The following is a 57,671-nucleotide window of genomic DNA, read 5'->3' as shown; positions in this document are numbered from 1 at the left end:
CGACGCGCAGGGCGCCAGCCACTGGTTCGGCAGGGGCGCGGCGGGCGGCGACGCCGAGTCGGCGTTCAACTTCGCGCTGCTGCTCATCGCCGAGTTCGGCGACCTGGGCGGCGGCCAGCACTGGTTCCGCCAGGCGGCGCTGGCCGGGCACCACCGGGCGGCCGTGGAGCTGGGCGGCCTGCTGACGGCGGCGGGCAAGACGGCCGAGGCCGAGGAGTGGCTGGCCGACCCGCCGCCGCCCGTCTGGGACCGGCCCGCCGAGCCGGAGCTGGTGGCCCGCGCCGAGCTGGCCGCCGCCGCCACCGGCCGCCGGGGCGGCCACGGGCTGTCGGTGACGGAGCTGACGGAGATCCTCGGCACCTGGGACCTGATGACCAGGCCGCTGCTCGACCACGCCGACGTGATCGGCTGGCTGGTGAGCCGCAGCGGGCTGCACGCCAGCGCGGTCGAGCACCTGGCCTCGGTGCGCGGCACGCTGCTGCGGCCCGGCAGCGGGCCGTGGCCGAGCCCGGGCGAGATCGAGCACGTGCTGGCCACGGCTCGCGAGCTGCGCCGCCGCCTCGGGACGGCCGGCGCCGCCCGCGACGGAGGCGGCTCGCCGCGCCGCCGGTGAACACCGCCGACCGGCCCCGCGGCTGGGTCAGGCGGCCAGCACCTCGGCCACCGGCGTGTACGGAAGCTGGAGCGCCTGGGCGACCGGCTCGTTGGTGAGCGTGCCGGCGTGCGTGTTGAGGCCGCCCGCCAGGGTCGCGTCCGCGGCGAGCGCCTCCTGCCAGCCCAGGTCCGCCAGCTTGACCGCGTACGGGAGGGTGGCGTTGGTCAGCGCGTTCGTGGAGGTGTTGGGCACCGAGCCCGGCATGTTGCCCACACAGTAGAAGACCGAGCCGTGCACCGTGTAGGTGGGGTTGGCGTGGGTGGTCGGCCGGGAGTCCTCGAAGCAGCCGCCCTGGTCGATCGCGATGTCGACGAGCACCGAGCCGGGCTTCATCCGCGAGACCAGCTCGTTGCTGACCAGCGTGGGAGCCTTCGCGCCGGGGATGAGGACCGCGCCGATCACCAGGTCGGCCCGCAGCACCTCCTGCTCGATCGCGTACGCCGTCGACACCAGCGTGCGCAGCCGGCCCTGGTAGACGGCGTCGATGAAGCGCAGCCGGTCGACGTTCGTGTCGAGGACGGTGACCTCGGCGCCCATGCCGACGGCGATCTGGGCCGCGTTCAGCCCCGAGACGCCGCCGCCGATCACCACGACCTTGGCCGGGGCCACGCCGGGCACGCCGCCCGGCAGCACGCCGCGCCCGCCGTTGGAGCGCATCAGGTTGTACGCGCCGACCTGCGGCGCCAGCCGGCCCGCGACCTCCGACATGGGGGCGAGCAGCGGCAGCGCCCGGCCCTCCTGGACCGTCTCGTACGCGATCGCGGTGGTGCGCGCCGCCAGCAGCGCGTCGGTGCACGGCCGCGACGCCGCCAGATGGAGGTAGGTGAACAGCACCTGTCCCTCGCGCAGGCGGTGGTACTCCTCCGCGATCGGTTCCTTGACCTTGAGGACGAGGTCGGCCTCTTCCCAGACCGCGTCGGCGCCCTCGCGGATCTTCGCGCCCGCCGACAGGTACTCCTCGTCCGTGATGTGCGAGCCGAGCCCCGCGCCGCGCTGGACCGTCACGCTGTGGCCGTGGTTGACCAGCTCGTGGACGCCAGCAGGGGTGACCGCGACGCGGTATTCGTGGTTCTTGACCTCGGTCGGCACGCCGATCTTCATGGGCGATGCTCCTTTCGGGAACAAAAAATCCGGTACGGCGAGCCGTACCGGATGGGGGGTTTCTACAATCGCGCCCACGCTTCCGTGAGCACCGAGCGGAGTATCGACCCGATCTCGTCGAACTCCTTCGGTCCTGCGATCAGCGGGGGCGCGAGCTGGATGACCGGGTCGCCGCGATCGTCGGCCCGGCAGTAGAGGCCGGCGTCGTACAGCGCGTGCGACAGGTAGCCGCGCAGCAGCCGCTCCGACTCGTCGGCGTCGAACGTCTCCTTGGTGGCCTTGTCCTTGACCAGCTCGATGCCCCAGAAGTAGCCGGAGCCGCGCACGTCGCCGACGATCGGCAGGTCCTTCAGGCCGTCGAGCGTGGCCTGGAACACGGGCTCGTTCCTGGTGACGTGGCCGAGCAGGTCCTCGCGCTCGAAGATGTCCAGGTTGGCCAGCGCGACGGCCGCGGAGACGGGGTGGCCGCCGAAGGTGTAGCCGTGGGCGAACATCTGGTCGCCGTTCTTGAACGGCTCGAACAGCCGCTCGTGCGCGATCATGGCGCCGATCGGCGAGTAGCCGCTGGTCATGCCCTTGGCGCAGGTGATGATGTCGGGCACGTAGTCGAACTTCTCGCCGCCGAACATGGTGCCGAGCCGGCCGAAGGCGCAGATGACCTCGTCGGAGACGAGCAGCACGTCGTACTCGTCGCAGATCTCGCGCAGCCGCTGGAAGTAGCCGGGAGGCGGCGGGAAGCAGCCGCCGGCGTTCTGCACGGGCTCGGCGAACACGGCGGCCACCGTGTCGGGGCCCTCCATCTCGATCGCCCTGGCCACCCGGTCGGCCGCCCAGATCCCGTACTGCTCGGGCGTCATGCCCGGCACGCCGGTGATCTCGTCGGCGCGGTAGTGGTTGGTGTTGGGCACCCGCACCGAGCCGGGCACCAGCGGCTCGAACATCTGCTTGAACGCCGGGATGCCGGTGATCGACAGCGCGCCCTGCGGAGTGCCGTGGTAGGCGATCTGGCGGCTGATGACCTTGTGCTTGAGCGGCTTGCCGACGAGCTTGTAATACTGCTTGGCCAGCTTCCACGCGGTCTCGACGGCCTCGCCGCCGCCTGTGGTGAAGAACACGCGGTTGAGGTCGCCCGGCGTCATCGCCGCCAGGCGCTGGGCCAGCTCGGCGGCCTTCGGGTGCGCGTAGGACCACAGGGGGAAGAACGCCAGCTCCTGGGCCTGCTTGGCGGCGGCCTCGGCCAGCTCGCCGCGCCCGTGGCCGACCTGGACCACGAAGAGTCCCGCCAGCCCGTCGAGGTAGCGTTTGCCGTTGATGTCGTAGATGTAGGAGCCCTCACCGCGGACGATGGTCGGGACCTCGGACTGCTGGTAGGCGCTGTGCCTCGTGAAGTGCAACCACAGGTTGTCCTGAGCGGCCTTCAGGACGTCGTTTTCCGGCTGCGTCATAGCTATCTTCCCTTGTGTCTGACCTCCCCACAGTCTGCATCTTCACCTGCGCTTTGCCAAGCGAATGCGTCGCGACACTCTGCAAGAAAACCGAGATCCGCAGAACCGGTATGTAACAACTACGAAATCCGCAGGTAGATTAGCCGATGCAGCATCCGGTTTCACGCACAGTGAAGCCTTGTGTGATGCAATGAGACGTTAACTATCGAGAACGACCCCGGGGGACCCACCCGTGACTCCTGACCAGATCGAGAGCGCCGTCGCGGCAGCCATGCCCCAGTCCGTCGAGGAACTGAGGCGCCTGGCCGCCATCCCCTCCGTGGCCTTCCCGGGGCACCCCGAGGAGCCCGTGCTGGCGGCGGCAGCGGCGGTGGAGGAGCTGCTGCGCAGCACCGGCCTGGCCCGCGTGCAGCAGATCCCCGTCGAGGGCAGCTTCCCCGCCGTCTACGGCGAATCGCCGGCCCCGCCCGGCATGCCCACGGTCCTGCTGTACGCCCACTACGACGTGCAGCCCGCCGGCGACCCGGCCGCCTGGCGCACCCCGCCCTTCGAGCCCACCCTCATCGACGGGCAGCTCTTCGGCCGCGGCGTGGCAGACGACAAGTCCGGCATCATCTCCCACGTCACCGCCCTGCGCGCCTTCCAGGGCCGCTTCCCCGTCGGCATCAAGGTCATCATCGAGGGCCAGGAGGAGTACGCCGGCGAGCGGCTGGAGGCGTTCGTCGAGCGCAACCCCGATCTCCTGCGCGCCGACGCCATCGTGGTCGCCGACACCGGCAACCCGCGCGTCGGCGACCCCGCGGTGACCACGTCGCTGCGCGGCATGGCGGCCTTCACGATGGAGGTGCGCACCCTGCGCGAGCCCGTGCACAGCGGCTCGTTCGGCGGCGCCGCCCCCGACGCGCTCGCCGCCCTGATGCGCATGGTGAGCGCGCTCCACGACGAGAACGGCGACATCCGCGTGCCCGGCCTGCCGCGCGGCAGCTTCCTCGGCCAGGGCCCCTCCGAGGAGGAGTTCCGCAAGACGGCCGGCGTCGTCGACGGCGTCTCGCTGGTCGGCTCCGGCTCGCTCGCCGACCGCCTCTGGGCCTCCTACGCGATCACCGTGACCGGCCTCGACGTGCCCAGCGTCTCGGGCGCGGTCAACGCCGTCCAGCCGGTCGCGCGGGCCCGCGTCACCGTCCGCGTCCCCCCGGCGGGCGACCCCAAGACCACGGTCAACGCGGTCGTGGAGTTCCTGCGCCAGGTGGCGCCGTGGGGCGTCAAGGTGTCGTTCGGCGACTTCACCGTGGGCTCCGGCTTCCAGGCCGACTCCGGCGGCAAGGCCCGCTCGGCGCTCAACCGCGCCATGGAGCGCGCCTTCGGCCGCCCGCCACGCGACGTCGGCGCCGGCGGCTCCATCCCGCTGGTCAACACGCTGCTCAAGCAGTTCCCGGCGGCGGAGATCCTGCTGTTCGGCGCCGAGGACGAGGACGCGGCCATCCACGCGCCCAACGAGCGGCTCGACCTGGAGGAGCTGCGCCGGGTGGCCACCACCGAGGCGCTGTTCCTGCGCGAGCTCAGCCTCCCCTCGGCGCTCGGCGTCTAGGGAAGTCCAAGGGCTCAAGGGCGGCGAAGCGCGGCAGCGCCTTCGCCGCCCTTTCGCGTGATCAGCCCTAATCCAGGCCCAGCCAGTCCCGGACTCGGGCGATCAGCGCGGCGCAGGCGGGCGGGACAGTGAGGACGAAGGCCAGCGCCTCGGCGGGACTCGACACGACCAGCTCGCAGGCGAGCCAGCCCAGCACAGGCGCGAAGACGGCCCATGGACGCAGGCGGGTGGCGAACGCGACGGCGAGCAGCCGCCGGACCAGACGGCGGGCCGCAACCCGCCACAGGACGACCGCCAGAGCGGGGACGCCGCGCAGCAGTTCGAGGATGTGAGTGCGGTGCCCCTTCTCCACCCGGGCGAGCTCGCCCCTCCACTCCTGGAGATAGCGCCTGCGGGCCGCCCTCGGCAGGATGAGGGACGCCGCACGCACCGCGCCGAAGGTCCTGCCTGGTGAGAGCCGGGCATGAGCCAGCGACTCCAGCTCGGCGGCGACCGGCGCGAGGCCGAGCTGCCGTGCCATGGGCGCCGACGACTCCAGCACCCGCAGGGACGTGCGGCGCTGGTTGTGCGGCGGTACGTGCTCGATCGTCCGCATGTTGTCCAGGCGGTCGAAGACCTTGATCGTCTGGACGCGCCGGTCGGCGGGGACCGGGCCGCCCTGCTTCATCGCGCCGAGCTTCGTCACGAGCCCGGCGACCTCGGCGCCCACCTCGGCGCGGAGTTCGTCGAGGTCGAAACCCTGGGCGTCGGCAGCGCTGTGAAGGAAGGCGGCGGAGATGGTCACGCTGTCGGCCCCGGTGTTGGCGACCAGGGATGCGACCCTGACGAGGTGGGTGATGTAGGAGTCGCCGCTGTACAGGTAGCGGCCTTCGTGCAGCTCGGCGGCGCATTCGTAGGCGCGCTCGACCAGTCGCAGTTCGTCGGCCGTGAGGCGGGTGGCGAGGCTGCCGAGCAGGGGAGCGATCAGTGCGTCCACGTCAGGCTCCCTGCGCTCGCGGACGGAGGCGCAGGGCGGGCCGGACGGGCCGAGCTTCGCGGGCCCGCTCGGTGCCCTCGCGGGTGATGCGGTAGTACCTGCGGGGCGGGCGCCCGGGCTCGGGGTCTTCCCAGCGGCTCTCCAGCCAGCCGTACGCCTCCAGCGTGGCGAGGCGGGGATAGAGGGTGCCGTTGGACAGGCCGGTGGCGGCGCGCAACTCCAGCCCGTAGAACTCACGGGCGGGGTCGGTGAGGAAGATGGCGAGCACAGCCCGGGTGGAGCGGGTCATGCGCGGCTTATCCGACATATGTCGAGAGTGCGGCGCGCGGCCCGGTACCCGCCACTTGCGCGGGGGTTAGTCCGCCGTCACCGGGCCGGTCGTGGGTCAGGGGCGCCAGCGGGTCTGGGCGTAGTCGCCCTTGCGGAAGCCGAGCACCTTGTCCGGGGCGACCTCGAAGACCAGCGCCCGGCCGCCCTCCTCGCTGTGGAAGGCGCCGTCGCGCACCTCGAAGCGCCACTCCTCGCCGTACTTGGCCACGTAGTCGGCGGCGAGCGCGTGGAGCAGGCCCGGGTCGGACACCTGGGCGGCGACGCCCTCGACGACCAGGTCGAGGCCCTCGCGCAGGGCGCTGGCGCCGGTCGTGAGCGCGCACCGCTGGTTGGTCTCCAGGTTGCGGGCCTTCTGCTCACCGGGGCCGGTGCAGAAGTAGAGCGCGCGTTCGTGCCAGACGGCGATCAGCGGCGTGACGTGCGGGCGGCCGTCCGCCCGCACGGTCGACAGCCAGTACGTCTGCGCGCGGGCCAGCTCGTCGCGGGCCTGCTCCCACGGCGTGGCGGTGGCGCCCGGCGCGCTGAAGCGCTCGTCGAGATGGGTTTCCATGGCGGGGTCCTTCCCGTGTCGGTTCGGGGGATGGACTCCGGCGGGGTCAGGAATTCGTCGCCGGGCGCGGGAAGAGCCGGACGAACCGCTCGGCGACCTGCTTGTCCCCCTCGACAGCCATCCTGTCGCAGGGCTCGCCCATGAACACGACGGCGCGCAGCGTGCCGGGGTCGGTGTCGAGGACGGCCTGGGCCGGGGCCTGCCCGTCGGCCGCCCGGGTCAGCGTGAGCCGACCGCCGTCCACCGCGGCCAGGAAGCGCTGCTCGCCGAGGCGCAGCTCGACGCTGCCGGTGAAGCCTTCGGCGGCCCGGGGGTCGAAGGTGGACTTCAGGGCGTACATGAGCGCGTCGGGGCTGAGCGGCCGGTCGGAGCGCAGCGGCGTGCGGCTGCCCCAGCGGGCCAGCGCGAGCACGACGGGCTCCAGGTCGCGGCCGAGGCCGGTCAGCTCGTAGACCTGGCTCGCGGCGGGCGGCGGCAGCTTGCGGCGGCGCACCACCTCCGACTCCTCCAGCTCGCGCAGACGCTGGGAGAGCACGTTCTGGCTCGCGCCGGGCAGGCCCGCGCGCAGGTCGGTGAAGCGCTTGGGGCCGAGCAGCAGCTCGCGGACGATCAGCAGCGCCCACCGCTCGCCGACGTGGTCGAGGGCGCGGGCGATGCCACAGGGGTCGTCGTACGTTCTCATCAGGCTCCTTGCCAACTCGCACCAGCTAGTCCTAGTTTAGGACTATGGAGACCGACCTGAACACACTGCCGCAGGGCGACCTCAGGCTGCTGGAGCACGAGGTGGCCCGCAGGCTGCTCGTCTCGACGGAGCTGGCCAGGGTCGCCTACGTCGCCGCCGACGGCACGCCCCGCGTCTACCCGACGATGTTCCACTGGAACGGCGAGGAGCTGGTCATGGCCACGTTCGCCGGCGCGGCCAAGATCACCGCGCTGCGCGCCAGGCCCGACGTCGCCATCACCATCGACGCCAACACGATGCCGCCCGACGTGCTGCTCATCCGGGGCCGGGCCGAGGTGACCGACTGGGAAGGCATCGTCCCGGAGTACGCCCTGGCCCACCACCGCTACGCCGGCCCGGAGCAGGGCGCCAGGAACGTGGCCGAGGCGGACCGGCCCGGCGTGCGCATGGCCCGCATCGCGGTCCGGCCCGCCTGGGTCGGGGTGCTGGACTTCCAGACCCGCCTGCCCGCGCCGATCGCCGGCCGGGAGTGAGCGTGACGACGTTCGCACTGATCCACGGCGGCGGCGGCAGCGCCTGGTACTGGCACCTGCTGGAGGACGAGCTGCGCCGGCGCGGCCACACCACGGTGGCCGTCGACCTGCCCATCGAGGACCCGGACGCCGGGCTCGGCGACTACGCGGACACCGTGGCCGACGCGGTCCGGCGGGCCGCTCCGAAGGCCGGCGGGGAGGGCACAGGGGAGCGCGCCGGGCGGCTGGTCGTGGTGGCGCACTCGTGGGGCGGCTTCGTCGGCCCGCTGGTGTGCGACCGGGTCAGGGCCGACCTGCTGGTGATGCTGGCCGCGATGGTGCCCGTGCCCGGGGAGGCGCCCGGCGACTGGTGGGCCAACACCGGCTTCGGCGACAAGGACATCGACGACGAGGTGGCGCTGTTCATGCACGACGTGCCGCCCGAGCTGGCCGCCGAGGCGTCGCGGCACAACCGGGCGCACGCGGACAAGGCGCTCGTCGAGCCGTGGCCGCTGGAGCGGTGGCCGGACGTGCCGACCCGCTTCCTGCTCTGCCGCGACGACCGCTGGTTCCCGGCGCCGTTCATGCGGGAGATGGCCCGCGCGCGGCTCGGGGTGACGGCCGACGAGATCGACGGCAGCCACAGCGTCACGCTGTCGCGGCCCGCCGCGCTGGCCGACCGGCTCGAAGCCTACGACCGGGAGGCCGCCGAGGACGCGCGGACCGGCAGGTCGTAGACGCGGCGGACGCTGCTGCCCAGCCTGCTCACGTCGGCCCCGTACACGTGGATCGACACCCCGACCTCGGCGCTGGTGTTGCGCACCTGGTGGATGTCGCCGGGCGGCGCGAAGCCGCTGACCTCGCCGGGCCGGTTGTCGGCGCGCCCGATCTCCAGCAGGTGGTCGCCCATGTCCCGGTAGAGGGTCTCGTGCTCGACGCCGCTGAGGACGCCGAACGCGCACCACGAGACGTGGTCGTGGATGACGGTGTCCTGGCCGGGCCGCCAGACGACCGCCACGACCGAGAACGCGTCCTGCGCGTGCAGCACGCGGGACACGTACCCGTCGGGTGAGCCGGCGCGCTCCTCCTCGGTGAGGATGTCCAGCGGGGGGAGCCCGTCGCGCAGCAGGCCAGCGACCGCGAACGCGGTCTCGCGGCGGCCGAGGCCGCGGTCGGTGATCGCGCGGATGCCCGGCACCAGCTCGCCGAGCCCGGGACGCAGGGTCGTCTTCATGGCTTGCCTCCTTTCCTCCACGGTCCTACGGCGACATCGATAGGTCCAACAGAAGTAATGAGGCTCATTCATAGGTACGGTTGATGGATGCTTGATGTCGTGCGGCTTCGCGTCCTGCTGGCGGTCGCCCGGAAGGGATCGCTCACGGCCGCGGCCAAGGAGCTGCACTACGCGCAGCCGTCCGTCAGCCATCACCTGGCCAGGCTGGAGGCGGAGACCGGGGCCAAGCTGATCCAGCGGGCCGGGCGCGGCATCCGGCTGACCGAGGCGGGGCGGCTGCTGGCCGAGCGCGCCGCCGACATCGTGAGCCGGCTCGACGCCGCCGAGGACGACCTGGCCGCGCACGTCGGGCTGCGGTCGGGGCGGGTGCGGCTGGCGGCGTTCCCGTCGGCGCTCGGCACGTTCGTCCCCGGGGCGGCCGGGCTGCTCGGGCGCGAGCACCCGGGGCTGCGGCTGCACCTGACCGAGACCGAGCCGCCCGAGGCGCTCAGGCTGCTGCGGGCCGGGCGGGTCGACGTCGCGGTCATCTTCCGCTACGACGACACCGCGCCGGAGGACAACGGCATCCAGATGGTCCACCTGCTCGACGACCCGAGCTACCTGGTCTCGCCCGGCCCGGACCGGACGCTGGAAGGGCATGCCGGATCGGCGTGGATCGCCGGGTGCGACCGGTGCCGCAGCCATCTGCTCGACCTGTGCGACAAGGCGGGATTCGCCCCGGACATCACGTTCACCAGCGACGACATCGTGGCCGTGCAGGCGCTGGTGGCCGCCGGGATGGGCGTCACCGTCCTGCCGGGGCTGGCGCTGCGCGCGCACCGCCACCCGGAGGTGTCGGCGACCCTGATCCCGGGCTCGACCAGGCACGTCTACGCCGCCGTCTACGGCGAGCCGCCGCACCCGCCGGCCACCGAGGCGCTGCTGGCGGCGCTGCGGTCGGAGCTGGGGGCGGCACCACGGTCGGCACTGCGGTCGGCGCTGGGGTCGGCGCTGCGGGAAACCCTTTGACGCGCCCTCCTACGATGGCCGCATGCCGGATCTGACGACACTCGCCCTCTTCTGCGCGGCCACGCTCGCGCTGCTGCTGGTCCCCGGGCCCGCGGTGCTCTTCATCGTCACGCGCAGCGTCGCCCAGGGCAGGTCCGCGGGGCTCGTCTCCGTCCTGGGCGTGCACGCCGGGTCCGTGGTGCACGTCGTCGCCGCCACGCTCGGGGTCAGCGCCCTGCTGGCGGCCTCGGCGACGGCCTTCACCGTCGTCAAGTACGCGGGCGTCGCCTACCTGGTCTGGCTCGGGCTGCGCAAGCTGGTGCGCCGGGGCGGCGGCGGGGAGGCCGTGGCGGTGCCGGAGCAGTCCAGGCGGCGGATGTTCTGGGAGGGGTTCGTGGTCAACGTGCTCAACCCGAAGACGGCCATCTTCTTCCTGGCGTTCCTGCCGCAGTTCACCGACCCGTCCGCCGGGCCGGTCGCGCCGCAGATGCTGGTGCTGGGGCTGATCTGGATGGTGCTCGGCATGGCCAGTGACGGCACGTACGCGCTGCTGTCGTCGGCCCTGGCCGGTTACGTGCGCGGCTCGGCCCGGGCGCGGCGGCGGCTCGACGTGGGCAGCGGGCTGGTCTACCTGGGGCTGGCGGCCTGGCTCACCGGCGAGAAGGCGTAACGGATGTAGCCGCCGGGTGACATGCCTCTTCCCGAATGATCGCCAGGCGGCGAAGAAGAGCGACAAGCCGGAAATTTCGTGTCTCTAGTGCCATAGTGAGCGGGTGGCGGGGGCTCCAGGCGTTTCTGCGCGGCACCCGCCATCGGCGAACCCCATGTCACCCCGCCACCGCCTTCGCAGCGGCCGGAAAGGGTGACACCCTCGTCATGGACGACACTTCGGACGGCATGTAGCGAAGAGGCGGGCCCCATGCACAGGCCACCGCACAGCCTCGGGCTCCAGCGGGTCGTCGAGGTCTACTCCGGTCACGACGACCTCGTCGGCGCGACCGGATCCGGGTACGTGATCGGCCCCGACCTCGTGCTGACCTCGGCGCGCGACCCCGAGTCCCCCTGCCAGGTGCGCTCCTCGCGCTGGCCCTGGTGGGCCGAGGCCGAGCAGGTGTGGCGCGGGCGCGGCAGCACCGACGCCGCCCTCCTCCGCGTCCCCGACGCGCCCTGGCGGAACGTGCCAGGCATCGACCACGTCCGCTGGGCCGCCATTCGGCAGGCCGGCCTGCCCTGCGTCGCGCACGGCTACGCCCTCGCCCACAGCCGCGACGACCACCCGCGCGCCCACCCCAACGGCGACCACCCCACCCACCCGAACGGCCGCCGCCCCATGATCACGGCAACCGGCCACCTCGACGGCATCCCCGGCTGGGGCCTGCCCACCGCCACCGTGACCGGCTGGACCGTGCCCCCCGCCGTGCCCCCCGCCGTGCCCCCCGCCGTGTCCTCCGCCGTGGCGCCCGGCGGCGCGGACGTGGCGCTGCCGGACTGGCTCGGGCTGTCGGGTGCCGCGCTCGTCGGCGCTCACGGCCGGCAGGTGCTCGGCGTCGTGCGCGCCGGCCGCTCCGGGCACGCCCACCGCCGGCTGGACGTCGTGCCCGTCGCCGCGCTGCTCGCCGACGCCGGGTTCCGCGAGCTGGCAGGCGTACGGCCCGAGCAGGTCGAGGAGCTGACCGGCGAGCCCGGCCTCCTCCTGCCCGACCTGCTGCTGCCCGCCCTCGACGAGCTGCCGCCCGGCTCCCCCGACTGGGCGCTGCTCGCCCCGCGCCACGCCGTCGTCCCGTTCCTCGGCCGTACCCACGAGCTGGCCACGCTGCGCAGCTGGGCCGCGAGCCCCGACCGCCTCTCGATCGCGGTCCTGACCGGCGCGGGCGGCACCGGCAAGACCCGCCTGGCCGCCGAGCTCTGCGACGAGCTCGGCTCCATCGGCTGGGACACCGGATTCCTCCGCCTCCCGCCCCTGTCCGGCCCGGCCGTCCCGCTGGACGCCCTGGGCCCGACGCTCCTGGTCGTCGACCTCCCGGAGCCATCGGCCGCCCTGCCCGGCGAGCTGATCCGGCGGCTGGCCGCCCACCCGCACAACCCTCGCGTACGCGTCCTCCTCGTGGCACGGGCCCACGCCGGGCCCGACTGGTGGCAGCGCTTCGACGCGGCGGCCGGCGGGCTGCTCAAGCACCTCACCCGCACCGCCATCCACCTCGACGCCCGGCCGCTCAGCCCGGTCGAGCGCACCGCCCACGCCACCGCCGCCACCCACGCCTTCACCCTGCACTCCGCCCAGGTGAGCGCCCCGCCCGCGCCCCGGCAGGACCAGCCCGCCCCTGGCCGGTTCTTCGTCGTGGGCGACGAGCGGCCCGCCCACCGGCACCCGCAGGCGCGGGAGGACGAGCCGGACCGGCCGCTCCAGGTGCACGTCGCCGCGCTGATGCGCGTACGGGGACTGGCCCCCGAGCCCGGCGGCGACCCGATCGCGCGGCTCCTCGAACACGAGCAGGCCAGGCACGGCGACCCCGCCTGGCGTCAGGCCGCGGCGGTCGTCACGCTGACCGCCCCGTCCCCCGGCGAGCGGCGGGCGCTGCTGTCCGTGGTGCCGGGCGCGGCGGGGTTCGACGACGACGGGCCCGCCTCGGCCGTCGTGGCCGAACGGCTGCTCGGCGGCGTCGACGGGCTCACCGACCTGGTGCTCGCCCTGCACGACCACCCGGCGCGCACAACCGGGCACCTGGCGCGGATGCTCGCGGTGCTCCGGGCGGCGTGCGGCGACGCGCGGGTCCGGGAGGCACTGCTGGCCCTGCTGTCCGGCGGGCTCGACCGGATGGCGGGCGAGGCGGCCACCGGTCCCGGGGAGCAGCTCGGCGACCTGCTGGACGCGGCCGTGCGGGCGTTACGCGACGAGCCCGCGCTGGCCCGGGCGGCGATGGCGGTGCCGCCGGGCCCGCCCGGACACCTCGGGCTCCGGGCGTTGGAGGCCACGCTGGCGGAGCTGCGCGCCGAGTCGCTTCGCTCCGGCGGCGACCCCGCCGAGCTGGCCGCCGCCCTGTCGGACCTGTCCGTCCGGCTCGCGGCCCTGGGCAGGCTCCCGGAGGCGACCGCCGCCGCGGCGGAGGCCGTCGAGACCTTCGCCACCACACCCCCGGACAGCCACCCGGTCGCCCAGGCCCTCTTCAACCACGCCGCCTGCCTCCTCCTGACCACCCCACCCGAGGAGACGCCGTCACGCGAGCCCGCACCACACGGACGAGCACGAGAGACGACCACCGGGCAGGCACGGGACGCGGCGGACGGGCCTGCGCCCGAGGCGGCGGGCACCCCCGCCCCCGCTGCCGCCGCCTGGGATGCGGCGGGCACACCGAACCCGGTGGATGTGGCGCGGGAGGCGGCGGGGCGGTTTCGGCGGCTGGCCGAGGTGGAGGCCGGGTATGCCGGGCAGGCCGCCGGGGCGCAGTACAACCTGGCGTGTGCGCTGCTCGGGGCGGGACGGCTCGGGGAGGCGGTGGCGGCGTTCGCGGCGGCGGGCGGGGACGTGGAGCTGGCCCGGGCCGTCGGGGACGTGCTGCTCGCAGGCACCGGTGCGGGCCGGGCCGGGGACATGACGGACGGACCGGCGCCACTGGGGCCCGGGATGGCGCTGGACGAGGGCAGGCTGAGGGAGCTGGGGACGGCGCTGGCGGTCGCCGCCACGCGGGCGCTGCCGGAGGCGGCGGACGAGGGTGTGTGGCGGGCGTTGCGGCGGGTGGCCGGGCGGCTGGGGAAGGCGGACGGGGCCCTGGTCCCGGCGGCCGAGGCGGTGGCGAGGCTGCGCGGGGCGGTCGCGCGGGGGCCGGGCCTGGGCGCGGAGCTGGCGTCGGCGGCCGGGGAGCTGGCCGGGCTGTACGCGGACCGGGGCCGCTACGGCGAGGCGGCCGTGAGCACGGCCGAGGCCGTGGCGTGCCTGCGGGCGCTGGTGGTGACGGAGCCGGACGGGCACCGGCCCGAGCTCGTACGGCGGCTGCTCGACCTGGGCGAGTGCCTGCTGGGTGACGGGCGGGCGGAGGAGGCGCTGGAGCCGTTGCGCGAGGCCGCGACCGGCGGCGGCCTGTCGGCGAGGGGGGCGCGGCTGCTCGGCATGTGCCTGCTGGAGCTGGGCCGGAACGTCGACGGCACGGCGTACCTGGAGCGGGCCGCGGAGCTGTACCGGGAGGAGGGCGAGCGGCGGGTGGACGTGCTCGCCGCCGTGGAGCGGGGCCGGGAGGCGGAGGCGGCGCCGCCTCCGCCGGCGCTGATCAACCTGGTGCCGAGCGTGCGCCCCGAGGAGGACGTGACCAAGGCCGAACGGGAGCTGGCCGACCACCGGCGGGGCGACGGCGACGTGCGCGAGCATGTCGCGGTGCAGGCCAGGCTCGCCTGGACGTGGGCGGCGACGGGCCGCCCGGCGGACGGCGTGGTGCTGGCGGAGCAGGCCGCCGAGCTGCTCGACCGGTACGTCCCTGCGGAGGCGCGTACGGGACTGGCCGGGGACGTGGCGGCGGCGCTGGGCCGGTCGCTGGTGGCGCTGGGCCGGGACGAGGAGGCGGTGCCGCACCTGACGGCGGCGGTGGCGGCGTGCGGGCCGGAGGTGCGGCTGGAGCTGGTGGAGCGCCTGGTGCTGGCGGCCACGGCGCTGTCCAGGACGCGCCGCGACGCGGAGGCGGAGGCCGCCGCGGACCGGCTGGTCGAGCTGCTGCGCGCCCAGGTGGAGCAGCCTTCGCGGGAGTCGAGGCAGTGGGGGGTGCCCGCCGGGGTAGGGGTGGCGGCGCTGGCCGGGGCGTTGCGGTTGCGCGGCGGGATCCGGCTGTCCAGGGGCGATCTGGAGGGGGCGCTGGAGGCGGCCGGTGCGGCGCTGGCGGTGCTGCCGCCGGTGGGCCGTGAGGTGCTGGCCGGTACGTGTCTGCAGCTCAGCGGCCTGTGCCGGAGCCTGCTCGGCGACGGTGAGCGGGCGGCGGTGGAGCTGGTGCGCGGGACGACGCTGCTGTCGGGGCTGTTCGACGAGCAGGTCCCGGTGGCTCCCGAGGTCGCGGCGACGCACCGGCTGGCGTTGCTGCGGCTGGGCGGGCGGTACGTGGACCAGGGCGAGCCGGCCGAGGCGGCGGCGTTCTACGGGCGGGCGCTGGAGGGTCCGGCGGGCGGCCTGGAGGTGCTGGGCGAGCTGGCCGGTTATCTCGGGGTGGCGTTCGAGGCCGCCTCGCGCGGCGGCCCCGGGGAGCGGGCGCGGCTGGCGGAGGCGATGGCCGAGCTGCTGCCGCCGTTGACGGACCATGCCGCCGCGCTGGAGCGTGACGTCCCGGTGCGGGCGGGCGCGGAGGCGTACGAGCTGCTGGGACGCTGCCTGGAGACGTACGCCGCGGTGGCGGAGATCGTCGGCGATCCGGAGACGGCGGCGGACGGGGCGGAGCTGGCGGTGCGGGTGCTGGAGTGCCTGGCCGCGTGCGATCCGGCCCGTTACGGGGCGGAGCTGGGCGCGGCGCTGGGACGGCTGGGCGGGCTGCTGCACGAGCTGGGCCGGCCGGATCTGACGGTGCTGGCGCGGGCGGCGGACGTGCCGGGCGGCGGCCGGGCGGCGGCGCTGTACGGGATCGCGCTGCTGGAGGCGGGCCGGACGGCGGAGGCGGTGACGCTGCTGGAGCGGGCGGCCGATCTGTGCGACGAGCCTGACGACCCGGCGACGTCGGCGCTGACGTACGCGTATCTGGCGGCGGGGCTGGTGGCGCTCGACCGGCCGAGGGCGGCGCTGGACGCGGCGGGCTGGTCGCTGGCGGAGCAGGAGCGGGTGCCCCCGGAGCAGGCGGACCGCGTGGCGCCGCTGCGTGCCATGGCCGCCGGGGTGCGCGAGACGGTGCTGCGCGCTACCGATGCCCAGTGATCACCCTCCGGTGAGCACCTGCTTGGCCCACCGGTAGTCGGCCTTGCCGGCCGGGGAGCGGATCATCTCGGCGACGAACGCCCACGCGCGCGGCACCTTGTAGCCGGCCAGCAGCCGCCGGCAGTGGGCGTCGAGCTCGGCCTCGGTGACGTGCAGGCCGGGCCGGGGCTCGATCACGGCGGCGACCCTGCTGCCCCACCGCTCGTCGGGCACGCCGGTGACGACGGCGTCGAAGACGGCGGGATGCCCCTTGAGCACGGCTTCCACCTCCTCGGGGAAGACCTTCTCGCCCCCGGTGTTGACGCACTGGGACCCGCGCCCGAACACGTTGACGGTGCCGTCGGGCTCGACGCTGGCCAGGTCGCCGGTCAGCAGCCAGCGGGTGCCCGCGGCGTCGGTGACGAAGGTGCGGGCGGTCTTGCCGGGGTCGTTGTAGTAGCCGAACGCGATCCGCCCGGCCTTGGCCACGGTGCCGAGCTCGCCGGAGCCGGGCGTGACGGGGCGCAGCTTGTCGTCGAGCACGGCCAGCCCGGCGGTGGCGTTCGGCCGGTAGCGCAGCCCGGTCTCGGGCGAGGAGCCGGCGACGCCGGAGGCGGTGTAGCCGGACTCGGTGGAGCCGAAGTTGTCGAGGATGATCACGTTGGGCAGCAGTTCCTGGAGCCGGTCGCGCACCGCCCCGCTGAGGATGGCGCCGGTGGAGCTGACGACGCACAGCGAGGACACGTCGTACGAGCCGGCCTCCAGGGCTTCGGCGAGCGGCCTGGCCATGGCGTCGCCGGTGATGTTGAGGGTGAAGACGCGCTCGCGTTCGACGGTCCGCCACACCTCGGCGGCGTGGAACTTGCGCACGTACACCATGGTGGAGCCCATCCACCAGGTGATGAACGTGGCCATCTGGGCGGCGCCGTGCATGAGGGGCGGCGCCGCCATCATGATCATCGGGGCGGTCCTGGTGGCCTCCTCCACCACCTCCCGGGGCGTGGCGCGCGGCTCGCCGTACGGGTTGCCGCCGCCGAAGGCCATGAACAGGTCCTCGACGTGCCACATGGCGCCCTTGGGCAGGCCGGTGGTGCCGCCGGTGTAGATGATGTACACGTCCTGCCCGGAGCGCGGCCCGAACCCGCGCTCGGGCCGGCCCGCGCGTAACGCCTCCTCGTACGGGACCGCGTGCGGGACGGCCGACGAGCCGCCGACGGCGATCAGGTGCTCCAGCCGGGGCGCGTCGCCGGCGACGGCGGCCACCCGGGCGTCGAACTCCACGTCGTAGAGCAGCGCCCGGATGTCGGAGTCGCGGTAGAGGTAGAGCAGCTCGGCCTCGACGTAGCGGTAGTTGACGTTGACGGGCACCGCCCGGATCTTGAGGGCGGCCAGCAGCCCGGCGACGTACTCGACGCCGTTGCACAGGTGGATGCCGACGTGCTCGCCGGGCCGGACGCCGAGGTCCTTCAGGTGGTGGGCGAGCCGGTTGGCCTCGGCGTCGAGTTCGGCGTAGGTGCGGCGTTCGGCGCCGCAGACCACGGCGACCCGGTCCCCGATCGCGTCCGCGAGCCCTTCGTACAGGTCAGCGTGGTTGAACTCCATCAGGGCTTCTCCCGTCCGACGATCCACATCGCGAAGAACTGGGCTCCTCCGCCGTAGGCGTGGCCGAGCGCCAGCCGGGCGCCGTCCACCTGGTGCTCCCCCGCCGCGCCGCGCACCTGGAGCGCCGCCTCGGCGAACCTGATCAGCCCGGACGCGCCGATCGGGTTGCTGGACAGGACGCCGCCCGAGGGGTTCCACGGGGTGTCGCCGTCGAGCGCGGTGGCGCCCGACTCGGTCAGCTTCCAGCCCTCGCCCTCGGCGGCGAATCCCAGGTTCTCCAGCCACATCGGCTCGTACCAGGAGAAGGGCACGTACACCTCGGCGACGTCGATCTGCCGCCGGGGGTCGGTGACGCCGGCCTGCCGGTAGACGTCGGCGGCGCAGTCCTTGCCCGCCTGCGGGCTGACGGTGTCGCGCCCGGCGCGGAAGATCGGCTCGGAGCGCATGGCGCCGCCGTGCACCCAGGCGGGGGTGCCGGTGGCGGCGCGTTCGGACGACAGCACGAGCGCGCAGGCGCCGTCGCTGGACGGGCAGGTCTCCAGGTAGCGGATCGGCTCCCACAGCATGGGGGTGGACTCGACCATCGCCCGGTCGATGCCGGGGATCTTCAGGTGCGCGTACGGGTTGCGCAGCGCGTTGAGCCGGTCCTTGACGGCCACGAGGGTGCCGATGTGGGCGGGGGCTCCGGTGCGGCGCAGGTACTCGCGGATGTGCGGGGCGAAGTAGCCGCCCGCGCCGACGACGAGGGAGGAGCTGAACGGCAGGTGCGTGGACAGCGCCCAGGTGGCGTTGGACTCGGACTGCTTCTCGTAGGCGACGACGAGCACCCGCTCGTGCACGCCGCCCTGGACGAGCCCGGCGCCGACGAGGGCGGTGGAGCCGCCGACGCTGCCGGCGGTGTGCACGCGCATCATCGGCTTGCCGGCGGCGCCGAGCGCGTCGGCCAGGTACGCCTCGGGCATCATGACGCCCTCGAACAGGTCGGGGGCCTTGCCGATGACGACCGCGTCGATGTCCTTGAACGTCAGCCCGGCGTCCTCCAGCGCGCGCAGCGCGGCCTCGCGCACCAGCCCGGCCATGGACACGTCCCGGCGCTTGGTCGTGTAGTGCGTCTGGCCGACGCCGATCACCGCGCAGCGCTGCGCCATCATGCCTCCAGGACGGTGACGAGGTTGTGCTGCAGGCAGGGTCCGCCGGCGGCGTGGCCGACGACGCGCCGGGCGGTGCCGTCGTGGACGCGGCGGGCGGCCTCGCCGATGCGGATCAGGCCGGTGGCCATGACGGGGTTGGCGGCGAGCGGGCCGCCCGACGGGTTGATCACCGTGTCGTCCGGCAGTTCCAGGGCGCGGCGCAGGATGGGCTCCTCGTGCGCGAACTGGGCGTGCAGCTCGGCCACCTCGACGGGCCCCTTGCCGACCCCGGCGGCCCGCGCGGCGTCGGCGGCGGACGCGGACCTGGCCAGGTCGCGCAGGCCGAGGTAGTGCGGCTCGATGCGGTGCGCGATGCCGGTCACGTACGCGGGCCGCTCGCACAGCTCGGCGGCCAGGTCGCCGGCGGCGAGCACGACCGCGGCCGCGCCGTCGGTCACGGGAGCCACGTCGCAGGCCAGCACCGGCCCCGCGACGGGGTCGGCGGCCAGCTCGTCGGGCAGGTCGAGCGCGTACGGGTTGCGCCGCCCGTCGGCCCGGCTGCGCCGGACGATCGCGTCCAGCTCGGCGCGCGGCACGCCCGCCGCCGACGCCTGCAGCGCCGCGTAGGACGCCTGGTCGAGCCCGAGCGGCGCCAGGTAGTACGGGTCGAGCTGCAGGGTCATGAGCGTGCGCGGATCACCGGGCGTGGACTTGCCGAAGCCGTACACCAGCGCGCTGTCCACGTCCCCGTGCTGGAGCCGCACCCACGCCTCGTACAGCGCCCAGGCGCCGTCCATCTCGACGTGGCTCTCGGAGATGGGCGGCCAGGCGCCGAGCGCGTCGAGGGCCGAGACGAACGAGAACGGCGCGCCCGCCAGGTAGTCGCAGCTCCCGGAGCAGGTGAAGCCGAACCGGCTGAGCCCGGTGGCCGCCTTGACCGCGTCGATCACGGGCAGGATCAGCTCCGGCTCGGCCAGCCCGGTGTCGTGGTCGGTGTGCTCGGTCTGGGCGAAGGCGACGATCGCCACCCTTCTCATGACAGCTCCACATCCGGCTCGCCGGTGGGGGCGAACCACCGCACGCTGGCCATCGACGGCGTCCGCTCGTCCTCGGGGACCCATACGGCGCGCACCCGCATGCCGTGGCGCACCTCGTGCGCGGGCACCCCGCCGACGAGCGCGATCATCGGCACGTCCGCGCCGTCGAGCAGGATGTACGCGGACACGAACGGCACCTCGGGGGCGCGCGGGTCGGGCAGGTTGTTGATCGCGAAGGTGGTGACGGTGCCGGTGCCGGGCAGCTCGGTCCGCTCGGCGATCCGCAGGCCGCACTCCGGGCACGACAGCCGGTACGGGACGTACACCTTGCCGCAGCCGCCGCATCGCCCGCCGACGAACACGCCGCGCCCGATGCCCTCCAGGAAGACGCCGAGCGCCCCGCCCGCCCTGAGCGTGTACGCGCTCCGCACCGGTGAGACGATCTTCGTCACCTCCGGGGCGAAGCAGGAGAGGTCGGTGATGTGGCCGGTGCGTTCGCCGCGCCACACCGGCCACACCCGGGTCCCGGCGGTGACGGCCTTGGGGTTGCCCGCGTCCACGGCGTGCACGAGCGCCGTGTCGGCCCCGTCCAGTTTGATCAGCGCCCAGGCGAACGGCCGGTCCAGCGGGTGGCCGTCCAGCGGCTCGGACACCCAGGCGCAGGCGGTGACGGTCCCGGCGGGCCCGACCTCGACGTACTCGCCGGTGACCGGTTCGCCGGTCGCGGGGTCGTACTCCAGCGGCGGCACCAGCACCCGGCCCTCGGCGGTGCGCACGCCGACGAGCCGCCCGGCGCGCAGCTCGGTCAGGAACCGGCCGATCACCGGCCCGGTGGTGCGCGTGTAGCCGCCGGGGAACTCCAGCACGTGCTCGGCCGTCAGCGGCTCGTCAGATGGCACGCTCGTGTCCCTCCCAGTAGGGCGCCCGGAGCTTGCGTTTGAGCAGCTTGCCGTTGGGCTCGCGGGGCATCTCGGCGATGAAGTCGACGGTCCTGGGCCACTTCATCCGCGACAGCCGGCCCTCCAGCGAGGCCAGGATCTCCCGGGCCAGCTCGGGTCCGGGTTCGGCGCCGGGGGCGGGCTCGACGACGGCTTTGATCTGCTCGCCCCACTCCTCGTCCGGGATGCCGAAGACGGCCACGTCGGCGACCTTGGGGTGGACGACGATCTCGTTCTCGATCTCGGCGGGGTAGATGTTGGTCCCACCCGAGATGATCATGTCGGCCTTGCGGTCGCACAGGAACAGGAAGCCGTCCTCGTCCAGGTAGCCGATGTCGCCGACGGTGAAGTAGTCCTTGAGCCGGTTCGCCTCGGTCTTGGCCGGGTCGCCCTTGTACTCGAAGGAGGCGCCCATCATCTTCATGTAGATGGTGCCGGGGGCGCCGGTGGGCACCGGGTCGCCGGCGTCGTCGACGACGAGCAGTTCGCTGATCGGCCAGGCCCGGCCGACGGTGCCGGGGTGCGCCTTCCAGTCGGCGGGGGTGGCCAGGGTGCCGCCGCCCTCGGTGGCCGCGTAGTACTCGTAGACGCAGTCGCCCCACCAGTCCAGCATCGCCCGCTTGACCGGCACCGGGCAGGGCGCGGCGGCGTGGATCATCCACTTCAGCGACGACAGGTCGTAGCGGTCCCGGGTCTCCGCGGGCAGCGACAGCAGGCGTTTGAAGTGCGTGGGGACCATGTGCGAGTTCGTCACCCGATGGCGCTCGCAGAGCCTCAGCATCTCCTCGGCGTCCCACCGGTCCATGTGAACGAGGGTGTGGCCCATGTGCAGGGCGGTGCCGCCGAACTGGGTGACGGCCGTGTGATAGCCGGGCGAGGTGACCAGGTGGGCGTTGGGGCGGCCGGGCGTGATGCCGAACAGGCCGGGCAGGAACGTCATCAGCTCGGCCGCGTCGTCGGGGTCGAGGCCGCTGAGCGGGCGGCGCACGCCCTTGGGCCGGCCGGTGGTGCCGGAGGTGTAGTGCATGGTGGCGCCGGCCGTCCGGTCGGCGGGCAGGGTGTCCGGCCTGCCGTCGGTCAGGTCGCTCAGCGAGCGGAAGCCGGGGAGCTCCGGGACGCCGAAGCGCCTGCCGGGGTCGACGGCCTCGGCGGCGCGGACGGCCTCGGCCGCGTAGCGCGGGTGCGCGAAGAACGCGCGGGCCTCGCTGTCGGCCAGGATGTAGGCGATCTCCGGGCCGGTCAGGTGCCAGTTGATCGGCGTGTAGTACCAGCCCGCCTGTAACGCGGCCAGGTAGAGCACCAGGCCGTCGGCCCCGTTGGGCACCAGCCCGCAGAAGCCGTCGCCGGGTCGCAGCCCGAGCTCGCGCAGGCCGTGCACCAGCCGGTTCGCCCTGGCCAGCAGGTCACCGGCGCGATGTTCCGTGCCGTCGGGGTCCACGGCGGCGACCCAGCCGGGGTCCGCCTGCGCCAGTCTCCAGAAACCGAGCGTGCCCATCGGAACTCCTCACCCGGGCGCAGACAAACGAGAACCTGTTCTCGTTTCTTTCCGGGAGCGTAACCCGCCGCTAATGTGGGAGCAAGCGCTTGATTTCAGGAGGTGTCCGTGGAATCGCTGCCGATCAGCACCCCCCACTGCCGCGTCGAACGGGACGGCCACGTGGTCGTCGTCACCATGGACCGCCCCGAGGCCCGCAACGCGCTGTCGTCGGACATGCTGATCGGCCTGGCGAGCGCGTGGGCGTACGTGTCGGCCGAGCCGTCCGTCCGCGTCGCCGTCCTGACCGGCGCGCAGGGCACGTTCTGCGCGGGCGCCGACCTCAAGGCCATGGGCCGGCCGCCGCAGGACCCCGAGGTCCAGGCGCGCGGCGCGAAGATCGCCGACTACCACTGGAAGGGCCTGCTGCGCGCCGACCCGCCCACCAAGCCGATCATCAGCGCCGTCGAGGGCCACGCCGTGGCCGGGGGCACCGAGCTGCTGGTCGGCACCGACCTGCGCGTCGTCGCCGAGTCGGCCACGCTCGGCCTGTTCGAGGCCAGGCGCGCGCTGTTCCCGATGGGCGGCAGCGCGATCCGGCTGCCCCGGCAGATCCCGTACTGTCACGCCATGGACCTCCTGCTGACCGGGCGGGCCGTCACCGCCGCCGAGGCCCTGTCGATGGGGCTGGTCAACCGCGTCGTCCCCGACGGGCAGGCGCTGCCCGAGGCGCTGAAGCTGGCCGCCGACGTCGCCGCCAGCGGCCCGCTGGCCGTCCAGGCCATCCTGCGCGCCTACCGCGACACGCTCGGCCTGCCGGAGCCCGAGGCGCTCAAGGTCTCCGACGAGCTCGGCTGGCCGGTCATCGGCTCCGAGGACGCCAAGGAGGGCACGCTCGCCTTCCGCGAGAAGCGCCCGCCCGTCTACCGGGGCCGCTGACGCGCCGCTCAGTCGCGGGTGATGCGCTCCAGCCGCTCCAGGGCGTCGGCGTACTCCTCGACGAGGGAGAAGACGACGTCCTTGGTGGCGCGGACCTGGTTGGTGATGCCGATGATCTGGCCCGCCGGGAACGTGGCCAGCTCCGCGGCGTCGGAGCGGCCGATGCGCCGCAGCGCGTCCGACACCAGCATGAACTGCAGCGGCATCGGCAGCGTGCCCGGCGACCCGTCCGACTCCCAGGCGTCGGTCCACTCGTTCCTGAGCAGGCGGGCGGGCTTGCCCGTCCAGCTCCGGGAGCGGACCGTGTCGCGGGAGGTGGCCTCCAGGATGCGCCGCTTGGCCATCTCCGGCGTGTCGGCCTCCTCGACCGTGAGCCAGAGCGAGCCGGTCCACACGCCTTCCGCGCCGAGCGCCAGCCCGGCGGCCATCTGGCGGCCGTTGCCGATCCCGCCCGCCGCCAGCACCGGCGCGTCGACCGCGTCGACCACCTGCGGGATGAGGACCATGGTGGAGATCTCGCCGGTGTGGCCGCCGGCCTCGGTGCCCTGCGCGACGACCACGTCCACGCCGACCTCGACCTGCTTGAGCGCGTGGCGGGGCGTGGAGGCCAGGGCGGCGACCTTGACGCCGTGCGCGTGGGCCAGCTCGACGATGTCGGCGGGCGGCGGGCCGAGCGCGTTGGCCAGCAGCGCGATCGGGTGCCGCAGCGCGACCTCGACCTGCGGGCGGGCGGTGGCGTCTGTCCAGCCGAGCAGCACCCGGCCGGCGTCGGCGTCCTCGCCGAGCGGCGGCACGCCGTGGGCGGCCAGCAGGCCGTCGACGAACTCCCGGTGCCCCTGCGGGATCATCCCCTGGAGGCGGCCGACGAGCTCCTCGGGCGCGAAGTCGGCGCCCTCGTAGGAGGCGGGCATGACCACGTCGACGCCGTACGGCTTGCCGTCCACGTGGTCGTCGATCCACTTGAGCTCCTGTTCGAGCTCTTCCGGGGTGAAGTAGAGCGCGCCGAGCACGCCCATCCCTCCGGCGCGGCTGACGGCCGCCACCACGTCCCGGCAGTGGCTGAAAGCGAAGATCGGGAGGTCGATTCCGAACATGTCCGTGACCCGGGTCCGCATGGCTCGACGATAAGCCGCGACCCCGTCAACTGCAACGTGTTCTACTCCGCGGTTCGGCTACGCCGGGTTCTGTGGAACGGGTTCTAACGCGGCATCCGGCGCCAGAGCGCGCGGGGCAGCAGCCGCATCAGGCCGAACGCCGGCCCGAGCGCCGGAGGCACCCACACGCTCGCCCGGCCCTCACGCAGCGCCCGCACCGTGGCCAGCGCCACCTGCCGGGGCGTCGACGACAGCGGCGCCGGCGTCAGCCCCTCGGTCATCCGCCCGATCACGAACCCCGGCCGCACGATCAGCACCCGGGCCCCGGTGCCGTGCAGCGCGTCGCCGAGCCCCTGCGCGAACCCGTCGAGCCCGGCCTTGGCCGACCCGTACACGAAGTTGGCCCGGCGCACCCGCGCGCCCGCCACCGACGACAGCACCACGAGCGTGCCGTGGCCCTGGCGGCGCAGCACCCGGGCCGCGTGCAGGCCCGCCGACACGTGCGCGCCGTAGTTGACGGCCACGTCGGTCATGGCCGCCGCCGGGTCGGTGTCGTAGGCGTCCTGGCTGCCCAGCACGCCGAACGCGGAGATCACCACGTCGAGGTCGCCGACCAGCTCCACGGCCTTGTCGAAGACCTCGCCGTGGGAGGCCGCGTCGAGCGCGTCGAACGGCAGCACGTGCACCTCGGGCGGCGCCGCCCCGGCGGGCCGCTCGACGTTCGGCGTCACGGCGGGCGGCGGGCCGCCGGGCTCGCGCATCGCCAGCACGATCCGGCTCGCGCCCAGCCCCACCAGCAGCCGGACGATCTCCAGCCCGATCTCGCTGCGTCCGCCGAGCAGCAGCACGGTGTCGACCGCGCCCAGAGCGTTCTTCACAGGCCGAGCCTCCTGGCCAGGTCGGAGCGGAACAGCCCGGCGGGGTCGGCCTCGTCCCTGATCCGCCGCCACCGGTCCAGCCCGGGATACATGCGGGCCATCATGTCAGCTCGCAGCCGCGAGTCCTTGGCCAGGTAGACGCGCCCGCCCGCCTCGGCGACCCGCTCGTCGAAGCCGCGCAGCAGCCGGCCCAGCCCGCGCTGCCCGGCCGGGATGTCGAGGGCCAGCGTCCAGCCCGGCATCGGGAACGACAGCAGCCCGCTGGACCCGGCCCCGAACCGCTTGAGCACGGTCAGGAACGACACGGTCCCGGTCGACGACAACCGCCCGACGATCTCCCGCAGCGTCTTCTCGGCTCCGAACGGCACCACGAACTGGTATTGGACGAAGCCCCGCGGGCCGTAGACGCGGTTCCAGCCCTCGACGGCGTCGAGCGGGTGGAAGAACGGCGCGATCCCCTGCACGACGCTCGCCCGCCGGGGCGCCCTGTGGTACCACGCCTCGTTGAAGGCCCGCACGCTCACGCCGTTGAGCAGCCCGCCGGGGGCCCGGCGCGGGGCGCGCAGCAGGGTGCGGGGCGCGAAGTCGCGGGCGCCCCGCTCGGCGTGGTCGCCGCTGGTCAGCACGCCGCGCCCCATCCGGCGCCCGCGCGCCAGCAGGTCGATCCAGGCGACCGTGTAGCGGTGGCGGTCGTCGTCGTCGGCCATGGCGGCCAGTGTCTCGTCCAGGTCGCCGGTGCGCCGCACGTCCACCCGCATGAGGGAGCTCGCCACGGGCACGCAGCCGAACGTGGCCTCGCACACCACGCCGGTCAGCCCCATGCCGCCCACGGTGGCGTGGAACAGCGGCTCGTCGGGGGTGAGCGTGCGCACCGCGCCGTCGGCCGTGACCAGGGTGAGCGAGCGCAGGTGGGCGCCGAAGGAGGAGTCGCGGTGGTGGTTCTTGCCGTGCACGTCGGCCGCGACGGCGCCGCCGACGGTGACGTGGCGGGTGCCGGGGCTGACGGGCACGAACCAGCCGCGCGGCACCAGGGCCGTCATCAGCTCGTGCAGGCTCACCCCGGCCGAGGCGGTCACCAGCCCGGTCTCCTCGTCGAAGCTCCAGCCGCCCAGCCCGGTGCAGTCGAGGACCAGGCCGCCGGAGTTCTGGGCGGCGTCGCCGTACGCCCTGCCGAGGCCGCGGGCCACGAGGCCGCGGCCGGGGGCGGCGGCGACCAGCGCGGCCACCTCGGCGGTGTCGCGCGGCCTGACCACGGTCGCCGGGGAGGGCGACGTGCGGCCCCACCCGGTCAGGAACGTCGTCATGTGTAGATTCCCAGCCCCGCCAGCGCGATCAGCAGCGCGGCGAAGATCCTGATCTGCGGGTCGCGCACGGCAAGCTCCTCGGGCTCTTCTCCGATCCCCCGGTCCACCAGGAGATTGTGCCGCAGGACGAGCAGCACGAAGGGCACGATGCTGAGCCCGTAGAACAGGTTCGCGTGCGCGTTGAGCGCCCACAGGCAGTAGGTGACGATCATCGCGCCCGAGCACATGACGCGGACCTGGGACAGGTAGGCGGGCGTGTAGGCGGCCAGCGTGGCGCGGGTGCCGCTCACGCCCTGGGCGCGCAGCTCGGTCTCCCGCTTGCCCGCGACGAGCTGCAGCGCGGCCAGCGACACCACGACGAGGAACCAGCCGGTCACCGGCACGTCCACGGCGACGGCCCCGGCGTAGGCGCGGACCACGTGGCAGCCGGCGACCGCGATCAGGTCCACGACCTCGACGTGCTTGAGCCACAGCGTGTACGCGAGCGTCAGGGCCAGGTAGCCGGCCACGACGGCGGCCGGACGCCAGTCGCCGGTGAGCGCGGCGACACCGGGGGCGAGCACCATGAGCGCCACGCCGGTCCAGCGCGCCATCGGCACCGGCACCACGCCGGAGGCGACCGCCCGCTTGCTCTTGCGCGGGTGCAGCCGGTCCGCGGCCACGTCGGCGGCGTCGTTGAGCAGGTAGGACCCGCTGGCGGCCAGGCAGAACGCGGCGAACACGAGCATCGCCGCCAGCAGGCTGCGCGGCTCGCCGATCACGCCGGCGGCCATGGGCGCGGCCAGCACCAGCACGTTCTTCAGCCACTGGCGCGGCCGGGCCGCCCTGATCAGCCCGAGGACGGGCGCGGCGACCGGCCGCGCCGCCACCCCGTCCTGGCTCATGCGCGCTTGCGGCTCACCGCGAAGATCCCCACGGCCAGCAGCACGACGCCGACGATCGCCAGCACGAGCGGGATCGTGGTCCTGATCAGCGTGATCTGGCTCTTGCTGTCGGCGGCGCTGTCGACGAGCTTCTTGACCGTCTCGTCCGTCATCTTGGCGTGGGCGACGAACGCCTTGGACCGCTCGACGCCGTCCTGGCTGCGCAGCACCTCGTTGCGCTGCTGCTCCTGCTTGACGGGCGCGCCGGTGACCGGCTCGATCCAGTAGGTGTTGACGCCGGAGTAGACGCGGTCGAGCTGGACGTCACCCGACTCGCCCATGCCGAACCAGGCGGCGGGGGCGGTCCTGGTCTCCGTCTTGGTCTCCGGGACCGTCTGCTCGAACTTGTACACGGTCAGGCCGTTGACCTGCTCCTCGGCGACGAACTTGGCCTCGAACGCCTTGCCGGCCGTGGAGTTGAAGACCTGGTAGCTCTTCTTCTCCACGTCGAAGGGGAACTTGTAGATCTGGCCCTGGAGCTGGACGGGCTCCTTGTCGATGCTGACGCCGCAGCAGTTGAGGCCGACGCCGGAGCGCTTGTCGAAGGCGCTGCGCCGCTCGGTGTAGTCGATCGGCTTGCTGTGGGTGACGTCGTTGACGTAGGTGAACTCGTCCCAGACGACCGTGTCGCCCTCGGCTCCCTTGACGTCGCCCCGGGTGGTGACGGTGATGTCGAGGTCGGCGGTCAGCACCTTGCCGTCGGCGGCGCTGAAGTACTGTGCGCCCGTGGCCCGGAGGTTGCTGATCCCGTACTGGTCGGCCTTGGCGGCGATCAGCGCCGAGGCCACCTGGAAGTGCGTCAGGGGGGACAGCACGACGAGAAAGGCACCGATGGCGATCAGAACGCTTCCAACGACCCGGTTCATGGAACCTCCATGGGACAGGTGCACGGATGCCGGTTTTGGGCGATTACGTACTGAAAACGAGTTCTACTTGCCGGTATGTTATTGCCGCCAGTGAGCGACGTCACCAGGGATGCGGAAACGTGACCGAAACAGGTTCTACATCGGCGGGCAGACCCGTGGTGTCCGGCCGCCAGCCCGCGCTCGACGGCATCCGCGCCGTCGCCGCCCTCGCGGTCCTGCTCTTCCACGTCTCCATGGAGGCGGGCACGGCGCTCCAGCCCGGCTTCCTCGGCGGGCTGCTGTCGCGCGGCGAGATCGGCGTGCCGATCTTCTTCACGCTCTCCGGCCTGCTGCTCTACCGGCCGTGGGCGGCCGCCCTGCTGACCGGCGACCCCGAGCCCGCCGCCGGCCGCTACCTGTGGCGGCGCTTCTTCCGCATCGTCCCCGCCTACTGGCTGGTCGTCGCCGTCGCGCTGCTGCTGTGGGGCGGCGCGCACCGCGGCGACGTGTGGACGTGGGCGAAGATGCTGTTCCTGGTGCACATCTACGACCTCGACCCGTGGTGGTTCGGCCTCGGGCCCAAGGGGCTCGGCCAGATGTGGAGCCTCGCGGTCGAGGCGGCCTTCTACCTCACGCTGCCGCTCATGGCCGCCGCCCTGCGCGCCTTCGCGCTGCGGGCCGGGCCCGGCGTCGCCGCCCGCGCCAAGCGCCTGCTGATCGGCCTGGCCGTCTTCGGCGCGCTCTCGTACGTGTACACGATCTTCGAGTACTTCCCCGAGTACCGGCCGTGGATGAACGTATGGCTGCCGCGCTCGTGGACGTTCTTCGTGCCCGGCATGGCGCTGGCGGTGCTGACCGTCTGGGCCAGGGCAGAGGACGGCCCGGCACGGCGGCTGGGCGCGGCCCTGGCGGCCTCGTGGGGCACGCTGTGGGTCATCGCCGGCCTGGCGTACGCCATCGCGGCCACGCCGCTCACCGGGCCGCGCTTCGTCGGCCTGGGCGGCATCTGGACCGCGTTCTCCGAGCAGCTCCTCTACACGGTCATCGCCTTCTGCCTGGTGGCGCCCGCCGCGCTGGAGCCCGAGGGGGTCACGCGGGTGCGGCGGGTGATCGGCGGGCGGGTGATGAGCCGGCTGGGCGAGATCTCCTACGGCGTGTTCCTGTGGCAGTTCGTGGTGATCTATCTCTGGTACGACTTCACCGGGCAGCAGCCGTGGAGCGGCAACCTGCTGGTCAACCTGGTCGCGATCGGCGCGATCACGGTCGGGCTGTCGGCGCTCACCTACCGCTGGGTCGAGACGCCGGCCAGGGCGCTGATCCGGTTCGTGCCTCACAGGGCGGGCCCCGGCTCGCCGAACGCGACCGCCCTGAGACAGAAGCCCTGAGCCCCCGCGCCCGCCACGGTGACGCGCAGCCCGGCGCCCGCGCCGTCGTGCGGGACGTAGAACAGGCCGCCGTCGGCGGGCGTGGCGGGCAGGCTCGCCGCCCGTTCCGTGCCGCCCAGGTCGGCCACCACCCGCACCGGCACGTCGCTGACGTAGGCCAGGGCGACGACCATGCCGGGCCCGCCCATCGACTCGACGGGGAACATCGCGCCCGCCGGATAGCACTCGGCGCCGGCCACCTCGTCGAAGAACGGCACCACCCGGCCCACCGGCACCAGCTTCCCGGCGTCGTCGAACACGTACGGCCTGGCCGACGGGCGCGGGTCGCGCATCCGCCGCCGCGTCTCCGGGTCGGCCAGCGGGCCCAGCACGTTCGAGGTGAGCCGCCGGGAGCCGTTCCACGGCAGCACGATGTGCGGCGGCACCGGCCGGTCGTACACGTCGAGGTCCGGGGCCTCGGCCAGCGACTGCCGGGCGGCGTCCAGGTAGGTCCTGACGCGGTCGCCGGTGAGGGTGTCGGCGTAGGCGTTGGTGGAGACCAGCGCCGTGACCACGAAGGCGGCCGTGAGCGCGCCCGCCGCGGCGGGCAGGCCGCCGGGCGTCCGCCTCCGCACGGCGTCCTCCTCCCCGGCGACCGGCAGCGCGGCCAGGGCCAGGCAGAGGGCGAACAGCACGGCGGCGTCGGCGACGTAACGCGTCTCGGCCCCCACCATGTCCCACAGCGTGGCGCGGGCGATCACCGTGGGGACCGCGTCGGCCACCACGACGTAGGCGGCCAGGATCGCCCACGCCCGCCAGGCCCGCCGCCGGTACACGCAGGTGAGCGCCACCAGCAGCGCGATCAGCGCCCACGCGGCCACCACCGTGACCGTCTCCGGGTCCGCGAGGCCGCCGGTGGCGGTGACGCCGCCCCAGCGCAGCGGCCCGCCCACGGCGCCTGTCGGGAACGTCTCCCCCAGCAGCCGGCGCACCACCCCCGGCACCAGCTCGGCCTTCGGCCCGGTCAGCGCGTCAGACCCGGCGCTGTCGCGGCGCAGCAGGTAGAGCACCGCGTAACCGGCCAGCAGCGCCCCCTGCGCCCACCAGCCGGGCCGGCGCAACTCCGCCAGGATCGAGCGGGCCCACAGCCCCCCGCCGAGGAAGGCGCTGGACACGCCGAGGATCACGAAGGGGATGAACACCCCCTTGGTGGAGAAGGCCATGCCGGCGGCCGTCCAGATCAGCGCGTGCCACCTGCCCTGCCCGGTCCTGGCGTACCGGACGTGCGCGGCCAGCGCGCCCGCCAGCGCGAGCTGGAGCGGGACCGCGTTGAGCGCCGCCGACCACCAGCTCATCGCGGGCACGGTCAGCGGCGCGAACACGTACACGGCCAGCGGCGCGAGCACCCAGGGCCGGTCGCCGAACAGCCGCCGCAGCAGCACCAGGAACATGACCGACGCCGCCGCCTGGAGCGCGATCGTCACGAACGAGACCAGCGCCCAGCTGTAGGGCGCGACCGCCGAGAGCACCCACACCAGCGCGAGCGCGCCCGGCATGAAGTGCCCCTTGTGCACCCGGGTCAGATAGTCCCAGGTCAGGCCGCTGTCACCGGCCGCGGCGACGAACAGGAAGTCGTCCTCGACGAAGTACGCCCGGCCCAGCACGCTCGCCCTGAAGGCCAGCGAGATCGCGACGAGCAGCAGACCGGCGCCGACGACCGGGCCGGTGCCGAGGGAGGGCAGGGTGATCTGAAAGCCGGCGGGGCGTTCGTCCTGGACCGTCAACGCGTTCCCTCCTCTGGAGTATGCTCCGCGCCGTGGACACCCCTGCACCGTTCCGGGCGGATCTGGCGAGGTCCGTCCGGCTGCTGCGCGCCTTCCGCCTCGAACAGAGCGATCCCGACTTCTTCTACGGCACGCTGGCCGCCGACACGGTGGCGCAGCTCGGCACGTACACGGATCTCGACGGCGCGACGGTGGCCGACGTGGGCGGCGGGCCCGGCTACTTCGCCGACGCGCTGCGCGCGGCGGGGGCGCGCCCGGTGTGCGTCGACTGCGACGCCGGCGAGATGCGGCTGCGCGACGGCGCGCCGCCGCGCGACGCGGTGCTGGGCAGCGCGCTGGACCTGCCGCTGGCCACCGGCTCGGTCGACGTGTGCTTCTCCTCCAACGTGCTGGAGCACGTGCCGGACCCGCGCCGCATGGCGGACGAGATGGTCCGCGTCACCCGGCCGGGCGGCGTCGTCTACCTGTCCTACACGATCTGGCTGTCGCCCTGGGGCGGCCACGAGACCTCGCCGTGGCACTACCTCGGCGGCCACCGGGCCGCCCGCCGCTACGAGCGCACGCACGGCAGGCCGCCCAAGAACGTCTACGGGGAGAGCATGTTCGCCGTCGGCGTGGCGGGGCCGCTGGCGTGGGCGCGCCGCCACCGCGACGTGGACGTGCTCGACGCGATCCCCCGCTACCACCCGCGCTGGGCCCGGCATGTCGTCCACCTACCTGGCGTCCGCGAGCTCGTCACCTGGAACCTGTTGCTGGTCCTGCGCCGCAGGTGAGCGCCGCCGCGCCAGCCACAGCGCGGCGGCCACGCAGCCCACGCCGAGCAGCCCGCCGCCGACCGGCGCGACCGTCCCGGCGACCAGCTCCCAGCGCCGGTAGAAGGCCGCCGTCTCCAGCGCCGCCCGCACGTCGCCCGCCGCCGTGGTGAAGTCGGCGTCCAGCGCCACGAGCCTGCCGCTCCCGTCGGCCGTGACGAGCGTCTCCGTCACCCGGTCCGCGGTCTTCACGGGCAGCCCGCTGACCGGTTCGACCCAGAAGGTCCGGCGGATCTCCGCGTAGCGGGCCACGCCCACGTCGCCCGCGCCCTTGAGCCCGAGCAGCCGGCGCGGCACCGGCGGCTGCTCCCCCGGCACGAGCTGCCGCGGCGTGCGCTGCGCGTAGCGGTGCGTCTCGACGCCGCGCACCCGCTCGACCCCTTCGTACGTGACCGGCACCGCCCGGCGCAGCCGCAGGTCGAACAGCGTGTAGTCGCCCGGCTCCGCCCGGAACGGCCACCGGTACGCCTGGCCCGACTGCTTGATCCGGGCGTCCTCGTCCAGATACTCGCCGCAACAGTTGACGATCACGCCGGTCCGCCGGTTGAAGGCCAGCCGCCGCTCGTGGTAGTCGAGCCGCCGGTCGTCGCGGGTGGCCAGCGAGACCGACTCGGTCCACACCGCCCGCCGCTCGTCCCCGGCCAGCACGTCGCCGATCAGCCAGCGGGTCAGCACCAGCGGGCCCCGCTGCGGCTTCATCGTGGCCGGGTCCAGGTAGGTCGCGGACTCGGCCACCGACCTGGTCATCGTCTGCTGCTCCAAGGGCGCCACGAACACCCGCGCGGAGACGTGCCAGCGCATCAGCGGGACCAGCGTCAGCAGGAACGCCCCGGCCGCGGCCAGGACCAGCGCGAGGGTCGTACGGCTCACGTTCACGGGACGGGCACCGCCTGACCGGGGGTGACCGCGCCGACGCACACGCCGGGCGGCAGGTCGGGCAGCACGATGCGGTCCGCGCCGGGCTCGGCGACCATGAACACCTTGCCGAGCCCGGCGCGCAGCTTCACGTCGACGGGCCGGTCGGCCATCCACATCGTGACCTCGGTGTCGGCGCGGGCGGAGTAGCCGAGCCTGATCAGCGTGCCCTCGACGCGCGGCGGCGAGGCGGCCAGCGGCACCTGCACGGTCCCTCCTGTCGCGGGCCAGCAGCCGTCGGGCGTGCGCGGCGCGAGCTCGGTCCCGGCGACCTCCACCGGCCGCAGCCGGCCCAGGTCGTCGAAGACCAGGCCCTCCAGCGCCGCCGGCGGGTCCTGCATGCGGGCCCGGAGCTGCGGCGACGCCATCGCGCCCAGCACCCTGGAGGTGAGGCTGTAGGTGCGGTAGCCGCCCGGCACCACGTCGGCGGGCACCAGCCGGTCGTAGACGACGGCGCCGGGCGCGGCCTTCGCCAGCTCGGCGCGGGCGGTCTCGATGTAGCCGTGCCTCCGGTCCGCGCCCAGGTAGCCGGCGAAGATCGTCACCGAGACGAGCGACGCGCCCGCGAACACGCCGAGGGCCGCGCCGCACAGCCCGCTCACCCGTTCCCTGGCGGGCAGCGGCCTGCGGTACGGCTCGGCCTCACCGGGCAGCGGCAGCAGCACGAGCCCGACGACGAGCGCGAGCAGCGGCGCGGCGTCGGCCACGTAGCGGGTGTCCGTACCGGCGAACGAGCCGAGCAGGTGCACCCGCCCCCACAGGACGGGCAGCGCGTCGGCCACGACGGCGTAGCCGAGCAGCAGCCCCCAGGCCAGGTACGCCCGCCGCCGGTAGTAGCCGGTCACCACGACCAGCAGCGCGAGGACCAGCAGCGAGAGCACCACCAGCGCGGTGGGCGGCGCGGCGACGCCCCAGTCGCCGCCGGCGAACCACTTCCACGGCCCGCCCAGCACGGTCGTCGCGAACGTCCTGCCGAGCAGCTCCCACAGGAAGCTGGCGGCCTGGTCGAAGAGGGGCAGGCCGCCGGTGTTCGGCGCGGCCAGCGACCGCTGCGCGTACAGGGCGCCGAACGCGGCCAGCACGCCCGCGTACATCAGCCAGGCTGCCAGGCGTCTGCGCAGCCCGCCGAAGTAGATCGCCGTCAGCGCGAGCAGCACCAGCGGCACGGCGAAGCCCTTGACGAAGCCGAGCAGCCCGACCAGCACCCACGCCGCCGCCGCCACCGCGTGGCGCAGCCGCCCGGTGCGCAGGTGATGCCAGTGCGAGGCCACCGCCATCGGCAGCGCGAGCTGCAGGAACACCGTGTTGAGCGCCGCCGCCCACCAGGCGAGCGCCGGGAACGTGATCGGCGCCAGCAGGAACACCAGCAGCGGCGCCAGGATCGCCGGCCGCGCGCCGAACACGACCCGCAGCATGCGCAGCACGGCGAGCCCGGCGGCCGCGTGCAGCACGAGCACGCCGCCCGCCGCCGCCCCCCACCCGTACGGCTCCAGCCGGGCCGAGAACCAGGCCAGCAGGAACCCGCCGGGCATGAACTGGCCGAAGTGGATCCGGGTCAGGTAGTCGAAGGAGAGCCCGTTCTCCACCGCCCTGGCCACGAACTCGTAGTCGTCCTCCTTGAAGTAGGCGTGCTGGAGGAGCACCGCCTTCCAGACCAGCGCGGCGGCGACCATCACGACCCCGGTCAGCACCACGCCGTGCCGGCGCACCGCCCTGACCAGCGGCCCGGGCACCGCGATCACGATCCGGCCGCGCTGCTCCGTCGTCGTCATGGCACGCTCGTCATGGTCGGGCCGCCCGCGGCGACGGGGACGGGGGCTCGGGTCCTGGGCGCGGGCCGCGTCCTGGCTGCGGCCTCGACGCAGAGCTGCGCCAGCAGCGGCACGCACAGGAGCTGCGTCCACAGCCCGCCCACGCCGGCCGCGACCCCGGCGGCGGCGACCAGATACAGCGCGATGCCCGCGTACGGCCCCGACAGCGGGCGCAGCAGCCGGGCCCGCGGTCCCGCGCGCAGGTGCTCGGCGTCGCGCAGCGGGCGCAGCCACAGGCCCGGCAGGAACGTGAGCGCCGCGACCACCGCGCCCGCCGGCCCGCCCACCCAGTAGCCGACCGCGACGGCCACGGGCAGCATCAGGCCCGCGCGCGGCGCGGCCGGCCGGCACGGCGGCAGCCGCCGCAGCCGCCCCCGGCCGGGCGTCAGCGCCAGCGCCACGACCAGCAGCGCGAGCGCGCCGCCCGCCGCCAGCCCGGCCCGGTACGGCTCGTCGGGGACGTACGTGAGCGTCACGGTCCCGGACGTGTACGCGGGCACGAACCAGGCCTGCCGCCAGCCGTCGAGCCGCACCGGCTTGAGCTCGGCGACTCCCAGCGTGGCCTTCCAGCCGGCGTTGAAGTTCTCGTTGACGACCAGGTAGGAGTCGGCGGTGACGTCGACCTGGACCACCCGCTCGCCCGGCTCCCAGCTCCGCACGGGCGTCTCGCGCATGCGCTGCGGCCCGGCCGGCCGCGCGTCCTCGTCGAGGCGGCGGACCACGGCGGACTCGACGCGGTAGGAGTCGCCGGGCCGCAGCGCCAGCCTGGTGCGCCCGGCCACCATGAGCAGCCGCTCGCAGGTCTCGAACCGCACCGGCCGCCCGGTGACGACGTCGTGCAGCGTGCCCTCGGTGACCTCGGTGTGGACGGTCCGGCCGTTCACGGTGAAGGTCGGGCCGTAGCCGCACGGCAGCCGCAGCGGGAAGCCGGTCAGCGCGCCGAGCGGGCTGGTGCCGGGGATCGCGATGTCGCTGATCTCGACGGGCCGGCCGCCGGACGCGCCGAACTCCAGCTCGATCTTCTTGGCCGACAGGGCGGGGAACTCGACGAGGCCGTCCTTGCCGATCCAGCTCTGCCGGACGCCGCCGTCCGCGCGGACCGTCACGCGGAGGGGCGGGGCGCCGAGGTAGGAGTCGGGCGTGGTGACGCGCAGCTCCGTCAGCGTGGTGTGGCGGGCCAGCTCGACGGTGAGCGTCGGCCTGGGGTCGAGCGGGTCGGCGAACCACACGGTTCTCGGATCGTCGTCGAACGCCCACCGGCCGGCCGCCGCGCCGTGCGCCACGGAGGTGGAGGATGCGGTGACGGTCAGCGCGTCGTCCGGCAGCGTGCTCAGCTTCTCCACGGCGACGCGGTCGCGCAGCACGGCCCGGCCGGTGACGGTGTAGTCGCCGTCCTTCCTGGTCGTGAAGAGGCGGTCGAAGCCGTGGCCGTCGTCGCCGAGCACCTCGTGGCCCTCGGAGCAGCTCCACACCATCGAGCCGCGCAGGCAGCCGGGCACGTCGCCCTGCCTGCTGAGCGCGATCGCGGGCTCCCCCGGCTGCTCGCCCGGGTCGGGCACGACGATCGAGCGGCCGGCCTGGACGCCGGGGATCGTCAGCTCGGTGATGCCGACGCGGCTGCCCAGCGCGCTCTCCGGCTCGTAGGCGGTGCGGGTGACGGTGACGCGCACCCTGGAGGTCGGCCCTTCGGGCACGGCCAGCTCCTGCGGCCCGGCGCCGGCCCTGACGTCCTGGCGCAGCTCGCCGGCGTCGGTCTCGACCACGACCTCGGCGGGCGGCGGCCCGATCGGCGCGGTCTCGAACGCCACCGTGATCGTGTCGAGCCGCCGGGGGCCGGCTAGCGCGACCTCCAGCCACTCGCCGGTCGCGCCCGTCCAGCCGGTGGAGCGCCAGCTCGTGCGCGGGTCGCCGTCGAGCGCGGCGAACGGCTGGTGCCCCGGCTCCCGCGCCTCACCGAACGCCGTGACGTCCGACTCCGCCGAGGACGCGCTCACCCCGGCGATCCCGCTGAACCCGGCCGTGGCCAGGTACCGCTCCCAGCCGGGGTCGAGCAGGTCGGCGGCCGGCGAGCTGCCGCGCCGCTCCTCGTCGGCCGTGAGTGTCGCGCTGGCGTTGCGCCGCAGGTCGGCGTAGGCCACCTCGCGGCGGCGCAGCGTGTCGGTGAGCACCGACTCGGCGGCGGGCAGCACGCCGTCGTCGTCGTTGAGCAGCACCGGCCGGTCGCCGTCGAGCAGCCCCTCCTCGGCCAGCGCCAGCACGGACTCGGGCGCGCCGCCGACGCGCAGCGCCCGGTCGGCGGAGACGGTGCCGACGAGCGGCGCGGCCCCGGCCACCTTGTAGACCTCGACCGCCGGGTACGGCTGGTCCAGCCAGGAGGCCGCCTGGCCGTGCCTGCCGACGCCCACGCCGGGCCCGAACCTGGCCTCCAGCGAGATGCCGGGCGAGTCCTCCAGCGCCTGGTGCACGCGGGCCGGCCAGGCGGTGCCGATCGTGGCCCGGTCCAGGTCGTTGCGGACCACCAGGTGGCTCACGCCGATGCGGCGCAGCGTGGCGGCCAGCCCGGCCGAGCCCTTGCCCGAGGCCAGGCGGTCGTCGATGGCCGCCATCAGCCGCGACCCGCCCGCCGACCCCCACGGCACGATCGTGTGCGTGGCCCACCGGGTCCGCGCGAGCGGCTGCAGCGGCTCGTCCAGCGGGCGGCCCCACAGGTACTCGCCGCGTTTGGCCCCCGGCACGGCCAGCACCATGCCGTCGCCGGCGTTGCGGCCCAGCCAGGAGACGGCCTGCTTCCAGTAGTCGGGGATCGCGGTGAAGCCGCCTGCCGGGGCGAGTCCCGCGTACAGGATGGGCAGGCCCGACAGGGCGACCAGCCCGGCCGCCGCGACGGTCAGGTGCCTGCGCAGGTCCGGCCGTACGAGGGTGATGAGGCCGGCGACGCCGAGGGCGGCGGGCAGCCGGATCAGCGCGTCGAACTTGTGCAGGTTGCGGAAGGCCGACAGCGGGCCGTCCAGCAGCTCGGCCATGAAGGCGGCGTGCGGGGTGCCGGGGTGCCCGGTCGTCACGATGACGACCCCCGCCAGCAGGCTGACCAGCAGGAACGTCCGCTCCGGGAAGGCGCGCAGGGCCAGCCCGGCGAAGCCCAGCGCGGCGACGGCCGAGGTGACGAGGATCAGCCAGGGGACGGTCGACTGCTGGTGGGCGTCCGGCAGCCACACCTGCCCGTCCACGGTGAGGAAGCTGAGCCAGCTCGACGTCCCGCGCAGCGCGTTGACCAGGGACGTGACGCTGGTCGTCGCGCCCGCCGTCTCGATGTAGGGCAGGAAGGAGAAGATGTAGCGGCCCAGCGTGAGCAGCGGCACGGCCCACCACAGCGAGGCGAGCGCGATCAGCGGCAGCCACCAGGCGATCAGCCGGCGTTTGACCGGGCCGCGCCCCCGGGTCAGCAGGTAGAGCATGGGGACGACGAGGACGGCCAGCTCGGCCACGGCGTTGACGCCGCCGCAGCACAGGAAGGCGAGCGCCGACAGCGCGGCGGCCCGGCGCGGCGACAGCGCCCTCCGAGCCCCCAGGACCAGCGGGAGCACGATCCACGGCAGCACGGCGCTGGGCAGGAACTCCGAGGAGTTGATGCCGATCAGCGCCTGCGCGTGCGGCGCGAGCGCGTAGGCGAACCCGGCGACGATCCGCGAGACCGGGCCGCCGATCCGCAGCGCGCGGGCGAGCTGCACGGTGCCGAGGAAGGCGGTGCACAGCACCAGCGACATCCACAGCCGCTGCACCGTCCAGGCTTCCATGCCCAGGTTGAGGCCGAGCGCGTAGAAGGGGCCCATCGGGAACAGGTAGCCGTACGCCTGGTTCTGCAGGTGGCCGAAGTAGGCGCCGTCCCACAGGTGCAGGGCCCTGCCGAGGAAGCCGAGCGGGTTGACCGCCATGTCGAGCTTCGTCTCGGGGATGATCTTCTCGGTGGAGGTGTTGAACGCGATCGCGACCAGCAGGAGGCAGCCGGCCAGCAGGCGCAGCCGGTGCCCGATCCGCTTGTCATAGCTCTCGGCTTCGGAGTCGGGGAGCTCGTCCCGTCGTCCAGGCGAGGCATGGGTCACTGATGGGCTCCGCCGCGATCTTGGAGTTCCGCCACGATAAGTTCAGTCATGTTAGCCCCAGTTCGGGACCAGGTGAACTCCTTTGCCCAGGCCCGACACGCTTTGGACACCTCAGCGCGGCGGCGCGGATCGGCCAGCTCCTTGAGCGCGCGGGCGGTCACGTCGGCCAGGCTCTCGCCGTCCCGCACGAGCCAGCCGGTGACGCCGTGACGCACCGAGTCGCGCAGCCCGGCCACGTCGTAGGCGACCGTCGGCACGCCGAGCGCCGCCGCCTCGATCACGGTCAGCCCCCAGCCCTCGAACTCCGAGGCCGTCACGTTCAGCGTCGCCCCGGCCAGCAGCGCGACCTTGCGCGCCTCCGGCACGAACCCGTGCAGCCGGACCCGGTCGCCCAGCCCCCGGGCGGCCACGTGCCCGGCCAGCGGGCCCGACTCCGGGCCGCGCCCGGCGATGTGCACGGTCAGGCCCGGCCACATCCCCGACAGCTCCCCGGCCAGGTCCACCACCCGGTCGATGCGCTTGTGCCCGACCAGCCGGCCCGCGTACACGATCACCGGGTCGGGGCCGGGCTCCCGGACCGGCGGCGGCTCGGGGTGCGCGCACCCGTTCGGCACGACGACGATCGGGCCCAGCCAGCGCAGCTTGCCGACCAGCTCCCGCCGGGACGACTCCGACACCGTGACCGTCATGCAGCGCCGGTAGACGAGCCGGGCGACGGGCCCCTCGACGAAACAGCCGATCACCGCCAGCCAGCGGGGCAGGAACGCGGCGAACTGCCGGTCGTGCACGTGGTGCACCAGGCACACCACCGGCGTGCGGCGCGGCATCACGAGCGGGGCGAAGAACGGGATGCCGTTCATCGAGTCGATCACCGCGTCGAAGCGCCGCCGGTGCAGCAGCAGCCATAGCGGCACCAGCAGGTAGACCAGGTACGGGTTGCCCATCCGGCGCAGCGCGATGCCCTCGCGCGTCTCGGCCCGGCGCTGGCCCCGCTGGCGTCCGGTCACGAACACCACCGAGGCGCCCTGGGTCAGCAGGTGGCGGCTGACCTGCCAGGCGTACTCCTCCGCGCCGCCCGCGGTCGTCTGCCTGGGCTCGCGGAAGTTGACCATGGCGATCCGCACCCCGGCGAGCGGCCCCTCGCCGCGGACGATTGCATGTGCCTGGTCGGCGTGCTCACCGGTGAAGACCACCATCACTCCTCGACGGCGGGCATGCGGGCATGGCGAAGCCACGCCCGGTGCTCCGCTGGTAAGGCCTTGTCAGGCGGGAAGGACTACCTGGTGCCGTAGTTGTAGAGCGGCTGGTTCGGCGGGGTCGGGGCCGGCGACGCTACGTTGACCACCGCGACCGACGCGCCGACCGCCAGCAGGGCTCCAATGGCCAATGCCGCGAGAATTCGCAACACAGAGCGCTCCCTCCACATCGGTACGATGTGTGCCGACACTAGAACGTGTTACGGGACGAATCCATAGGTATCGTCAAACCGTGATGTAATAAGTTACCCTCAAGTAAGACGTGAATGAGCCGGTCAGCGGCGCCATAGCGTCAGCTCCCGGCCCTGGTGCACGGGCGTCCAGCCGCGCCGATCGAAGGGGAACCGGTTCTCGGTCCCGGCCACGAGCACGTACCTGACACCGGCGGGCGACAGCCTGTTGCGCGGGTCCTCGCCCCGCACCCGCAACCGCCCCCCGTCCGGCAGCCCGACCAGCAGCGTGTCGTCCCGGACCACCCGGCGCGCGAACATCTTGGCGGCCGGGTCGAGCATCACCCGCCCGCCGTTCCAGGCGAACGCCCGGTGCGCGCCCCACGGCAGCGACAGCAGCGCGCCCGGAGCCGGGTCGGCGTTCACGATCCGCTGCACCGCCCGCCACTCCTGCGGGTACGCCACCGCCTCCAGCCGCCCCGACGCCCCCCACGCGAACGTCGGCAGCACCAGCACCGGCGCCAGCAGCCCGACCACGGCCGGGGCGCCCGACCGCAGCACCGAGCCCAGGCCCACGGCCGCCACCAGGACCAGCGGCGCCAGGTACGCCTGACCGTCACGCAGCGGCCCGAACCCCGCCCACGCCCCGATCAGCCACTTCAGCACGCCCGGCGCGAACGCCCCCAGGCACGCGACCCCGAACCCCGCCCCGGCGGCCACGGCCAGCCCGCCCCACCACTGCGGCCGTTCCTCCGCGCGCATCCTGGCATACCCGTACAGACCGGTCAGCGCGAGCGCCAGCCGTCCGGCGGCGAGCCACCACGACTCCTGGCCCGGCACCCCGGCCTCGGCGTTCCAGATGCCGCCGAGCGACAGCAGGCTCCCCAGCACCCCGAACGGCCCGTCGGCCCGCGCCGCGAACGCGTCGACCCCCGCCGGGTCCGTCACCGCGCCCGAGGTCAGCGCGGGCACCAGCCACGGCAGGCTGAGCACGCCGAGCGTCATCCCCGTCACGGCCGCGCGCCGCCGCGCGACCGCGATCGGCGCCAGCGTCAGCGCGGTCACCAGCATCGCCTGGAACCCGCCCACCGCCGCCGGCACCAGCGCCCCGACGAGCCGCCACCACTGGCGCCACCCTCCGCGCCACCACCCGCGCGCGGTGGCGCCCACGGCCCGGACCGCCCAGGGCAGCCCCGCCACCCCCAGCAGCAGCGCCCACTGGCCGAGCAGGAGCCGCTGGGCCAGGTAGACGTTCCACGCGTAGAAGACGGCCGCGACCAGCCGCCCGATCCGGCGCTCCGGCGGCACCAGCGCCGCCGCTCCGCTCGCCGCCAGCACGAAAATCGCGACCAGCAGCCCCTTCTGGACCAGCTCCCCGGGCAGGACCCGCGACAGCAGCGCCGCCACGAGATCGCTCGGCACCGCCCGGGGGAACCCCCCGGAGTCGGGCAGCAGCGGCGGATCCGGCACGAACACCAGGTCGTACCGGAGCACGAACCCCCACCCGAGCGCCGGCCCCAGCGCCAGCACGGCGAGACCCGCGCCCAGGAGCGCGGGTCCCATCCGTTCGAGCCTCCCCACGAGGAGGGAGGGTAGCCGGTTACTTGCCGGGCTCGGGATCCCGAGGCAGGCCCAGCATGCGCTCACCGATGATGTTGAGCTGCACCTCGGTCGTGCCGCCGTAGATCGTCATCGCCCGGGTGGCCAGCACCGCGCGGTTCCAGTAGCCGGCGTCGCCGAGCTTCATGTCGGCCGCCGTCACCGCCTGGGCGCCGAGCAGGCTCACCGCCGCCTCGGAGACGTGCTGGGCGTGCGAGGTCGACAGCAGCTTGCGCACCGACGCGTCGGCCCCCGGCTCCGACCCGGCGAGCTGCTTGAGCGTCACCCGCAGCGACAGCGCGTTGATCGAGTGGCCCTCGCAGATCACCCCGGCCAGCTCGTGCCGCTCGACCGGCGTGAGCTCGCGGCCCAGCCGCCCGGCCAGGCCCAGCAGGTCCGGCACGGACGCGCCGGTGCCGCCGGAGCCCGACGAGAGCGAGACGCGCTCGTTCGACAGCGTGTTGCGCGCCACCTTCCAGCCGTCGCCGACCTCGCCCACGACCAGGTCGTCCGGCACGAACACGTCGTCCAGGAAGACCTCGTTGAACAGGTTCTCGCCGGTCATCTCCGTCAGCGGGCGCACCGTGACGCCCGGCGACTTCATGTCCACCAGGAAGTACGTGATGCCCTCGTGCTTGGTGCCCTCCGAGGAGTTGCGGGCGATGCAGATGCCCCACTCGGCGAAGTGCGCGACCGACGTCCAGATCTTCTGGCCGTTCAGCTTCCAGCCGCCCTCGACCTGCTCGGCCTTCATCTGCAGCGCCGCCAGGTCGGAGCCCGCGCCCGGCTCGGAGAAGAGCTGGCACCAGATCATCTCGCCGCTGAGCGTCTTGGGCAGGAAGCGCTGCTGCTGCTCCGGCGTGCCGTACGCGGCCACCGACGGCACCACCCAGGCGCCGATGATCATCGCGGGCAGCCTGACCTTGGCGGCCTTGAGCTCCTGCGCGATCAGCACCTGCTCCAGCGGCGAGGCGCCCCGGCCCCACGGCCTCGGCAGGTGCGACATGACGAACCCGCGGTCGGCCAGCGCCCGCTTCTGCTCCTGGCCCTCCAGGGCGGCGATCTCCGCGATCTCCGCCCGGATCGCCTCGCGCATCGGCTCGGCGTCCTCCGGCAGGTCGATCTCCATCTCCCGCGAGACGCCCTGGAGCGCCAGGTCCGTCACCCGGGCCGCCCACTCGGCCGACGGGCCCAGCAGGGCGCGCAGGGTGAGCGCGCGGCGGTAGTAGAGGTGGGCGTCGTGCTCGAAGGTGTAGCCGATGCCGCCGAACGTCTGGATCGCGTCCTTGGCGCACTGCACGGCGGCGTCCGGGGCCATCACCCCGGCGATCGCGGCCGCGTACTCCAGCTCCTTGCCGGTGGCGCGCGTCGCGTCCCACACGGTGGCGCGGGCCTGCTCCAGCGCGACCAGCATCCGCGACAGCTTGTGCTTGATGCCCTGGAACTGGCCGATCGGCCGGCCGAACTGGACGCGTACCTTGGCGTAGTCGGCGGCGGCCGTGACGCACCAGGACGCCACGCCGGCGGCCTCCGCGCCCAGCAGGACGGCGGCCAGGTCGCGCACGTCCGAGCCCGACACGCCCTCCAGCACGCGGTCGGCGGGCACGCTCACGCCGTCCAGCTCCACCTTCGCCACCGGGCGGGTCAGGTCCAGCGACTTGACCTCGGTCACCGTGACCGAGGCGGCGTCGAGCGCCACCCACACCTCGCCGTCGGCCGTCGACACCGGCAGCACCAGCACGTCCGCCAGCGAACCGCCGAGCACCGGCTCGGCCGTGCCGCCGACGACCAGCGTGCCGTCGTCCGACGGCGTCCCGGTCAGCTGCCCGCCCAGGGCGAGCGCGCCGGTCAGCGTGCCGTCGGCCAGCCCCGGCAGCAGCTCGTGCCGCTTCGAGGCGTGGATCACCGCGCTCGCCAGCACCGTCGGCACGTACGGGCCGGGCGCCATCCGCTCGGCCAGCGCCTCCACGGCCACGGCGGCCTCCAGCAGGCCGTAGCCGGAGCCGCCGGCCTCCTCGGGCAGGTGCAGGCCGAGCAGCCCCTGCTCGGCGAGCCCCGGCCAGAACGCGGGCCGCCCCTCGCCCCCGGCGCGCAGCAGCTCGGCCGGAATGTTCCGCTCGGCCCAGCCGGTCACCGACTCGCGGAGCGCCTCGTGCTCCTCGCTCAACCCGATCGCCATGTGCTCATCCTCCAGGCAGGTCCCATCGATGCCAGAACCATATTCTAGAGGATGCTTCTGGCCTAGAGTGGACGAACTTTCGCCGCCAACGTCTTCAAATCCGCCCAGTACGCCTTTCCCGGCTCCGGAATCGACGCCACCACCGTCTGCGGCACCGCCGCCTTCCCGCCCAGCCTCGGGAACGCCCGCTTCGCCGGCACCGCCGGCAACGCCGCCCCCGCCGTGGTCCCGGTCGCCGTCGGGGACCCGCTCACGCTCCCGCTCGCGGACGGCACCGGCACGACCGGCACCACCTCCTCGACCGCCGGCTCCTCCGGCACATCGCCCGAGAACACCACGAACACCAGCAACACCGCCGCCACGGTCGCCACCACGGCGCCGACCAGGTAGATCACCTTGATCGGCACATCCCCGATCCGGCTCACCACCCCACCCTTGGGCTCCGGCGGCAATCCCACCCGCGGCCCATTCTGCGGGGGAAAGCCCCCTCCAGGAGCGCCCCCTCCAGGCAGGGACGCGGCCCCACCGGGCAGGGGCGCGCGGCCCCCAGGTACGGGCGCGGGGCCGGACCACCCGGGCATAGGCCCCCCGGGTGCGGGCGCCCCGGGCGCGGCCCCTTCGCGTGGGGGCGTGCCGGGCGCGGAGGTGGGGCCTCCGGGGGCGGGCGCTCGCTCGTCCGAGGCAGCGGGGCCTCCACCGGTGGCGCCTTCACCCGGCGCGGCGGCCATCCCCCCAGGCACGCGCGCGCCCCCAGCGGGCGCGCCCCCTCCGGGTACGGGCGCGGGCCCTCCGGGGTGTGCGGGGGGAACGGGTCCCGGGGCTCCTTGGGGGGCCGGGGCGCCGTGGCCGCCCTGGGGGCCCGGTGCCGGGGGGTGCGCCTGGTCGGGTGGGGGTTGGGTCAGGGCTCGCTGGATGGGGCCGGGGGTGGGTGAGAGGGCGCGCCAGTCCGTGGTGATGATCGTCTCGTCCGCCGCGGGGTCGTCCGGCGGGGGGACGACGATCTTGCGGAAGGGAGCGGTGGGAGCATCGTTGGTGTGGTCCTGGTCGCCGACGTCCGCCATGGGACGAGGCTACGTCACCCCGGAAGCCGAAATTTCCGCTATTCCGTTTGCAGAACTAAATTCTGTAATGTCGCCAGATATGAGGGGCTTCTATGAGATCGCGGCGAACGACCCAGGACGGCCCGCCCTACTCGGCGACAGCGACAGCACCAGCGACGGCACCGGCCACGGGACCGTCACGTACGGAGAGTTGCATGCCCGGGTGAACCGGGCCTCGCACGGCCTGGTGGACAAGGGCGTGGGCCACGGCGACGCGGTGGTGACCGTGCTGAAGAACGGGCTCGACGCGCTGACCATGATGCTCGCCACGTACCAGACAGGCGCCTATCTGGTCCCGGTCAACTGGCATTACACCGACGACGAGATCGCCTACATCGTGGCCGACTCCCGGGCCAAGGTCGTGGTCGCCCCGGACCGGCTCACGGTGGACGACCTGGCCGAGGGCCGCCCGGCCGAGCCTCCGGCGAACCGCCGCGCCGGGTCGATGATGCTCTACACGTCCGGCACGACCGGCAGGCCGAAGGGCGTGCGGCGCAGGCTGCTGGATCTGACGCCGGAGGACCTGTACCCGATCCTCATGCGCAAGAGCTGGCGGCATTTCGGCCTGCCGCAGGACGGCGTGCACCTGGTCTGCTCGCAGCTCTACCATTCGGCCCCGTACGGCCAGGCGATGATGGCGCTGCAGTTCGGGCATGCGATCGTGGCGCCGGAGCGGTTCGAGGCGGCGCAGGCGCTGCGGCTGATCGAGCGTCACCGGGTGACGAACGCGTTCATGGTGCCGACGATGTTCCACCGGCTGCTGGCCGTGCCGGACCGGGAGTCGTACGACCTGTCGTCGCTCACGCATCTCTACCACGGCGCGGCCCCGTGCCCGCCCGCGACCAAGCAGGCGATGATCGACTGGCTGGGCCCGGTGCTGTGGGAGTACTACGGCTCGACGGAGGCGGCGGTGGCCACGATGGTGTCGTCGCAGGAGTGGCTGGCCAGACCGGGCACGGTGGGCCGGGCGCTGGACGGGATGGCGTTCACGATCGTCGGCGAGGACGGCGAGGAAGTGCCGCCGGGGCAGCCGGGCCTGGTGTACATCGGCGGCATCAACCGGTTCGAGTATCACGGCGATCCGGACAAGACGGCGGAGGCGATGCGGGGCCGCGACTACACGCCGGGCGACATCGGCTACGTGGACGAGGAGGGCTACCTGTTCCTGCTGGACCGCAGGACGGATCTGATCATCTCGGGCGGCGTCAACATCTACCCGGCGGAGGTGGAGGCGGCGCTGCTGGAGCATCCGGCGGTGGCGGACGTGGCGGTGATCGGGGTGCCCGACCCGGAGTGGGGGCAGAAGGTGGTGGCGCTGGTGCAGCCGGCGCCGGGGGTCACCGGCGACGGCGAGCTGACGACGGAGCTGCTGCGCCACTGCGGGCCCCGGCTGGCCAGGCTGAAGCACCCGCGCGCGATCGAGTACCGGGAGTCGCTGCCGCGTACGCCCACAGGCAAGCTGAGCAGGCGAAATGTCCGGGAGGCGTATCTTTCCGGCTGAGCCGGGCAGTAGTGCTCCATGCAGCGGTTCTTGCCGGCACTCACCGCGTTGACGCTGGTCGCGGGCTGTGGCCAGATACCTCCGCCGGGCGCGCAGTCGCCGGGCACCCCGGCGCCGCCGTCGGCCACGCACACGGACACCGCCTCGCATCCACCGCCCGCGTCGCCCACCTCGCACGCGCAGGCGCTGGAGACCGCGTACGAGCGCGTCATCGCGGAGGTGCTGCCGTCGATCGTGCAGATCAACACGAGCACCGGCCTCGGCTCCGGCGTCGTCTACGACGCCGAGGGCCACATCGTCACCAACGCGCACGTGGTGGGCGACGCCAAGCAGATGGACGTCACGCTCGCCACCGGCGGCGCCACCCGGCGGGCCAGGCTGGTCAAGGCGTTCCCGGCCGGCGACCTGGCGGTGATTAAGGTGGACGATCCGCAGGGGCTGCAGCCGGCCAGGTTCGGCGACTCGGCCAAGCTCCGCGTGGGCCAGCTCGTGCTGGCCATGGGCAACCCGCTGGGCCTGTCGGGCAGCGTGACGAACGGCATCGTGTCGGCGCTGGGCCGAACCGTCAGCGAGCCGGAGAACCCGGGCTCGCCGGGCGCGACGATCGCCGGGGCGGTCCAGACGTCGGCGGCGATCAACCCGGGCAACAGCGGCGGCGCGCTGGTGGACCTGTCGGGCCAGGTGATCGGCATCCCGACGCTGGCGGCCACCGATCCGAGCCTGGGCGGCGGGGCGGCGCCGGGCATCGGGTTCGCCATCCCGAGCAACACCGCCACGGACATCGCCGCCCAGATCATCAAGCACGGCAAGGTGATCAACAGCCATCGGGCGGCGCTCGGCGTCCGGGGCAGCACGGTCATCGGCGAGAACGGCCAGCCAGCGGGCGTGGGCGTCGTGTCGCTGGTCAAGAACAGCGGCGCGGAGAAGGCCGGCATCCAGGAGGGGGACGTGATCACCGGCGTCAACGACACCGAGACGCCCACGATGGCGGCCCTCACCGAGGCGCTCACCACCTACAAGCCGGGCGACAAGGTACGGATCGAGCTGACCAGGGGCGGCGGCGCCCCGCAGACGGTCACGGTGACGCTCGGCGAGCTCGCAGCCGACTGAACCCGCGCGCCCCGAGGCGGCGCACTCATCCAGATTCCTTGACGTCGTAGACGATCTCGACGCGGCGGTTCTTGGCGCGGTTCGCCGGTACGGGCTCGCCGTCGACGATGTTCGGCAGCTTGGGGCGGCTCTCGCCGAAGCCCTGCGCCTGGAGCGACACGCCCGCGCCGGTGAGCAGCCCGCGCATGGCCTGCTGGACGGCCTGGGCGCGGCGGGTGGAGAGCGTCCGGTTGTAGGAGTCGGAGCCCTGGTCGTCCGTGTGCCCCTCGATCTTGACGACGCCGCCCGCGCCCTCGGCGTTGATCTGTTCGGCGACCTGCTTGAGCCGCTGCCTGGCCTTGCCGGTCAGCGCCCACTTGTCCAGCGCGAACAGCACGTCGCTGGTCAGCGCCACCGTCACCTGGGTGCCCTGCTGGGTCTCGCTCTCGGTGCCGTCGAGCGACTCCACGGCGCCGATGATGTCCTCCACCGGCATCACCAGGTCCTCCACCGCGCCGACCGCCGACTCGGGCGGCGGCGTGGGGGACAGCGCCAGGGCGAGCGCCAGGCTAAGAGATCGGAACATCGGTCAGCACGCCGATCATCGGCATCTCGACGTTGACCTTCGTCACGTCGGCGGGCGGCGCGGCGAAGACCGCGTACAGGGAGCTCTTGTCGCCCGCCTTCAGGAAGCCGCCCTGGGTCTCGGAGCAGACGCACTCCGCGCCGGGGCCGGAGTTGTTGCGGGCGACGCGGTAGCGCTTGGCGTTGACCGGGTCGATGAGCGACACGCCGGAGACCGAGTAGTCCGACGGGATCTCGGCCATCCCGTTGTGCATGTTGACCTTGCCTTCCACGGCGGTGACGGTCCAGTTGAGCGTGACCGTCCTGCCCTGCCGCTTGAGCGCGGTGATCTCGACGCGGGCCCGGCCGGTGTCGCCCGCGCCGGACACGTCGGTCTCGTGGGTGGCGATGGCCTTCCCGCTCTGCGGCGGCGCGCTCTGCTGGTCGGCGGGCTGCTCGCCGGGCTGCTCGGGGGTGGGCTCCTCGGCGGGCGCGGCGCTCTCCTGCTGCGTGGTGGCGGCCGTCTGCTGCTTCTCCTCGCCACCGCCGCCGCTGCCCGGCTGGGCCGGGAGCATCCCGCAGCCCGCCAGCGCGACGGCCGCCGCCACGAGCGCGATCGTCCTGCGCATGTCCATGGTCACCTTTCGGGGGTTCGACTCTTGGCTCGACAAGCTAACGTTGCGACCTTCAGGATCCGCATAGCCCGCTATAGGCGCCGGCGCGCCTCCCGCGCCAGGTGTTCGGCCTCGGCGCGGCCTTGCCGGTCGCCGAGAACGTCAAACTCTCCCATAGCACGCATCAGCGCTTCAACCGCCCCGTCGTTGCGGCCGAGTTCCAGGTACGTGCGCGCCAGGACGAGCAGGGCCGCCGCCGCGTTGCGCCGGTCCCCGTACGCCGTGTACGTCTCCGCCGCCTGCCTGGCCGGTTCGGCCGCCGACTCCGGCACGCCCGCCGCCCTGGCGACCGCCGCCAGCACGAGCAGCCCGGCGGCCTCCGGCAGGCGGTCGCCGAGCCGCCGGTTCGCCGCGATGCGCAGCTCCGCGTGCTCGCGCGCCTCCGCGTAGCGGCCCGCCCTCAGGTGCAGCCTGGCCAGGTCCAGCCGCGCCTCGGCCGCCCCGCGCGGGTCGCCCAGCTCCTCGTAGCCGGCCAGGCTCCGCTCCAGCATGGCCTGATCGTCCAGCAGCGCGCCCAGCCCGCGCAGCGCGTCCGCCCGGCCGCGCAGGTCACCCGCCTGCTCGAACACCGTCAGCGCGCGGCGCAGCACCCGCTCGGCCTCGGGCCGGCGCGGCTCCACCAGGCCGAGCCGGAGCGTCACGCGGGCCAGCTCCAGCCCCTCCACCAGCGGCTGCGCCGCCCTCAGCGCCGCCGCCGCGGCATCGGCCCTGCCCTCCACCCGGTGCAGGTCCGCCAGGCCGCGCAGCAGCAGCGCCTCGCCCTGCCGGTGCCCCGCCGCCCGCGCCCCGTCCAGCCCGGTCGCGGTGGTGGCGTGCCAGTCGTCGTGGTGCCCGCCCAGCTCGAACAGCGGCGTCAGATAGAAGGCCAGCCGCCACGCGGCCTCGTGCAGCCCGGCCCGGTGGAAGTCCCCCACGGCCGCGGCCAGGAACCGCCGCTCCGCCGCCAGCCACCGCGCCTCCCGCCGCAACCACGCCGTCCCCCGCGACGTCTCCTCCCGCCGCCCGACCCCCGGCCCCCACCCGGCCCCGGCCTCCTCCCACGGCGCCCCCTCCCCGCTGTGGGGGAACACCCCGTACGGGGCGGCCCCCGGCCCCCAACCGGCCTCGGCCTCCTCCCGCCGGGCCCCCTCCCCGCCGTGGGGGAACACCCCGTACGGGGCGGCCCCCGGCCCTCGGCTCGCGTGATCACCACGGGCGGACGGGGGTCTCGGGGCGGGCGGGTCGTCGGGGGTGGAGACCAGGGTCCGGCCGGACCCCGGTTCGGCGGGGAGGAGGGCGGACCGGGCACGCCTGGCGCGGTCGAGCACCTCGGCGGCGCGGGCGCCCAGCACCGGGCCGGGCCCGCCCGCCTCGGCCAGCCGCTCCACGGCGTAGAGCCGGGTGAGGTCGTGCCACCCGTAACGCTCCTGCCCGGCCTCGTCCAGTCCGAGCGACTGCAGCAGCCCGGCCTCGGCCAGCGGCTCCAGGTCGGCCCCCGGAGCCCAGTCCGCGAAGTCCGGCCCCGTCCACGCCCCGAGCTCCCGCAGCAGCCGCCGCTCCGGCTCGGCCAGCCCGCGATACCCCACCGCCAGGCTGCCCCGCACGGCGAGGTCACCGGCGCTGAGCTCGTCCAGTCTGCGCCGTTCGTCCCCGAGCCGCCCGGCCAGGTGCGCCACCGTCCAGCCGGTCTTCCTGGCCAGCCGCGACCCGGCGATCCGCAGCGCCAGCGGCAGCCCGCCGCACAGCCGGACGATCTCCCGCGCCGCCTGGGGCTCGGCGGCCACCCGGTCGCGCCCGGCCACCCCGGCGAGCATGTCCAGCGCCTCGTCCGGGGCCAGCACCCCCAGCTCGTACGCCCTGGCCGCCTCCAGCCCGGCGAGCGGCGACCGGCTCGTCACCAGGGTCACGCTGCCCGCCCCGGTGGGGAGCAGGGGACGTACCTGGGTCTCGTCGGCGGCGTCGTCGAGCACGAGCAGCAGCCGCCGCCCGGAGGTGAGCCGCCGGTAGAGCCGCACCCGTTCGCCGAGGGTGGGCGGCACGCTCCCGTCGGGGCAGCCGAGGGACCGCAGCAGGTCCTCCAGCACGGTGCCGGGCGCGCGGCCGCCCAGCACGGCGTACAGCCGCCCGTCGGGCAGGTCCATACGGGACGCGGCCCGCACCGCCACCGCCGACTTCCCGGACCCGGGCGGCCCGTGCACCACCAGCAGCACGGGCGCCCCGCCGCCGTCCGGCGTGGCGGCGCGGAGAATCCAGGCGAGGACGTCCGTTCTCCCCGTAAAGTCCGAAATGTCGGGCGGCGTCTCGTTGAGCGGGACCCGCCGCTCCACCACCGGAACGGCAGCCGCCTCCCCCCGCAGCACCCGCTCGTGCGCCTCCCGCAGCTCGGCCCCCGGCTCCAGCCCCAGGTCGTCCACCAGGATCCGGCGCGCCTCCTGGTAGGCGGCCAGCGCCTCCGAACGGCGGCCCGCCTGGTGCAGCGCCGCCAGCAGATGCGCCCAGGCCCGCTCGCGCAGCGGATGCGCGTTGACCAGCGCCCGCAGCTCGCCGACGACCTCGGCGCCCCGCCCGAGCCGCAGGTCCAGCTCGACCCGTTCCTCGAGGGCGGTCAGCCGCAGCTCCTCCAGCGGCACCCCGTGCGCCCGGCGCAGCTCGGCGCTGTCGACGTCCGCGAGCGCCTGCCCCCGCCACAGCCCGAGCGCCTCCCGGAACGTGCCGGCCGCCTCGGCGACCGCGCCCGCGTCACGCGCCTTCCTGGCCTGCCCGACCAGCCGCTCGAACCGGTGGCAGTCCACCTCGTCCGGATCCGCCGCGATCAGGTAGCCGCCGGGCACCGTGATGATCCCGTCGACGATCTTGCGCAGCGCGCTGACGTACACCCGGAGCACCGGGTCCGCCGACTGCGGCGGCTGATCGCCCCACAGCACGCTCACCAGCCGCTCGACCGGCACCGCCCGGCCCGCCGACAGCAGCAGGGCCGCCAGCAGCGCCCGGTGCTTGGCCGGGCCAGGCCCCTGCCCGTCCTCGACCCGCAGCGGGCCCAGCACCCGGAACCGCACGCCGCTCACCCCTGCGCGGGCCGCAGCGCGAACGACTCGAACCGCACCCGCACCGCCGCCCCCGCGCCGGGCGCCGCATGCACCCCGGCGCTGCCCGGCCCGTAGGGGTCGTCGGCGTCGGCGGCCTCGGCGACGAGGCTCTCGTTCAGCCACATGCGCAGCTTCACCTCGTCCCCGCTTCCGGCGCACTCGGCCACGACGCGGTTCGCCTGGCCCGTCCTCACCCGCAGGGGACCGTACAGGACGGCGCCCTCCCGCCCGGCGCGGCGCTTGACGATGGCGACCTCGCCCGACCCGCTCACGGCGAACTCGTAGCGGTCGCCGCCGTCGCCGCGGCACCACACGCCGTACTCGCCGCTTCCCTCCTCCAGGGCCGCCTTCGCGCTCACGACCACGCCGCCGTCCGGCTCGGGCCTGGGCGCCGACTTCCACAGCCGCCACCCGTCCTTGACGGTCAGCTCGTACGCGGAGCCGTCGAGGCGCACGTTCCCGCCCTCGGACGCGCCGACCTCCCACGAGCCGAAGCCCGCCTCGTACGGCCAGGTCGCGGCTGGCGTCCCCCGCAGCCCGAGCACCGCGGCGACGGCCAGCACGGCGATCCCGGCGACCCCCGCGACCGCCCAGCCCCATCGGCGCCGTCCCCGCTCGGGGGCGTGGGGCGCCGGGTTCGTCCAGGTGCGTTCGACGACCTGGGTGGCCGAGGCGGCGCTGACGTCCGTGCCGCCGAGGAGCCCCGCGAGGAGCCCCTGGACGGTGGGCCGCTCGCGCGGGTCCTTGGCCAGCGCCCGCGCCACCAGGTCGCGGATGCCCTCGTCCAGCCCGTCGAGCCGGGGCTCCTCGGCGACGATCCGGTACAGCACCTCGCCGGGCGCGCCCTCGCCGAACGGGGCCCGTCCCGTCCCGGCGAACGCGATCACCCCGCCCCACGCGTACACGTCGGTGGCGGGCGTGACCGGCTCGCCGCGCGCCTGCTCGGGGGCCATGTACGCGGGCGTCCCGAGGATCGCCTGGCTGGCCTGGCCGTCGGAGCCGGCGAGCTGCGCGATGCCGAAGTCGATCACCTTGGGCCCGAGCGGCGAGAGCAGCACGTTGGACGGCTTGAGGTCGCGGTGGACGACCCCGGCGGCGTGGATGGCGCTGAGCGCGGTCGCGATGCCCACGGCCAGCGCGTCGAGGTTGCCGCCGGACAGCGGTCCCTGTTCCCGTACGGCCCGGGCCAGGTCGGGGCCTTTGACGTATTCGGTGACGAGATAGGCGACGTCCCCGTCGATGCCCGCGTCGAGCACCGGAGCCGTGCAGAACCGCGCCACCCGCCGGGCGGCGGCGACCTCCCGCTCGAACCTGCGGCGGAAGGCCGGGTCCCCGGCCAGCGAGGGGTGAATCAGCTTCACGGCCGCCAAGCCGCCGGTGGGCGTGGCGGCCAGGTGCACCTCACCCATGCCGCCCCGGCCCAGCACGCGCCGCAGCGTGTACCCGCCGATGACCCGATCGCCGCTCACCGCAGACAGAGTAGTCAGGTCCGGATATGTCCGCCGACTCTGGACTCCGGTCGCAGCAGGTGGCCGAACCCCGCCCTGTCCATCCGCGCGCGCAGCTCACCGGTCGTGACGCCGAGCGCGGCGGCGGTGTCCGGGAGACTCCACTGGTTCTCGGCCAGCCTGCTCAGCAGGTAGCCCCGCCTGACCTGCGCCTGCGAGAGCCGGAACGTCTTCAGGTACGCCGTCCGCCCCTGCTCGTCGGTGATCATCTCGCCGATGTGGTTCTCGGCGAACCGGTCGAAGACGGGCAGGAACCGCTGGAGCGTGAAGCGCCCGAGCCGGTAGACGTCCTGCACGTTCGGCGCCCGCAGGTCCCCGGCCATGACGGAGTCGTGGAACGCGGCCCACTCCTCCCCCTGCCGCTCGGCCTCACGCCGCAGGTCGGCGAGCGTGTCCACCCGGCTGTCGTCGATGGCCGCGCGGAAGTCGCGCACCGGGTAGTGCAGGGCGTACTCGTAGATCAGCTCGCCGTACAGGTCGCGGATCAGCGTCGGGTGCAGCGCCCGGTAGTCCTCCGGGTGCGGCGTCACGAACGCGCTGGCCAGCGTGTCGCCCACGTACAGGAGCAGCCCGCACTGCCCCGCGTGGAACTCGAAGACCCGCAGCGCGTCGTCCAGCCCGCGCACGTGCGCGCCGGAGTAGGCGGCCTCGACGCGCGGCGATAGCCCATCGGCGACCGCCGCCCGGGTCCACTCCTCCCAGGCGATCCCCGGCAGGTCGTAGTGCAGCGCCAGGTAACCCTCCAGGGCGAGGTGCAGGGGCAGGATGCGCAGCCGGTTCTTCGCCTCCCGCTGGACCAGGCGGCGGTGCGTCCTGATGGGCACGTGCCGCAGCGGCTCGCCGAGCTGCGTCCCGTACGCCGCGGCGGGCGTGCCGTCGCCGGTCCACGACGCCACGAACGCGTGCGGCACGTACGCGGTGTAGACGGTCCGGTCCGGCAGGAGCGCCATGGACAGCTCGTCGCCGTACACCCGGGCGTGCAGCCGCAGGTCCACGATCGGCTCGGGCCGCACCAGCGGCACCAGCCGCACGCTGCCCCAGGTCTGGGCGGGCATGGTGACCAGGCCGGTCAGATCGAGCATGCCCGCTCCTCCAAGTACGCCTGCAGCTCGCCCAGCCCGGTGCGCCCCTCGGCGAAGCGGGCCAGCTCGACCAGCGCGGGCAGGTCCTCGGCGTCGCGGATCCCGGCCGTCGGCACCAGGGGCGAGAGCCGCCGCACGTCGAACCTGTCGGCGTCGTACACCGGGTTGAGGTGCGCGACCCGTACCTCGCCCGCGGGGTCGAGCTTGCGCCGCCACACGCGCAGCACCTCGGCGGCCAGCCCGGGAGGCGCGTTGTCCCAGCCGTCGGAGACGATCACCAGCCGGTCGGGCCGCGTCTCCAGCGCGTCGAGGACGCGCAGCCCGAGCGGCGTCGCCCCGGCCGGCCGCGCGGCCACGGGCTCGGCCCGCCCCGACAGCCAAAGCCCGGTGTAGCGGGAGGCCAGCGCCTCCAGCAGGTAGTGGCAGGCCAGCGCGACCGCGAGCGGCCGGCGCCGCTTCACCGGCGAGCCGTAGGAGGAGAAGCTGTCGTCCAGCACCGCCGTGACGCTCCCCCACGTGCCCGCCCGCGCCCCCGCGACCCGCCGCGCGCCCGCGCGCAGCGCCGCGACGTGCTGCCGCCGCTCGTCCACGGGCAGCGACAGCACGTACGAGGCCGCGCGGACCAGCGGCAGCGCGGCCAGGTCGGCGCCGGTCTCGACGCCGCTCCCGCGTGCCGCGCCGGTCAGCCGCAGCCGCTCCAGCCTCGTCAGCCGGGGCGCGATCCGCTCCAGGAACACCGCCCGGCTGATCCCGTGCCGGGCGGCGAAGCCCTCCGCGACCGTGTACGGCAGCTCGTACAGGGCGTTCTTGTCGTAGTGCGCCCGCCGCCACGCCTCCAGCACCGGCGTCTGGAAGCGGGCGCGGCGGCGCGGCGCGAACAGGAAGTCGCCCAGCTCGCCGGGCGGCGTCAGGTGCGCGTGCCGCACCGCCGCCTTGACCGCCGAGCGGTACTTGACCGCGTCGAAGGCCAGGTCGGGGCGGGCGAGCAGCCAGTCGCGGACGATGGCCCGGGTGCGCCGGTTGTTCACGCCGTCGCGCTGGAGCTGCCTGAACAGCCGGTAGACGCGGGGCGGGCTCATCCGGGCCAGCCGCCGGGCGATCAGCCGCCCGTCGGCGGCGCTGCGCTCCCTGAGCACGGTGGCGATGATCAGGGCGGCGTTGTGGTCGTTGACGTCGAGCGCCAGCGTGGCCGCGTAGAGGCCGGGATAGTTGCCGTGCACGTAGCGGTGCAGGAAGTCGAGCGAGAGCCGCTGCTCGCCCGCCCCGCCGTGGAACTCGCGCTGCCCGGTGGCGGTGATCGCCGCGTTGGCGAAGAGCAGCACGTCCTCGCACTCGATCAGTTCGGCATAGGTGTCCATGGGGCCCCCGGATGGCGGTGGGGCTGACCGGGGAATGAGGGCACGAGCTGCGAAGCATCGCGGTAAAGGCGGTTTCCGGAAGTCGCACCGGAGTCCCGCGGTCAGCCTGATCCGGAACTTACCGGATCATCCACACCTACGCGACGAATTAACCGCCTCGTCAGGCCGCCGCGCGCTCGCCGTCGTGCTCCAGCAGGAACCGCTGCAGCCCGGCCAGGTCGTCGGTGTTGACGTGGTCCACGTCCGCCGCGACCAGCTCGCGCCAGAGCGCGTCCCGGGCGGGACCGGCCACGTCCGGCGTCGCCCAGAAGCGGACCCGCTGCCCGTCCCGGTGGGCCGTCGCCACGATGTCACGCAGCTTGGCCCGCTCCGCCTCCGGCATCGGGCCCTCGCCGCGCCAGGTGAATTGGTTGGTCCAGTTGTCGCTGATCAGCGGGACCAGCGACGCGCCGCCCTGGCCCAGGTCCGACAGGCGGCCGTCGTAGAACGCCGACCGCCGCTCCTGGCCCGCCATCAGGTCACGCGGCCGGTCCCCGCTGATCACGACCGTCACCGCGCCGGGCTTGACCTTGCCCTTGTGGTAGGTGGTCAGCATCTTGCGGTAGGAGCGCAGCACCTGGTCGAGCTCGGTGTAGGTGGCGGCGCCGTTGTTCTTGATGTCCACGAGAAGCTGGAGCTGCTGCCGGCTGCGCGGGTAGACGTGCCCGTGGTTGTCCCGTACGCGCCGGGCCAGCGGGTCGAGGTAGAGCGCCTGGAGGGTGCGGCCGGGACGCAGATCCTCCGGGTCGTGCCCGACGAGCAGCTCCCCGTCCACCAGGTAGATGTCCGCCTCGACACTGGTGAACCCGTGGTCGAGGGCGTCCAGCAGGGGGCGGTCGTGCTCGTAGTCGTTGTGCGCGTGCGCCCGTGGCAGCGGCTGCGCCCCGGCCGCCGACGCGGGAGCCGCCATCAGGACCAGTGCCCCCGCGGCGACCAGAGCCCCCAGAGCTCGACGGAACATCACATCTCCTCACACATCCGGAACCAGAGATGCGACACACCGTAGATCAGCAAAGTGTGACAGGAGTGACGTTTCGCCCAATACACGGATAAGTCAAGTCTGCGATGATCTCTCCATGTCCCGCCGGAAACTTCCCGCTATCGTGGCCGGCCTCGCCCTCCTCACGGCCGGGCTCGGCATCGGAACCTGGGCCCTCCTCCGCCCCCCGGACGGCCCCCTCCCGCCCCCCGCCGGCCCCTGGCCCACGACGGGCACCCTCGCGGTCTTCCTGTGCTCGTCCACCCCCACCGCCGAACCGTGCGAGAAGGGCGCCCCCACCGAGGCCGAGCGCCGCGTGATCGAACAGACTCTCCGCGACATGCCGGAAGTGTCAGACGTGCGCTTCGAATCCCAGCCGGCGATGTATCAGAGGCTCAAGGAGAGCGGCGATGCCTGGACCGCCGAGATTCGCGTGGATGACATGCCGGAGTCGTACCGCGCGAACCTCACCACACCCGGCGTCCGGACGGACCGCCTGGAAGCGCTCCCCGGAGTGACCAGCGTGCACGTGAACGGGGCAAGCTTCTAGTGAGCTGACCGTGAGTATTCGGGACACCACATGAGGTGTGTTTCGTTTCAGATTGGCTGTGTGGTGGTGACGGTCTCCGGTTGCTGAGGTC

45 protein-coding genes (1 of these 45 running past the window's edge) are annotated in these 57,671 nt (G+C 74.1%); 13 read left to right on the top strand and 32 right to left on the bottom strand.

The features are described from left to right. A protein-coding gene (locus tag AB0J53_RS40025; protein ID WP_364182255.1) for a sel1 repeat family protein crosses the window boundary here: on the top strand, window positions 1-613 show its final stretch. Its footprint begins 815 nt before the window's first position; only the last 613 of its 1,428 coding nucleotides appear in the window; the start codon falls outside the window, past its left edge; its stop codon occupies window positions 611-613. Window positions 614-640: 27 nt separating this feature from the next. Here AB0J53_RS40025 and ald read toward each other — a convergent pair whose 3' ends face one another. Together ald and AB0J53_RS40015 are read right to left on the bottom strand one after the other, a co-directional pair. Continuing rightward, a complete protein-coding gene (gene ald, locus AB0J53_RS40020) occupies window positions 641-1,756 on the bottom strand; it encodes an alanine dehydrogenase (RefSeq protein WP_357583938.1) in 1,116 nt (371 codons plus the stop codon). Window positions 1,757-1,818: 62 nt separating this feature from the next. Next, window positions 1,819-3,201, bottom strand: coding sequence for an aspartate aminotransferase family protein (locus AB0J53_RS40015; RefSeq protein WP_219511257.1), 1,383 nt, complete (start codon window positions 3,199-3,201; stop codon window positions 1,819-1,821). A 232-nt stretch (window positions 3,202-3,433) separates the two neighbouring features. Here AB0J53_RS40015 and AB0J53_RS40010 point away from each other — a divergent pair, with 232 nt between their 5' ends. Continuing rightward, window positions 3,434-4,789 (top strand): M20/M25/M40 family metallo-hydrolase, encoded by a 1,356-nt coding sequence (locus AB0J53_RS40010; RefSeq protein WP_219511258.1) that lies wholly within the window; start codon window positions 3,434-3,436, stop codon window positions 4,787-4,789. A 67-nt stretch (window positions 4,790-4,856) separates the two neighbouring features. Here the strand turns inward: AB0J53_RS40010 and AB0J53_RS40005 are convergent, their stop codons facing one another. The 4 genes from AB0J53_RS40005 to AB0J53_RS39990 all read right to left on the bottom strand — a co-directional run bounded on the left by AB0J53_RS40005 (window position 4,857) and on the right by AB0J53_RS39990 (window position 7,327). After that, on the bottom strand, window positions 4,857-5,765 hold the full coding sequence (locus AB0J53_RS40005; RefSeq protein WP_364182251.1) for an HD domain-containing protein: 909 nt from the start codon (window positions 5,763-5,765) through the stop codon (window positions 4,857-4,859). Window position 5,766: 1 nt separating this feature from the next. Beyond that, complete coding sequence (locus AB0J53_RS40000) at window positions 5,767-6,054, bottom strand: helix-turn-helix transcriptional regulator (protein ID WP_364182248.1); 288 nt, start codon at window positions 6,052-6,054, stop codon at window positions 5,767-5,769. A gap of 96 nt (window positions 6,055-6,150) precedes the next feature. After that, entirely contained in the window at window positions 6,151-6,645 is a 495-nt protein-coding gene (locus AB0J53_RS39995; protein ID WP_364182246.1) for a pyridoxamine 5'-phosphate oxidase family protein, read from the bottom strand. Window positions 6,646-6,691: 46 nt separating this feature from the next. Further along, the gene (locus AB0J53_RS39990) at window positions 6,692-7,327 is read right to left on the bottom strand and encodes a helix-turn-helix domain-containing protein (RefSeq protein ID WP_364182244.1); all 636 of its coding nucleotides are present in this window, start codon (window positions 7,325-7,327) and stop codon (window positions 6,692-6,694) included. A gap of 44 nt (window positions 7,328-7,371) precedes the next feature. Between AB0J53_RS39990 and AB0J53_RS39985 the strand changes: the two genes are divergently transcribed. Both AB0J53_RS39985 and AB0J53_RS39980 read left to right on the top strand, forming a co-directional pair. Further along, window positions 7,372-7,860: a pyridoxamine 5'-phosphate oxidase family protein gene (locus AB0J53_RS39985; protein ID WP_364182242.1), complete on the top strand. Its 489-nt coding sequence runs from the start codon at window positions 7,372-7,374 to the stop codon at window positions 7,858-7,860. A gap of 2 nt (window positions 7,861-7,862) precedes the next feature. Next, a complete protein-coding gene (locus AB0J53_RS39980) occupies window positions 7,863-8,576 on the top strand; it encodes an alpha/beta hydrolase (protein WP_364182240.1) in 714 nt (237 codons plus the stop codon). Here AB0J53_RS39980 and AB0J53_RS39975 read toward each other — a convergent pair. Beyond that, window positions 8,531-9,073: a cysteine dioxygenase family protein gene (locus AB0J53_RS39975; protein WP_364182238.1), complete on the bottom strand. Its 543-nt coding sequence runs from the start codon at window positions 9,071-9,073 to the stop codon at window positions 8,531-8,533. The genes AB0J53_RS39980 and AB0J53_RS39975 overlap by 46 nt on opposite strands. An 87-nt stretch (window positions 9,074-9,160) precedes the next feature. Here AB0J53_RS39975 and AB0J53_RS39970 point away from each other — a divergent pair, with 87 nt between their 5' ends. The 3 genes from AB0J53_RS39970 (at window position 9,161) to AB0J53_RS39960 (ending at window position 15,938) form a co-directional block, all read left to right on the top strand. Continuing rightward, the gene (locus tag AB0J53_RS39970) at window positions 9,161-10,081 is read left to right on the top strand and encodes a LysR family transcriptional regulator (RefSeq protein ID WP_364182235.1); all 921 of its coding nucleotides are present in this window, start codon (window positions 9,161-9,163) and stop codon (window positions 10,079-10,081) included. 22 nt (window positions 10,082-10,103) lie between these two features. Next, a complete protein-coding gene (locus AB0J53_RS39965) occupies window positions 10,104-10,730 on the top strand; it encodes a LysE family translocator (protein ID WP_364182232.1) in 627 nt (208 codons plus the stop codon). Between the two features lie 249 nt (window positions 10,731-10,979). Then, on the top strand, window positions 10,980-15,938 hold the full coding sequence (locus AB0J53_RS39960) for a tetratricopeptide repeat protein (RefSeq protein WP_364182229.1): 4,959 nt from the start codon (window positions 10,980-10,982) through the stop codon (window positions 15,936-15,938). On the opposite strand, the gene AB0J53_RS39955 is transcribed toward AB0J53_RS39960, so the two are convergent. Genes AB0J53_RS39955 through AB0J53_RS39935 form a run of 5 tightly spaced genes read right to left on the bottom strand, consistent with a single transcriptional unit; the run spans window position 15,939 to window position 22,119 of the window. After that, window positions 15,939-17,519: an acyl-CoA synthetase gene (locus AB0J53_RS39955; protein WP_364182226.1), complete on the bottom strand. Its 1,581-nt coding sequence runs from the start codon at window positions 17,517-17,519 to the stop codon at window positions 15,939-15,941. It lies immediately after the preceding gene. Beyond that, entirely contained in the window at window positions 17,519-18,667 is a 1,149-nt protein-coding gene (locus tag AB0J53_RS39950) for a thiolase domain-containing protein (protein WP_364182424.1), read from the bottom strand. Before AB0J53_RS39950 ends, AB0J53_RS39955 begins: the two co-directional genes overlap by 1 nt. After that, window positions 18,667-19,686, bottom strand: a complete 1,020-nt coding sequence (locus AB0J53_RS39945; protein ID WP_364182224.1) for a lipid-transfer protein — start codon at window positions 19,684-19,686, stop codon at window positions 18,667-18,669. Before AB0J53_RS39945 ends, AB0J53_RS39950 begins: the two co-directional genes overlap by 1 nt. Further along, on the bottom strand, window positions 19,683-20,585 hold the full coding sequence (locus AB0J53_RS39940; protein ID WP_364182221.1) for an OB-fold domain-containing protein: 903 nt from the start codon (window positions 20,583-20,585) through the stop codon (window positions 19,683-19,685). Before AB0J53_RS39940 ends, AB0J53_RS39945 begins: the two co-directional genes overlap by 4 nt. Continuing rightward, entirely contained in the window at window positions 20,575-22,119 is a 1,545-nt protein-coding gene (locus tag AB0J53_RS39935) for an acyl-CoA synthetase (RefSeq protein WP_364182219.1), read from the bottom strand. Before AB0J53_RS39935 ends, AB0J53_RS39940 begins: the two co-directional genes overlap by 11 nt. Window positions 22,120-22,227: 108 nt before the next feature. On the opposite strand from AB0J53_RS39935, the gene AB0J53_RS39930 reads away from it, so the two are divergent. Continuing rightward, entirely contained in the window at window positions 22,228-23,037 is an 810-nt protein-coding gene (locus AB0J53_RS39930; protein WP_364182217.1) for a crotonase/enoyl-CoA hydratase family protein, read from the top strand. Window positions 23,038-23,045: 8 nt separating this feature from the next. On the opposite strand, the gene AB0J53_RS39925 is transcribed toward AB0J53_RS39930, so the two are convergent. From AB0J53_RS39925 to AB0J53_RS39905, 5 genes are all read right to left on the bottom strand, one after another. Then, window positions 23,046-24,152, bottom strand: coding sequence for a nitronate monooxygenase family protein (locus AB0J53_RS39925; RefSeq protein ID WP_364182215.1), 1,107 nt, complete (start codon window positions 24,150-24,152; stop codon window positions 23,046-23,048). A gap of 83 nt (window positions 24,153-24,235) precedes the next feature. Then, complete coding sequence (locus AB0J53_RS39920; RefSeq protein WP_364182212.1) at window positions 24,236-25,009, bottom strand: SDR family NAD(P)-dependent oxidoreductase; 774 nt, start codon at window positions 25,007-25,009, stop codon at window positions 24,236-24,238. Further along, on the bottom strand, window positions 25,006-26,313 hold the full coding sequence (locus AB0J53_RS39915) for an FAD-binding oxidoreductase (RefSeq protein ID WP_364182209.1): 1,308 nt from the start codon (window positions 26,311-26,313) through the stop codon (window positions 25,006-25,008). Before AB0J53_RS39915 ends, AB0J53_RS39920 begins: the two co-directional genes overlap by 4 nt. After that, a complete protein-coding gene (locus AB0J53_RS39910) occupies window positions 26,310-27,197 on the bottom strand; it encodes a decaprenyl-phosphate phosphoribosyltransferase (RefSeq protein ID WP_364182206.1) in 888 nt (295 codons plus the stop codon). Before AB0J53_RS39910 ends, AB0J53_RS39915 begins: the two co-directional genes overlap by 4 nt. Beyond that, window positions 27,194-28,102: a DUF3068 domain-containing protein gene (locus AB0J53_RS39905; protein WP_219511290.1), complete on the bottom strand. Its 909-nt coding sequence runs from the start codon at window positions 28,100-28,102 to the stop codon at window positions 27,194-27,196. The genes AB0J53_RS39910 and AB0J53_RS39905 overlap by 4 nt, the downstream gene beginning before the upstream one ends. Before the next feature lie 119 nt (window positions 28,103-28,221). On the opposite strand from AB0J53_RS39905, the gene AB0J53_RS39900 reads away from it, so the two are divergent. Further along, window positions 28,222-29,466, top strand: a complete 1,245-nt coding sequence (locus AB0J53_RS39900) for an acyltransferase (protein WP_364182203.1) — start codon at window positions 28,222-28,224, stop codon at window positions 29,464-29,466. Here AB0J53_RS39900 and AB0J53_RS39895 read toward each other — a convergent pair. Continuing rightward, complete coding sequence (locus AB0J53_RS39895; protein WP_364182200.1) at window positions 29,412-31,229, bottom strand: hypothetical protein; 1,818 nt, start codon at window positions 31,227-31,229, stop codon at window positions 29,412-29,414. The genes AB0J53_RS39900 and AB0J53_RS39895 overlap by 55 nt on opposite strands. 32 nt (window positions 31,230-31,261) lie before the next feature. Between AB0J53_RS39895 and AB0J53_RS39890 the strand changes: the two genes are divergently transcribed. Further along, complete coding sequence (locus AB0J53_RS39890) at window positions 31,262-32,002, top strand: methyltransferase domain-containing protein (RefSeq protein ID WP_364182198.1); 741 nt, start codon at window positions 31,262-31,264, stop codon at window positions 32,000-32,002. Here the strand turns inward: AB0J53_RS39890 and AB0J53_RS39885 are convergent. The 7 genes from AB0J53_RS39885 to AB0J53_RS39855 all read right to left on the bottom strand — a co-directional run bounded on the left by AB0J53_RS39885 (window position 31,943) and on the right by AB0J53_RS39855 (window position 44,496). After that, complete coding sequence (locus AB0J53_RS39885; RefSeq protein WP_364182195.1) at window positions 31,943-32,917, bottom strand: DUF3068 domain-containing protein; 975 nt, start codon at window positions 32,915-32,917, stop codon at window positions 31,943-31,945. The genes AB0J53_RS39890 and AB0J53_RS39885 overlap by 60 nt on opposite strands. Continuing rightward, a complete protein-coding gene (locus tag AB0J53_RS39880) occupies window positions 32,914-34,728 on the bottom strand; it encodes a hypothetical protein (RefSeq protein ID WP_364182192.1) in 1,815 nt (604 codons plus the stop codon). Before AB0J53_RS39880 ends, AB0J53_RS39885 begins: the two co-directional genes overlap by 4 nt. Continuing rightward, a complete protein-coding gene (locus AB0J53_RS39875) occupies window positions 34,725-38,867 on the bottom strand; it encodes an alpha-(1->3)-arabinofuranosyltransferase (RefSeq protein WP_364182189.1) in 4,143 nt (1,380 codons plus the stop codon). The genes AB0J53_RS39880 and AB0J53_RS39875 overlap by 4 nt, the downstream gene beginning before the upstream one ends. Then, window positions 38,864-40,063 carry a glycosyltransferase family 4 protein gene (locus AB0J53_RS39870; protein WP_364182187.1) on the bottom strand — a complete coding sequence of 400 codons (1,200 nt, stop codon included), beginning with the start codon at window positions 40,061-40,063 and terminating at the stop codon, window positions 38,864-38,866. Before AB0J53_RS39870 ends, AB0J53_RS39875 begins: the two co-directional genes overlap by 4 nt. Before the next feature lie 335 nt (window positions 40,064-40,398). After that, a complete protein-coding gene (locus tag AB0J53_RS39865) occupies window positions 40,399-41,856 on the bottom strand; it encodes a hypothetical protein (protein ID WP_364182184.1) in 1,458 nt (485 codons plus the stop codon). 37 nt (window positions 41,857-41,893) lie between these two features. After that, window positions 41,894-44,071 (bottom strand): acyl-CoA dehydrogenase, encoded by a 2,178-nt coding sequence (locus AB0J53_RS39860; protein ID WP_364182182.1) that lies wholly within the window; start codon window positions 44,069-44,071, stop codon window positions 41,894-41,896. 62 nt (window positions 44,072-44,133) lie between these two features. Further along, window positions 44,134-44,496 (bottom strand): hypothetical protein, encoded by a 363-nt coding sequence (locus AB0J53_RS39855; protein ID WP_364182179.1) that lies wholly within the window; start codon window positions 44,494-44,496, stop codon window positions 44,134-44,136. A 715-nt stretch (window positions 44,497-45,211) separates the two neighbouring features. Between AB0J53_RS39855 and AB0J53_RS39850 the strand changes: the two genes are divergently transcribed. Both AB0J53_RS39850 and AB0J53_RS39845 read left to right on the top strand, forming a co-directional pair. Beyond that, window positions 45,212-46,672, top strand: a complete 1,461-nt coding sequence (locus tag AB0J53_RS39850) for an AMP-binding protein (RefSeq protein ID WP_364182176.1) — start codon at window positions 45,212-45,214, stop codon at window positions 46,670-46,672. Between the two features lie 18 nt (window positions 46,673-46,690). Further along, window positions 46,691-47,782 carry a trypsin-like peptidase domain-containing protein gene (locus tag AB0J53_RS39845; protein ID WP_364182173.1) on the top strand — a complete coding sequence of 364 codons (1,092 nt, stop codon included), beginning with the start codon at window positions 46,691-46,693 and terminating at the stop codon, window positions 47,780-47,782. A gap of 25 nt (window positions 47,783-47,807) precedes the next feature. On the opposite strand, the gene AB0J53_RS39840 is transcribed toward AB0J53_RS39845, so the two are convergent. From AB0J53_RS39840 to AB0J53_RS39810, 7 genes are all read right to left on the bottom strand, one after another. Next, window positions 47,808-48,347 (bottom strand): OmpA family protein, encoded by a 540-nt coding sequence (locus AB0J53_RS39840; RefSeq protein WP_364182170.1) that lies wholly within the window; start codon window positions 48,345-48,347, stop codon window positions 47,808-47,810. Then, window positions 48,331-48,954, bottom strand: coding sequence for a hypothetical protein (locus AB0J53_RS39835; RefSeq protein ID WP_364182168.1), 624 nt, complete (start codon window positions 48,952-48,954; stop codon window positions 48,331-48,333). The genes AB0J53_RS39840 and AB0J53_RS39835 overlap by 17 nt, the downstream gene beginning before the upstream one ends. A gap of 77 nt (window positions 48,955-49,031) precedes the next feature. Further along, a complete protein-coding gene (locus AB0J53_RS39830) occupies window positions 49,032-52,034 on the bottom strand; it encodes a BTAD domain-containing putative transcriptional regulator (RefSeq protein ID WP_364182165.1) in 3,003 nt (1,000 codons plus the stop codon). Window positions 52,035-52,039: 5 nt separating this feature from the next. Further along, window positions 52,040-53,533, bottom strand: a complete 1,494-nt coding sequence (locus AB0J53_RS39825) for a serine/threonine-protein kinase (RefSeq protein WP_364182162.1) — start codon at window positions 53,531-53,533, stop codon at window positions 52,040-52,042. 14 nt (window positions 53,534-53,547) lie between these two features. Beyond that, complete coding sequence (locus tag AB0J53_RS39820; protein WP_364182160.1) at window positions 53,548-54,654, bottom strand: hypothetical protein; 1,107 nt, start codon at window positions 54,652-54,654, stop codon at window positions 53,548-53,550. Beyond that, entirely contained in the window at window positions 54,642-56,012 is a 1,371-nt protein-coding gene (locus tag AB0J53_RS39815; RefSeq protein WP_364182157.1) for a hypothetical protein, read from the bottom strand. Before AB0J53_RS39815 ends, AB0J53_RS39820 begins: the two co-directional genes overlap by 13 nt. 160 nt (window positions 56,013-56,172) lie before the next feature. Beyond that, on the bottom strand, window positions 56,173-57,012 hold the full coding sequence (locus AB0J53_RS39810; RefSeq protein WP_364182154.1) for a phosphatidylinositol-specific phospholipase C/glycerophosphodiester phosphodiesterase family protein: 840 nt from the start codon (window positions 57,010-57,012) through the stop codon (window positions 56,173-56,175). Between the two features lie 115 nt (window positions 57,013-57,127). Between AB0J53_RS39810 and AB0J53_RS39805 the strand changes: the two genes are divergently transcribed. Beyond that, window positions 57,128-57,580, top strand: coding sequence for a permease-like cell division protein FtsX (locus AB0J53_RS39805; RefSeq protein ID WP_362961259.1), 453 nt, complete (start codon window positions 57,128-57,130; stop codon window positions 57,578-57,580). The last annotated feature ends 91 nt before the right edge of the window (window positions 57,581-57,671 follow it).

It is taken from the genome of Nonomuraea sp. NPDC049725, from assembly GCF_040674795.1.
GTDB lineage: Bacteria > Actinomycetota > Actinomycetes > Streptosporangiales > Streptosporangiaceae > Nonomuraea > Nonomuraea ceibae.
This window is presented reverse-complemented; position numbering and strand designations above follow the sequence as displayed.

Coding starts and splice junctions, on each gene's coding strand:
- ald (WP_357583938.1), bottom strand. CDS start 1,756: ATGAAGATCGGCGTGCCGACCGAGGTCAAGAACCACGAATACCGCGTC.
- AB0J53_RS40015 (WP_219511257.1), bottom strand. CDS start 3,201: ATGACGCAGCCGGAAAACGACGTCCTGAAGGCCGCTCAGGACAACCTG.
- AB0J53_RS40000 (WP_364182248.1), bottom strand. CDS start 6,054: ATGACCCGCTCCACCCGGGCTGTGCTCGCCATCTTCCTCACCGACCCC.
- AB0J53_RS39995 (WP_364182246.1), bottom strand. CDS start 6,645: ATGGAAACCCATCTCGACGAGCGCTTCAGCGCGCCGGGCGCCACCGCC.
- AB0J53_RS39990 (WP_364182244.1), bottom strand. CDS start 7,327: ATGAGAACGTACGACGACCCCTGTGGCATCGCCCGCGCCCTCGACCAC.
- AB0J53_RS39985 (WP_364182242.1), top strand. CDS start 7,372: ATGGAGACCGACCTGAACACACTGCCGCAGGGCGACCTCAGGCTGCTG.
- AB0J53_RS39975 (WP_364182238.1), bottom strand. CDS start 9,073: ATGAAGACGACCCTGCGTCCCGGGCTCGGCGAGCTGGTGCCGGGCATC.
- AB0J53_RS39970 (WP_364182235.1), top strand. CDS start 9,161: ATGCTTGATGTCGTGCGGCTTCGCGTCCTGCTGGCGGTCGCCCGGAAG.
- AB0J53_RS39965 (WP_364182232.1), top strand. CDS start 10,104: ATGCCGGATCTGACGACACTCGCCCTCTTCTGCGCGGCCACGCTCGCG.
- AB0J53_RS39960 (WP_364182229.1), top strand. CDS start 10,980: ATGCACAGGCCACCGCACAGCCTCGGGCTCCAGCGGGTCGTCGAGGTC.
- AB0J53_RS39955 (WP_364182226.1), bottom strand. CDS start 17,519: ATGGAGTTCAACCACGCTGACCTGTACGAAGGGCTCGCGGACGCGATC.
- AB0J53_RS39950 (WP_364182424.1), bottom strand. CDS start 18,667: ATGGCGCAGCGCTGCGCGGTGATCGGCGTCGGCCAGACGCACTACACG.
- AB0J53_RS39945 (WP_364182224.1), bottom strand. CDS start 19,686: ATGAGAAGGGTGGCGATCGTCGCCTTCGCCCAGACCGAGCACACCGAC.
- AB0J53_RS39935 (WP_364182219.1), bottom strand. CDS start 22,119: ATGGGCACGCTCGGTTTCTGGAGACTGGCGCAGGCGGACCCCGGCTGG.
- AB0J53_RS39925 (WP_364182215.1), bottom strand. CDS start 24,152: ATGCGGACCCGGGTCACGGACATGTTCGGAATCGACCTCCCGATCTTC.
- AB0J53_RS39915 (WP_364182209.1), bottom strand. CDS start 26,313: ATGACGACGTTCCTGACCGGGTGGGGCCGCACGTCGCCCTCCCCGGCG.
- AB0J53_RS39910 (WP_364182206.1), bottom strand. CDS start 27,197: ATGAGCCAGGACGGGGTGGCGGCGCGGCCGGTCGCCGCGCCCGTCCTC.
- AB0J53_RS39905 (WP_219511290.1), bottom strand. CDS start 28,102: ATGAACCGGGTCGTTGGAAGCGTTCTGATCGCCATCGGTGCCTTTCTC.
- AB0J53_RS39880 (WP_364182192.1), bottom strand. CDS start 34,728: ATGACGACGACGGAGCAGCGCGGCCGGATCGTGATCGCGGTGCCCGGG.
- AB0J53_RS39870 (WP_364182187.1), bottom strand. CDS start 40,063: ATGGTGGTCTTCACCGGTGAGCACGCCGACCAGGCACATGCAATCGTC.
- AB0J53_RS39865 (WP_364182184.1), bottom strand. CDS start 41,856: ATGGGACCCGCGCTCCTGGGCGCGGGTCTCGCCGTGCTGGCGCTGGGG.
- AB0J53_RS39860 (WP_364182182.1), bottom strand. CDS start 44,071: ATGGCGATCGGGTTGAGCGAGGAGCACGAGGCGCTCCGCGAGTCGGTG.
- AB0J53_RS39850 (WP_364182176.1), top strand. CDS start 45,212: ATGAGGGGCTTCTATGAGATCGCGGCGAACGACCCAGGACGGCCCGCC.
- AB0J53_RS39845 (WP_364182173.1), top strand. CDS start 46,691: ATGCAGCGGTTCTTGCCGGCACTCACCGCGTTGACGCTGGTCGCGGGC.
- AB0J53_RS39840 (WP_364182170.1), bottom strand. CDS start 48,347: ATGTTCCGATCTCTTAGCCTGGCGCTCGCCCTGGCGCTGTCCCCCACG.
- AB0J53_RS39835 (WP_364182168.1), bottom strand. CDS start 48,954: ATGCGCAGGACGATCGCGCTCGTGGCGGCGGCCGTCGCGCTGGCGGGC.
- AB0J53_RS39820 (WP_364182160.1), bottom strand. CDS start 54,654: ATGCTCGATCTGACCGGCCTGGTCACCATGCCCGCCCAGACCTGGGGC.
- AB0J53_RS39815 (WP_364182157.1), bottom strand. CDS start 56,012: ATGGACACCTATGCCGAACTGATCGAGTGCGAGGACGTGCTGCTCTTC.
- AB0J53_RS39810 (WP_364182154.1), bottom strand. CDS start 57,012: ATGTTCCGTCGAGCTCTGGGGGCTCTGGTCGCCGCGGGGGCACTGGTC.
- AB0J53_RS39805 (WP_362961259.1), top strand. CDS start 57,128: ATGTCCCGCCGGAAACTTCCCGCTATCGTGGCCGGCCTCGCCCTCCTC.